This window comes from Streptomyces sp. HmicA12 (genome assembly GCF_000373565.1).
In the GTDB taxonomy this organism is placed as follows: Bacteria; Actinomycetota; Actinomycetes; order Streptomycetales; family Streptomycetaceae; genus Streptomyces.
The window spans coordinates 459095-516141 of record NZ_KB891842.1 but is presented as its reverse complement, the minus strand read 5'-3'; the positions used below and the strand labels follow the sequence as shown (position 1 = coordinate 516141).

General features: G+C 72.4%; 51 protein-coding genes and 3 riboswitches (2 of these 54 running past the window's edge). Of the genes, 29 read left to right on the top strand and 22 right to left on the bottom strand.

Features of this window, described 5'->3' with window-relative positions; all coding sequences use genetic code 11:
• On the top strand, positions 1-952 hold the 3' portion of the coding sequence (locus tag B072_RS44820) for an amidohydrolase family protein (protein WP_018534674.1). Its footprint begins 374 nt before the window's first position; only the last 952 of its 1326 coding nucleotides appear in the window; its start codon lies beyond the left edge, outside the window; the stop codon is at positions 950-952.
• A 21-nt stretch (positions 953-973) separates the two neighbouring features.
• Here B072_RS44820 and B072_RS0135145 read toward each other — a convergent pair whose 3' ends face one another.
• Together B072_RS0135145 and B072_RS0135140 are read right to left on the bottom strand one after the other, a co-directional pair.
• The gene (locus tag B072_RS0135145; RefSeq protein ID WP_018534673.1) at positions 974-2413 is read right to left on the bottom strand and encodes a family 43 glycosylhydrolase; all 1440 of its coding nucleotides are present in this window, start codon (positions 2411-2413) and stop codon (positions 974-976) included.
• Positions 2395-3348 carry an arabinan endo-1,5-alpha-L-arabinosidase gene (locus B072_RS0135140; protein ID WP_018534672.1) on the bottom strand — a complete coding sequence of 318 codons (954 nt, stop codon included), beginning with the start codon at positions 3346-3348 and terminating at the stop codon, positions 2395-2397. Before B072_RS0135140 ends, B072_RS0135145 begins: the two co-directional genes overlap by 19 nt.
• A gap of 270 nt (positions 3349-3618) precedes the next feature.
• On the opposite strand from B072_RS0135140, the gene B072_RS0135135 reads away from it, so the two are divergent.
• Entirely contained in the window at positions 3619-4449 is an 831-nt protein-coding gene (locus tag B072_RS0135135; RefSeq protein ID WP_018534671.1) for a transporter substrate-binding domain-containing protein, read from the top strand.
• Between the two features lie 16 nt (positions 4450-4465).
• Here the strand turns inward: B072_RS0135135 and B072_RS0135130 are convergent, their stop codons facing one another.
• A complete protein-coding gene (locus B072_RS0135130) occupies positions 4466-6034 on the bottom strand; it encodes a M81 family metallopeptidase (RefSeq protein ID WP_018534670.1) in 1569 nt (522 codons plus the stop codon).
• Positions 6031-7236 (bottom strand): ROK family transcriptional regulator, encoded by a 1206-nt coding sequence (locus B072_RS0135125; RefSeq protein WP_018534669.1) that lies wholly within the window; start codon positions 7234-7236, stop codon positions 6031-6033. The genes B072_RS0135130 and B072_RS0135125 overlap by 4 nt, the downstream gene beginning before the upstream one ends.
• 245 nt (positions 7237-7481) lie before the next feature.
• Between B072_RS0135125 and B072_RS0135120 the strand changes: the two genes are divergently transcribed.
• The 9 genes from B072_RS0135120 to B072_RS0135080 all read left to right on the top strand — a co-directional run bounded on the left by B072_RS0135120 (position 7482) and on the right by B072_RS0135080 (position 18251).
• On the top strand, positions 7482-9332 hold the full coding sequence (locus B072_RS0135120) for a peptide ABC transporter substrate-binding protein (RefSeq protein ID WP_018534668.1): 1851 nt from the start codon (positions 7482-7484) through the stop codon (positions 9330-9332).
• Complete coding sequence (locus tag B072_RS0135115) at positions 9329-10279, top strand: ABC transporter permease (RefSeq protein WP_018534667.1); 951 nt, start codon at positions 9329-9331, stop codon at positions 10277-10279. The genes B072_RS0135120 and B072_RS0135115 overlap by 4 nt, the downstream gene beginning before the upstream one ends.
• Complete coding sequence (locus tag B072_RS0135110) at positions 10276-11187, top strand: ABC transporter permease (RefSeq protein ID WP_018534666.1); 912 nt, start codon at positions 10276-10278, stop codon at positions 11185-11187. Before B072_RS0135115 ends, B072_RS0135110 begins: the two co-directional genes overlap by 4 nt.
• A gap of 12 nt (positions 11188-11199) precedes the next feature.
• On the top strand, positions 11200-13233 hold the full coding sequence (locus tag B072_RS0135105; protein WP_018534665.1) for an ABC transporter ATP-binding protein: 2034 nt from the start codon (positions 11200-11202) through the stop codon (positions 13231-13233).
• A gap of 141 nt (positions 13234-13374) precedes the next feature.
• Positions 13375-14475: a WD40/YVTN/BNR-like repeat-containing protein gene (locus tag B072_RS0135100; protein WP_026246622.1), complete on the top strand. Its 1101-nt coding sequence runs from the start codon at positions 13375-13377 to the stop codon at positions 14473-14475.
• 84 nt (positions 14476-14559) lie between these two features.
• The gene (locus B072_RS0135095; protein ID WP_026246621.1) at positions 14560-15237 is read left to right on the top strand and encodes a uracil-DNA glycosylase; all 678 of its coding nucleotides are present in this window, start codon (positions 14560-14562) and stop codon (positions 15235-15237) included.
• On the top strand, positions 15234-16208 hold the full coding sequence (locus B072_RS0135090) for an N-acetylglucosamine kinase (RefSeq protein WP_018534662.1): 975 nt from the start codon (positions 15234-15236) through the stop codon (positions 16206-16208). Before B072_RS0135095 ends, B072_RS0135090 begins: the two co-directional genes overlap by 4 nt.
• 160 nt (positions 16209-16368) lie before the next feature.
• Positions 16369-17307 (top strand): sirohydrochlorin chelatase, encoded by a 939-nt coding sequence (locus B072_RS0135085; protein WP_078506681.1) that lies wholly within the window; start codon positions 16369-16371, stop codon positions 17305-17307.
• Between the two features lie 281 nt (positions 17308-17588).
• On the top strand, positions 17589-18251 hold the full coding sequence (locus tag B072_RS0135080) for a class I SAM-dependent methyltransferase (protein ID WP_043245369.1): 663 nt from the start codon (positions 17589-17591) through the stop codon (positions 18249-18251).
• Here B072_RS0135080 and B072_RS0135075 read toward each other — a convergent pair.
• The 3 genes from B072_RS0135075 to B072_RS0135065 form a co-directional block, all read right to left on the bottom strand.
• The gene (locus B072_RS0135075; protein WP_018534659.1) at positions 18248-19288 is read right to left on the bottom strand and encodes a lactonase family protein; all 1041 of its coding nucleotides are present in this window, start codon (positions 19286-19288) and stop codon (positions 18248-18250) included. The genes B072_RS0135080 and B072_RS0135075 overlap by 4 nt on opposite strands.
• Positions 19289-19344: 56 nt before the next feature.
• Positions 19345-20640 (bottom strand): nitric oxide synthase oxygenase, encoded by a 1296-nt coding sequence (locus tag B072_RS0135070; protein ID WP_078506680.1) that lies wholly within the window; start codon positions 20638-20640, stop codon positions 19345-19347.
• 280 nt (positions 20641-20920) lie between these two features.
• Positions 20921-22402, bottom strand: a complete 1482-nt coding sequence (locus B072_RS0135065) for an FUSC family protein (RefSeq protein ID WP_018534657.1) — start codon at positions 22400-22402, stop codon at positions 20921-20923.
• A gap of 482 nt (positions 22403-22884) precedes the next feature.
• On the opposite strand from B072_RS0135065, the gene B072_RS0135060 reads away from it, so the two are divergent.
• From B072_RS0135060 to B072_RS0135045, 4 genes are all read left to right on the top strand, one after another.
• Positions 22885-23436: a hypothetical protein gene (locus tag B072_RS0135060; protein ID WP_018534656.1), complete on the top strand. Its 552-nt coding sequence runs from the start codon at positions 22885-22887 to the stop codon at positions 23434-23436.
• Between the two features lie 47 nt (positions 23437-23483).
• Entirely contained in the window at positions 23484-23960 is a 477-nt protein-coding gene (locus B072_RS0135055) for a hypothetical protein (protein ID WP_018534655.1), read from the top strand.
• Between the two features lie 47 nt (positions 23961-24007).
• Positions 24008-26137, top strand: coding sequence for an alpha-galactosidase (locus B072_RS0135050; protein ID WP_018534654.1), 2130 nt, complete (start codon positions 24008-24010; stop codon positions 26135-26137).
• Between the two features lie 86 nt (positions 26138-26223).
• A complete protein-coding gene (locus B072_RS0135045) occupies positions 26224-26916 on the top strand; it encodes a ThuA domain-containing protein (RefSeq protein WP_018534653.1) in 693 nt (230 codons plus the stop codon).
• A 49-nt stretch (positions 26917-26965) separates the two neighbouring features.
• Here the strand turns inward: B072_RS0135045 and B072_RS0135040 are convergent, their stop codons facing one another.
• Positions 26966-28096, bottom strand: coding sequence for a Gfo/Idh/MocA family protein (locus B072_RS0135040; RefSeq protein ID WP_018534652.1), 1131 nt, complete (start codon positions 28094-28096; stop codon positions 26966-26968).
• On the bottom strand, positions 28096-28899 hold the full coding sequence (locus tag B072_RS0135035) for a sugar phosphate isomerase/epimerase family protein (RefSeq protein ID WP_018534651.1): 804 nt from the start codon (positions 28897-28899) through the stop codon (positions 28096-28098). Before B072_RS0135035 ends, B072_RS0135040 begins: the two co-directional genes overlap by 1 nt.
• 230 nt (positions 28900-29129) lie before the next feature.
• On the opposite strand from B072_RS0135035, the gene B072_RS44815 reads away from it, so the two are divergent.
• Complete coding sequence (locus B072_RS44815) at positions 29130-30419, top strand: ROK family protein (RefSeq protein WP_018534650.1); 1290 nt, start codon at positions 29130-29132, stop codon at positions 30417-30419.
• Positions 30420-30639: 220 nt separating this feature from the next.
• Here B072_RS44815 and B072_RS0135025 read toward each other — a convergent pair whose 3' ends face one another.
• Positions 30640-31500, bottom strand: coding sequence for an SDR family oxidoreductase (locus B072_RS0135025; protein WP_018534649.1), 861 nt, complete (start codon positions 31498-31500; stop codon positions 30640-30642).
• Between the two features lie 88 nt (positions 31501-31588).
• Here B072_RS0135025 and B072_RS0135020 point away from each other — a divergent pair, with 88 nt between their 5' ends.
• A complete protein-coding gene (locus B072_RS0135020; RefSeq protein WP_018534648.1) occupies positions 31589-32320 on the top strand; it encodes a TetR/AcrR family transcriptional regulator in 732 nt (243 codons plus the stop codon).
• 7 nt (positions 32321-32327) lie between these two features.
• Here the strand turns inward: B072_RS0135020 and B072_RS0135015 are convergent, their stop codons facing one another.
• Positions 32328-32750: an NUDIX domain-containing protein gene (locus B072_RS0135015; RefSeq protein WP_018534647.1), complete on the bottom strand. Its 423-nt coding sequence runs from the start codon at positions 32748-32750 to the stop codon at positions 32328-32330.
• Positions 32751-32774: 24 nt separating this feature from the next.
• Positions 32775-33000: riboswitch (cobalamin riboswitch) on the top strand.
• Positions 33001-33160: 160 nt separating this feature from the next.
• Here B072_RS0135015 and metE point away from each other — a divergent pair.
• From metE to B072_RS0134995, 4 genes are all read left to right on the top strand, one after another.
• Entirely contained in the window at positions 33161-35485 is a 2325-nt protein-coding gene (metE, locus tag B072_RS0135010) for a 5-methyltetrahydropteroyltriglutamate--homocysteine S-methyltransferase (protein WP_018534646.1), read from the top strand.
• A gap of 57 nt (positions 35486-35542) precedes the next feature.
• Positions 35543-35675, top strand: a riboswitch (cobalamin riboswitch).
• Positions 35676-35780: 105 nt separating this feature from the next.
• Positions 35781-36884 (top strand): FecCD family ABC transporter permease, encoded by a 1104-nt coding sequence (locus B072_RS0135005; protein WP_420707605.1) that lies wholly within the window; start codon positions 35781-35783, stop codon positions 36882-36884.
• A gap of 73 nt (positions 36885-36957) precedes the next feature.
• Positions 36958-37719 (top strand): ABC transporter ATP-binding protein, encoded by a 762-nt coding sequence (locus B072_RS0135000; RefSeq protein ID WP_018534644.1) that lies wholly within the window; start codon positions 36958-36960, stop codon positions 37717-37719.
• A 32-nt stretch (positions 37720-37751) separates the two neighbouring features.
• Entirely contained in the window at positions 37752-38756 is a 1005-nt protein-coding gene (locus B072_RS0134995) for an ABC transporter substrate-binding protein (RefSeq protein WP_018534643.1), read from the top strand.
• Between the two features lie 7 nt (positions 38757-38763).
• Here the strand turns inward: B072_RS0134995 and B072_RS0134990 are convergent, their stop codons facing one another.
• From B072_RS0134990 to B072_RS0134975, 4 genes are all read right to left on the bottom strand, one after another.
• Positions 38764-39450, bottom strand: a complete 687-nt coding sequence (locus B072_RS0134990; protein WP_026246617.1) for a (2Fe-2S)-binding protein — start codon at positions 39448-39450, stop codon at positions 38764-38766.
• On the bottom strand, positions 39447-39833 hold the full coding sequence (locus B072_RS0134985) for a hypothetical protein (RefSeq protein WP_026246616.1): 387 nt from the start codon (positions 39831-39833) through the stop codon (positions 39447-39449). The genes B072_RS0134990 and B072_RS0134985 overlap by 4 nt, the downstream gene beginning before the upstream one ends.
• Positions 39834-39894: 61 nt before the next feature.
• A riboswitch (cobalamin riboswitch) is annotated at positions 39895-40018 on the bottom strand.
• Positions 40019-40157: 139 nt separating this feature from the next.
• Positions 40158-41525 carry a PQQ-binding-like beta-propeller repeat protein gene (locus B072_RS0134980; RefSeq protein WP_018534640.1) on the bottom strand — a complete coding sequence of 456 codons (1368 nt, stop codon included), beginning with the start codon at positions 41523-41525 and terminating at the stop codon, positions 40158-40160.
• Positions 41522-42073, bottom strand: coding sequence for a SigE family RNA polymerase sigma factor (locus tag B072_RS0134975; protein WP_018534639.1), 552 nt, complete (start codon positions 42071-42073; stop codon positions 41522-41524). The genes B072_RS0134980 and B072_RS0134975 overlap by 4 nt, the downstream gene beginning before the upstream one ends.
• 228 nt (positions 42074-42301) lie before the next feature.
• Here B072_RS0134975 and B072_RS0134970 point away from each other — a divergent pair, with 228 nt between their 5' ends.
• Together B072_RS0134970 and B072_RS0134965 are read left to right on the top strand one after the other, a co-directional pair.
• On the top strand, positions 42302-43447 hold the full coding sequence (locus B072_RS0134970) for an ROK family transcriptional regulator (RefSeq protein ID WP_018534638.1): 1146 nt from the start codon (positions 42302-42304) through the stop codon (positions 43445-43447).
• A gap of 112 nt (positions 43448-43559) precedes the next feature.
• On the top strand, positions 43560-45164 hold the full coding sequence (locus B072_RS0134965) for an ABC transporter permease (RefSeq protein WP_018534637.1): 1605 nt from the start codon (positions 43560-43562) through the stop codon (positions 45162-45164).
• A 14-nt stretch (positions 45165-45178) separates the two neighbouring features.
• Here the strand turns inward: B072_RS0134965 and B072_RS0134960 are convergent, their stop codons facing one another.
• A complete protein-coding gene (locus tag B072_RS0134960; RefSeq protein WP_018534636.1) occupies positions 45179-46582 on the bottom strand; it encodes an aminotransferase class V-fold PLP-dependent enzyme in 1404 nt (467 codons plus the stop codon).
• A 228-nt stretch (positions 46583-46810) separates the two neighbouring features.
• Between B072_RS0134960 and B072_RS0134955 the strand changes: the two genes are divergently transcribed.
• A complete protein-coding gene (locus B072_RS0134955) occupies positions 46811-47506 on the top strand; it encodes a DUF899 family protein (RefSeq protein ID WP_018534635.1) in 696 nt (231 codons plus the stop codon).
• Here the strand turns inward: B072_RS0134955 and B072_RS0134950 are convergent.
• Positions 47485-48750 carry an MFS transporter gene (locus B072_RS0134950; RefSeq protein WP_234018986.1) on the bottom strand — a complete coding sequence of 422 codons (1266 nt, stop codon included), beginning with the start codon at positions 48748-48750 and terminating at the stop codon, positions 47485-47487. The genes B072_RS0134955 and B072_RS0134950 overlap by 22 nt on opposite strands.
• Before the next feature lie 71 nt (positions 48751-48821).
• On the opposite strand from B072_RS0134950, the gene B072_RS0134945 reads away from it, so the two are divergent.
• Positions 48822-49892, top strand: coding sequence for a GlxA family transcriptional regulator (locus B072_RS0134945; RefSeq protein WP_018534633.1), 1071 nt, complete (start codon positions 48822-48824; stop codon positions 49890-49892).
• Between the two features lie 55 nt (positions 49893-49947).
• Here B072_RS0134945 and B072_RS44810 read toward each other — a convergent pair whose 3' ends face one another.
• Both B072_RS44810 and B072_RS0134935 read right to left on the bottom strand, forming a co-directional pair.
• Positions 49948-50598, bottom strand: a complete 651-nt coding sequence (locus B072_RS44810; RefSeq protein WP_018534632.1) for a DUF6226 family protein — start codon at positions 50596-50598, stop codon at positions 49948-49950.
• A gap of 40 nt (positions 50599-50638) precedes the next feature.
• Positions 50639-51148 carry a DinB family protein gene (locus B072_RS0134935; protein ID WP_018534631.1) on the bottom strand — a complete coding sequence of 170 codons (510 nt, stop codon included), beginning with the start codon at positions 51146-51148 and terminating at the stop codon, positions 50639-50641.
• A gap of 380 nt (positions 51149-51528) precedes the next feature.
• On the opposite strand from B072_RS0134935, the gene B072_RS0134925 reads away from it, so the two are divergent.
• The 3 genes from B072_RS0134925 to B072_RS0134915 all read left to right on the top strand — a co-directional run bounded on the left by B072_RS0134925 (position 51529) and on the right by B072_RS0134915 (position 53484).
• Positions 51529-51996: an ester cyclase gene (locus B072_RS0134925; protein WP_018534629.1), complete on the top strand. Its 468-nt coding sequence runs from the start codon at positions 51529-51531 to the stop codon at positions 51994-51996.
• A 119-nt stretch (positions 51997-52115) separates the two neighbouring features.
• Positions 52116-52943 (top strand): SAM-dependent methyltransferase, encoded by an 828-nt coding sequence (locus tag B072_RS0134920; RefSeq protein WP_018534628.1) that lies wholly within the window; start codon positions 52116-52118, stop codon positions 52941-52943.
• 73 nt (positions 52944-53016) lie between these two features.
• On the top strand, positions 53017-53484 hold the full coding sequence (locus B072_RS0134915) for an SAM-dependent methyltransferase (RefSeq protein ID WP_018534627.1): 468 nt from the start codon (positions 53017-53019) through the stop codon (positions 53482-53484).
• 9 nt (positions 53485-53493) lie between these two features.
• Here the strand turns inward: B072_RS0134915 and B072_RS0134910 are convergent, their stop codons facing one another.
• The gene (locus B072_RS0134910; protein ID WP_018534626.1) at positions 53494-55014 is read right to left on the bottom strand and encodes an alpha/beta hydrolase; all 1521 of its coding nucleotides are present in this window, start codon (positions 55012-55014) and stop codon (positions 53494-53496) included.
• 94 nt (positions 55015-55108) lie between these two features.
• Between B072_RS0134910 and B072_RS0134905 the strand changes: the two genes are divergently transcribed.
• Entirely contained in the window at positions 55109-56083 is a 975-nt protein-coding gene (locus tag B072_RS0134905) for a MerR family transcriptional regulator (RefSeq protein WP_018534625.1), read from the top strand.
• Between the two features lie 13 nt (positions 56084-56096).
• Here the strand turns inward: B072_RS0134905 and B072_RS0134900 are convergent, their stop codons facing one another.
• Both B072_RS0134900 and B072_RS0134895 read right to left on the bottom strand, forming a co-directional pair.
• Positions 56097-56636, bottom strand: coding sequence for a hypothetical protein (locus tag B072_RS0134900; protein WP_234018985.1), 540 nt, complete (start codon positions 56634-56636; stop codon positions 56097-56099).
• 20 nt (positions 56637-56656) lie between these two features.
• On the bottom strand, positions 56657-57047 hold the end of the coding sequence (locus B072_RS0134895; RefSeq protein WP_018534623.1) for a thiamine pyrophosphate-binding protein. 1259 nt of this gene lie beyond the right edge of the window; the window shows 391 of its 1650 coding nt (coding positions 1260-1650); its start codon lies beyond the right edge, outside the window; its stop codon occupies positions 56657-56659.

Sequence of the window (57047 nt, the reverse complement as noted above, 5' to 3'; positions counted from 1 at the left end):
CATGGAGGGTTCGGCCCACGCCGCCGAGCAGGTCGGCCTGCGCGCGACCCTCGTGCCGTACGTCGCCGACCTCCCCGGCTACGACTACTTCGAGACCCTGGAGACGAACCGCCGTCTCCTGACCGAGTACCGCACCTACGCGCACGACCGCGTCCGGTCCTGGGTGGGCCTGGAGCACCTCTTCTACTGCAGCGAGGAAGCGTTCAAGGAGGCGGCGGCCCTCGCGGACGAGTTCGACACGGGTCTGCACACCCACTCCTCCGAGACGACCTGGGAGGTCGAGGAGTCCGTGCGGCAGTTCGGCCGCCGCCCGATCGAGGAGTTCCACCATCGCGGCATCCTCGGTCCGCGCACGGTGGTCGCCCACTGTGTGTGGCTCGACGACCACGAGCTGGACCTGCTGGCCGCGACGGGGACGAGTGTCGCCCACTGCCCGTGCTCCAACATGAAGCTGTCGTCGGGCCCGGCCCGGGTCGCCGAGATGCGTCGCAGGGGCATAGCCGTGGGCCTGGGCAGTGACGGCGAGAAGGAGAACAACAACCTCGATCTGCTGGAGGAGATGAAGTTCGCCTCGCTGCTGCAGAAGGTGACCTCGCTCGATCCCACCACCGGCGACCCCTGGGACATCCTCACGATGGCCACCGTCGACGGCGCCCGCGCCCTGGGTCTGGACGGAGAGACCGGATCACTCGAAGTGGGCAAGAAGGCCGACGTCGTCACCGTCGACCTGCGGCGCCTGCACACGACGCCGCTGCTGCACGGCCCGGACTTCAACGCGGTCCCGCATCTGGTCTTCTCGTCCCAGTCCGCCGACGTCGACCACGTCTGGGTCGACGGCGAACTCCTCGTGTCCGGTGGCGAGGTACTGAGCGTGGACACGGACCGCGTCCGCGAGAGCGCGCAGAGCGCGGCGGAGGAACTGTTCCGGCGCCGGGCGGCCCTCACGGACTGAGCCACCCGGCGCCGAAGGCATTCACGCCGGGCTGAGCTTCCACTGCTGGCAGTTGTTGTTCAGCCAGGTCCACTGCCGTACGTCGGCGCCGTCGGCCGTCGAGCAGTCGGCGACGTCGGCGACCTTCCCGGTGGCCTGGTTGACGATCCGCACCCAGCCGCCGCTCTCGGTGGTCAGGAAGCGGAACCGCTGGCAGGTGTTGTTCAGCCAGGACCACTGCCGCAGGTCGGCGCCGTCGGCACTGGAGCAGTCGGCCGTGTCGAGGACCTTTCCGCTCGCGACGTTCACGAGTCGGCTGGTGTCGTCGCCCTGGTCCTGGATCCGCCACCGCTGGTTGCCGCCGCCGTCGCACGCGTACTGCTGGACGTTCGCTCCGTCGGCGCTCGAACTCCCGGCGACTTCAAGGCACTTTCCGCTCGCCCGGTTGGTGAGCGTGTACGTCGTGGGCGTGCTGGACGGTTCTCCGGACGGTCCGGCGGTGCTGCTGCCGAGCGCGTTCGGGGTGCCGAGGTTCGGGCTGCCGTCGGCGTTCCAGCCGAAGCCCTGGGCGCGGGTGGTGCGGCCGTTGTCGCAGCCGTCGCTCGCCGCGTCGTTGGCGTGGTAGACAATCCAACTCTGCTGCCCGTCGGGCGAGTTGAAGAACCCGTTGTGTCCGGGCCCGTACACGCCCTTGGCCGCGCTGCTACTGAAGACGGCCGTCGACTTCTTGGTCCAGGACGACGCGGCGGTCGGATCGGAGCCGGCGAGGGTGAGTTGCCCGAGCGCGTAGTCCGGGGTCCAGCAGCCGCTCGCCGAGTAGATCAGATAGGTCTTGCCGCCGTGCTGGAGGATCTCCGGGCCTTCGTTCACGGCGGCGCCGGACTTCTCCCAGGAGTACGTCGGCGTGGAGATGGTGGTGTAACTCCCGCTGACCGTATAGGGGTTGGACATCGGCGCGATCACGAGGTTCTGGGTCCCGCCGCCGCTCGCGCTGCCGAGCACGTACAGCTTCCCGTTGATGGTGGCCACAGTCGGATCCAGCATCCAGGAGCCGCTGAGCTGACTCTTGTACGTGTACGGGCCGAGCGGGTCGCTGCCCGTGGACTCCAGGACGTGGACGCGCTGGGTCGGGTTGTAGTCGGTGATGTTCTGCCCGGCGACGTAGTACAGGTACCAGTGGCCGTCTCCGTAGTGCAGTTCGGGCGCCCAGATGTTGCAGCAGCGGGATGCCGCGTCGCCCTTCCACACCTGGATGCTGGGCGCGGTGTCGAGCCCACCGAGCGTCGGGGACCTGCGCATCGTGATGACGTCGGTCCAACTCGTGGTCACCAGGTAGTAGTTGCCGTCGTGGTACGAGATCCAGGGGTCGGCTCCCTTGACGGACTTCACGGGGTTGGTGAACGAGGCCGCGCTCGCCGACGACTGGCCGAGGCCGAGCGCGAGGAGCAGCGCGGCGAGCAGGGTCAGTAGGCGACGGGCCATCCGGTGCTCCAGTTCAGGAGGTTGATGCCGAGCTTCGGGGTGCCGTTGTCGTTGCCGTCGTAGTAGTGGTAGACGATCAGGTCGCCGTCGGAGTCGTTCATGATGGACTGCCCGCCGGGGCCGATGACGCTGCCGTGCGACTCCAGGACGGCGGTGCCGCCGTTGTTCGTCATGGCGACGCCGTTCTTGTCGTAGTACGGCCCGGTGACGCTGGTGGCCCGCCCGACCTTGACCTTGTACGTGGAGCTGGTGCCCGCGCAGCAGGTGTCGTAGGAGGCGAAGAGGTAGTAGTAGCCGTTGCGCTTGACGATGTACGGGGCCTCGACGGCCTTGGTGCCGGTCGGGCGGGCCGCGAGCGAGGAGCGGGTGGTGTTGGAGGAGAGCTGTTTCCCGGTCGACGGGTCGATCTGGATCATCTTGATGCCGGTCCACCAACTCCCGAAGGACAGCCACCACTTGCCGTTGTCGTCGACGAAGAGGTTCGGGTCGATGGCGTTGTAGTCGCTGGAGGTGGTGGAGGTGTAGACGACGCCGTAGTCGGTCCAGGAACCCGGCAGGCCCGTCGTCGAACCGGCCAGGCCGATCGCCGACTTGTTGGAGCCGAAGGTGGAGACGGCGTAGTACATCAGGTACTTGCCACCGTGGTACGAGATGTCCGGGGCCCAGGCCTCCGTCGCGTACGACGACCACCACGACGGTTTCGTGGTGAACGCGTCGCTGCCGGCGCTGAACGCGATCCGGTCGGTGGAGGTGCGGTAGCCGAGGCCGCCGCCGGTCGCGTACAGCAGATAGCGGCCGCCGGAGGTGCGGATCATGGTGGGGTCGTGGACGACGGTGGATCCGGTGACCGTGCCGGGGTTCGGGTAGGCGGAGGCCGTCGACGGCAGCAGGGCGAGGACGGCTGCGGCCGGGACGGCGAGGAGCGCGGTTCTCATGCGGCGGGGTGCGCGGCTCACGCGGCTCTCCTTCAGGGCGGGGGACAAAGAGGGGTGCGGCGGCTTCGAGACACGGTCGCCGTCCGGGCGCGGAAGGTTGCCCCTCCGCCCCAACGTCCGCGATATCGAACGCCGGTCGTGACTTCGGACGGGACCGTAGAATCGAACCCCTTGCGCGTCAATGACTTCTGCACACCTCTTCTGCCAGGGTGATGCCCGGGTGATCGATCCACCCCGCAACCGTCCCCCCACCCCTGCCGAGGAGTCGCGATGAGCCGCCGCGCGTCCAAGCAACGTGCCGCCACCCTGTCCGCCCTGGTCTGTCTGCTGGCCCTGACCGCCGCCGCGCCCGCGGCACCGACGGTCGTCCACCGCCCCGTGAGGAAGCCGCAGGGCAGCCTGCTCGACTCGGTGCCGAAGGCGGGGGTGCTGCGGGTGTGCACGACGGGCGACTACCGGCCGTTCACGTACAAGGACCCGAAGGACGGCGCGTACAGCGGTGTCGACATCGACATGGCGCGGGACCTCGCCAAGTCCCTTGACGCGAAAGCCCGGTTCGTCGATTCGACGTGGGCGGATCTGACGAAGGACCTGTCGGTCGGGAAGTGCGACATCGCGGTCGGCGGTGTCTCGATCACGCTGCCGCGCGCCCGGCAGGTGTACTTCAGCGAGCCGACGCGCGAGGACGGCAAGACGCCGATCGTGCGCTGCGCGGACAAGGACAGGTTCCGGACACTCGCCGAGATCGACAGGGCGGGGACGACCGTCGTCGTCAACCCGGGCGGTACCAACGAGCAGTTCGCGCGCGCCAACATCAAGAAGGCCACCATCAAGGTCCACCCGGACAACACCACGATCTTCGACGAGATCGTGGCGGGCCGGGCGGACGTGATGATGACCGACGCGAGCGAGACGCTCTACCAGGCGAAGATCCACCCGGAGCTGTGCTCGGTCCACCCCGACAAGCCGTTCACGTTCTCCGAGAAGGCGTACGCGACCCCGCGCGGCGACCGGGACTTCCAGGAGTACGTGAACCAGTTCGTGCACCTCGCGACGCACGACGGCACGTACGCCACGTACGAGGCGGAGTGGATGAGTTGAGCCCCGCGGGAACCCGCTAGAGCAGAGTGGGCGTGAGGTCGGGGGCGTCCCCGGCCTCGTACGCGTCCTCGTCGAACGGGTACAGCGGGCGCTCCACCCGGTGGTGCCCCAGACGCAGCAGATCCTGGTCGACACCGCCGGGGGTGAGCGCGAGCAGCCAGTCGGCGGCCATGTCGTGGAGCTCGGGCTCCAGGTAGCCGATCTTGACGACGACGAGGTCGTAACGGCGCGGGTCGACGCCGAGTCCGCCGTCGGCGGGGCCCATGAAGTCGGCGAGGGTGTGGAACGGCTTGCGGCGCTCGACGAGGATCACGGTGAGGCCGCCGACGCGGACGGCGGCCATGTCGACGCCGCGGTCGTACGCGCCGCCCTCGGCGCGGTCCTTCTGGTCGGCGGCGCGCTGCAACGCCTCGACGGTGCCGGTGAGTTCGTACGGTCCGCCGTGGTTCGCGTCGACCTTGCCGCCGACGGAGAGCGTGACCTCGGCGCCGATCCCGGCCTCGAAGCAGGCGGCGACGGCGACCGGGTCGGTGATGCCCGGGTGGACGGCCGTGACCTTCCCCGTACGGATGGCGTCGTGCGCGAGGAGCTTTCCGAGCATGTACGCGAGGTCGCCCGCGCCGCCGGCCGTCGGGTTGTCGCCGGAGTCGCTGATGAGGAACGGCCGCTTGTCGGAGGCCACCGCCTTCTCGATGCACTCCTCGGCGCTGCCGGTCGGGCCGACGAAGACGAAGTCCTTGCGGGCGTCCCAGTAACGGCGGGCCAGCGACTCGGCTTCCCGCGCGGCGAGTTCGGCGTCCTCGCCGGTGACGACGATGGCGGCCTTGCAGCGCGGCTCGTCGGCCCAGGCGTAGCCGACCCACAGGGCGGCGTCGAGGATGCCGTCCTTCCCCTCGATGTCGGCCAGCGAGGCGTACAGGGACTTGGCGGGCTCCAGGCGCGTGCTGGTCTTCTCGCCGGGGAGCAGGACGGGGACCTGGACCCAGGCGCGGTGCGGGCGGACGCCCTCGCGCAGGCAGTGCACCAGGTTGCGGGCGGCGCGCTCGCGGGTGTCCCAGGCGTCCTCGTGCGGGGCGAGGCGGTGCGCGGTGAGCAGGTCGATCGGCTCGGCGAAGCGGCGCGAGACGTTGCCGTGCAGGTCCATGGCCGTGGAGATCATGGGGCGGGTGCCGTCGGGGGTGCCGTGGTGGTCGAGGGCGGCGCGGACCGCCTCCGTCAGGTCGCCCTCGGCGTCGGTGAGGCCGATGACGCTCATCGCGCCGTGGATGTCGTAGACGAGGCCGTCGAGCGGACCCGCCTCCCGGATGCGCGTGACCAGCTCGTTCTTGAGGATCAGGTACGACTCGGCCTCCACCGGGCCACCGGGCAGCGACGTCGCGTGCAGCAGCGGCACCCACTCGACCAGGTCGGCGAGGTCGGAGTCGGCCCGCGTCCACGTGTAGCGGTCGAGGAGGTCCTGGCCGCGGGTCTGCCGGAAGTCGTCCGTGGTGGAGCGGTGCGGGCAGAACGTGGACGACTCGATGCCGATGCCGCCGATGCCGATGCGCAGTCGGCGTCCGGTTACCGGCGCGGTGGTGCTGGTCATGCGTGAGCGCTCTCTTCCTGAGGTGCGGAGGTGGCGGTGGGGGCGGAGGCGGCGGCCGACAGGTGGTGGTGCAGCGCGGTCAGGCCCGCGCCGAGCAGACCCGCGTCGGCGCCCGCCGATGTCGTGGTGATCTCCAGGTCGGCGGTGGCGAGCGGCAGGCAGCGCTCGTAGAGGACGCCGCGGACGGCGGCGACGAGCGGTTCGGCGGTGGCGAGGACGCCGCCGAGGGCGACGGCCTGCGGGTTGAAGAAGTTGACGACGACCGACAGGACGGTGCCGATGTGGCGTCCGGCGGTGCGCACGAGGGTGGTGGCGACGGGATCGCCGTCGGCGACGAGTCGGAGCAGTTCGTTCGTGCTCGCCACGCGCACGCCGCGGACCGCGAGCTCGGCCATCAGCGCGGCGCCGCTGGCGACGGTCTCCAGACAGCCGATGTTGCCGCAGGAGCACGGCCGTTCCCCCGCCGCTTCTACGCGTACGTGGCTGATGTCGCCGGCGCTGCCGTTCGCGCCGTCGTACGGGCGGCCCGCGACGACGACGCCGCTGCCGATGCCGCGGCCCGCCTTGACGACGACCATGTGGTCGAGGTGCGGGCGCGTCGTGCGGTGTTCGCCGACGGCCATCATCGTGGCGTCGTTGGCCACGACGACCGGCATGCCGAGCCGCTCGGCGAGGACCTCGCGCAGCGGGAAGCGGTGCCAGCCCGGCATCCGGGAGGGGCTCAGGACGCGGCCGTCGGCGGGGCCGACGGGCCCGGGGAAGGCGACGCCGAGGGCCCGGACGGAACGCCCCGACTCCTGCTGCTTCGCGGCCAGTCGAGCCACCTGGGCGCACAGCCAGTCGACGGCCGATTCGGGCCCCGCCGTGATGTCGTGCGGCAGGTCGACCGCGTCGTGCACGGCCCCGGCCAGGTCGACCGCGCCGAGCCGGGCGTGATGGCTGCCCAGGTCGGCGGCGAGCGCCACACCGCCCTGCGCGCGCACCTGGAGCAGTCGGGGCCTGCGCCCGCCGCGCGAGGCGCCCTCGCCCGACTCGGTCAGCACACCGGCCGCGACCAGTTCCTGCACGCGCAGCGACACCGTGGACGGGGCGAGCCCCAGCTCCCGGACGAGATCCGCCCGGGAGGCCGCGGCGCCGGACGACACCAGCTGAAGGATGTGCTGCGCGGACCCCGGCTCGCTCTCGTGCGACGTGTCGGCCATGCGTCCCCCAGCTCAGTTGCCCCACCGGTGCGGCGAGTTCGTTCGGCTTCATTCGGCAAGTTAGTTCGACTGCGGACCGAACACTAACCCTGACCGAACGAAGTTGACCAGGGTCGGCCATATTTTGAACTACTTTCCGAATGAAACTATTGACTTGATTCGAACGGCCGACTTAGCGTTCGGGCGCCGCCTCGTCGATCTCTGGCACGGGTGCGGCTCCCGCTCCCCCTTGGAGGCCCTTCGGCATGCGTTCCCTCAGGTCAACGGCGTCCACCGCGCTCGCACTGGCGGCGATCCTGGTGGCGCTCACCGGCTGCACGCACGAGGGCGGCAGCATCGCGATGGGCCCGACAGGCGGGACCCCCGTCCAGGGCGGCACGGCCACCATGGCGCTGCCGCCCGCCGCGACCCCGAACTGGATCTTCCCGATCGGGGCGCCCGGCTACGGCGCCTCGTACAACTACGCAATCCAGACACTTCTGTACATGCCGGTCTATGACGCGGTGCAGGAGAAGGGCGAGTTGACGACCCAGGGCCCGAGCACGCTCGGCCTGAAGCCGACGTACAGCGACGGCAACCGCACGGTCACCGTCCCGCTGCGCACCGGCGTGAAGTGGTCCGACGGCAAGCCGGTGACGGCGCGCGACCTCGAGTTCTGGTTCAACCTCGTCAAGGCGAACAAAGCCGACTGGGGCAGCTACTCGGTCGGCACGATGCCCGACAACGTGAAGAAGTTCGAGGTCGTCGACGACCACACGGTCCGGCTGCACCTCGACCGCGCGTACAACCCGGACTGGTTCACGGCGAACCAGCTCACCCTCATGCGCGCCATGCCCCAGCACGCCTGGGACGCCACGTCCGACGGCGGGAAGGTCGGCGACTGGGACCGGACGACGAAGGGCGCCAGGACGGTCTTCGCCCGGCTCACGCAGCACGCGAAGAGCCTGGGCTCGTACGGCAGCGATCCGCTGTGGAAGACCGTCGACGGGCCCTGGAAGCTCGCGGGCTGGCGGGACAGCGGCCAGGTGACGATCGTCCCGAACGAGAAGTACACCGGCCCGAAGTCCGAGCGCCCGCACCTCGACAAGGTGGTCTTCAAGCCGTTCACGACCGCCGACTCCGAATACAACGTGCTGCGCTCCGGTGGCGTCGACTACGGCTACATCCCGCCGTCGGTGATGGCGCAGAAGGAGAAGTTCCAGGACAAGGGGTACCGCGTCGACCCGTGGGAGGGCTGGGCGGCGACCTACATCGTCTACAACTTCAACTCCACCCACGCGGGCCCGGAGATGAGCCAGCTCTACATCCGGCAGGCCATGCAGCACCTGGTCGACCAGAACGCGATGAGCAAGGTCATCTGGCAGGGCAGCGCCACGGCGACACTCGGCCCGGTACCGGTCACCCCGAAGAGCCAGTACCTGTCGGACAAGATGGCGAAGAACCAGTACCCGTTCTCGGTGAGCAAGGCCACGTCCCTGCTGTCGAGCCACGGTTGGAAGACCGTCGACGGCACGGCGCGCTGCGTGCGGCCGGGTACGGGTGACGACCAGTGCGGCAAGGGCATCGAGAAGAACGACCCCCTGGAGCTCACCCTTCTGTCCCAGTCCGGCTCGACCGAGACGACGAACATGATGCAGGAGCTCAAGTCGTCGCTCAGCAAGGCCGGGATCGACCTGACCGTGCGTCAGCAGCCGCTCAACTCCGTGCTCGGCAACTCCGTTCCGTGCAAGGCGAAGGACCCCGGCTGCAGCTGGGACATGTCCTTCTTCGGCACGGCCGGCAGCTGGTACTACCCGCTCAACCCGAGCGGCGAGCAGCTCTTCTCCACCGGCGCGTCCGCCAACTTCGGCAACTACAGCGACAAGAAGGCCGACCGCATCATCCGGGCCGTGCAGTACTCGCCCGACATGAAGGCCGTCCACGAGTACGGCGAGTACCTCGCCGAGCGGCTGCCGGTGATGTGGATGCCGAACCCGGCCTATCAAGTCTCCGTGATCCGCAACGACTTGAGGGGCATCGAGCAGAACCCGACCGTGACCTTCGCCCCGCAGCACTGGTACTACGTCACATCCGCCAAGAAGGGAGCCGCGAAGTGACCGGCTTTCTGGTCAAGCGTTTCCTTCAGGCGCTCGTCGTCCTGTTCCTCGTCTCGATCATCGTCTTCACGCTGCTGCATCTGCTGCCGGGCGGTCCGGCCCGCGCGATCCTCGGCCCGAAGGGCACATCGCAGCAGATCGAGCACTTCAACCACCAGCAGGGGTACGACCGTTCGCTGCCGCAGCAGTACCTGCTGTACCTGAAGCGCCTGCTCACCGGTGACCTCGGCGAGTCGTACAAACTCAACTCCCCCGTCTTCGACCTGCTGAAGCAGCGCCTGCCGAAGACGCTGCTCCTGACTCTCCTGTCGACGGTCCTCGCCGTCGTCATCGCGGTACCGCTCGGCCTGCTTCAGGCGGTGCGCCGCGGCAAGGCGTCGGACTACGCGCTGACGGGCCTCGCCTTCCTGATGTACGCGACGCCGGTGTTCTTCCTCGGCCTCATCATGATCATCCTGTTCGCGCAGGTCTTCCCGATCTTCCCGGCGGAGGCCCCGCAGGGCGAGACGATCGGCCAACTCCTCGGCGACTTCAGCGGGTTGGTCCTGCCGGTGGTGACGATGGCGTTCGGCATCGTGGCCATGTTCAGCCGCTACATGCGCTCGGCGGTCCTCGACAACCTCACCGAGGAGTACGTCCGCACGGCCATGGCGAAGGGCCAGTCGAGCCGCCGGATCATGGTCAGGCACGTGCTGCGCAATGCCCTGATCCCGCTCGCCACCCTCCTCGGCCTCTACCTGCCGACCCTGTTCAGCGGCGCGCTCGTCGTCGAGTCGATGTTCAACTACCCGGGCATGGGGCTGCTGTTCTGGAACGCCGCGCAGGGCTCGGACTTCCCCGTCCTGCTCGGTGTGACCCTCGTCGTCGGCATCGCGACCGTCCTCGGCTCGCTGCTCACCGACATCCTGTACGCCGTCCTCGACCCCCGGATCCGGAGCGTGGCATGACGACCGCTGTGTCCCCCTCAATACCCGGAACCGACGACGAGGCAGCGGCCGCGCGGGCCACGCCCTCGCTGGCCCGCCGCACGCTGCGCGTGTTCACCGGCAACAAGCTGGCGCTGACCGGTGTCGTGCTGCTCGTCCTGCTGCTGGCCTTCTGCTACCTCGGCCCGCTGCTGCACCCGACCGAGCAGATCCACACGGACCTTTCCCGGGCGAACCTGCCACCCGGCACCGACGGCCACCTCCTGGGCACCACCGACCTCGGCTACGACATGCTCGGCCGGCTGATGACCGCCGGGCAGACCTCGCTCGAAATCGGTCTGGCAGCGGGGCTGTTGGCGACGCTGTTCGGCACCGTGTACGGCGCTGTCGCCGGGTACTTCGGCGGCTGGGTCGACGCGACGATGATGCGCATCACCGACGCCGCGCTCGCCATCCCGGCGATGTTCCTGCTGGTCGTCGTCGCCGCGATCATCACGCCCAGCAAGGGCATCCTGATCCTCATCATCGCGGGCGTCGCCTGGCTCTCCCCGGCCCGCCTGGTGCGCGGCGAGGCACTGTCGCTGCGCAACCGTGAATACGTACAGGCCATGCGGATGATGGGCGGCGGCGGAGCCCGCGCGGTGTTCAAGCACATCGTGCCGAACGCGATCGGCACGGTCATCGTCAACTGCACGTTCCAGATCGCCGACGCGATCCTCTACGTCAGCTATCTCGCCTTCCTCGGCCTGTCCATCCCGCCGCCGTCCGCCGACTGGGGATCGATGCTGTCCGCCGGCATCACCTACACGCAGAACGGCTACTGGTGGCTGATCTTCCCGCCGGGCATCGCGATCGTGCTGGTCGTCGCCGCGTTCAACTTCATCGGCGACGGGCTGCGGGACGCGTTCGAAGTACGGCTGCGGAAGTAACGGAGACCCATGATGACCGAGCCTCTGCTCAGGATCGACGACCTGCGGGTCGACATCGCCACCCGCGACCGCACCGTGCACGCCCTCGACGGCGTCTCCCTCGACCTCGCGCCGGGTGAGGCGCTCGGCGTGGTCGGCGAGTCCGGGTGCGGCAAGACGATGACGGCGCTCAGCGTCCTCGGGCTGCTGCCGCCCGGCGGCCACGTCACCGGCGGGCGCGTCCTCTTCGACGGCCAGGACCTGGCGGCGGCGCCCGCCCCGGTCCTCCAGGACGTACGCGGCAACACCATCGGCATGGTCTTCCAGGACCCGCTGACCTCGCTCAACCCGACGATGACGATCGGCGCGCAGGTCGCCGAACCGCTGCTGCTGCACCGCGGGATGTCGAAGAAGGAGGCATGGGCGCGCGCCGAGGAAACGCTGCGGCTCGTCGGCATGCCCCAACCGGGCGAGCGCATGAAGGCGTATCCGCACATGCTGTCCGGCGGCATGCGCCAGCGCGTCGCCATCGCCATGGCCCTGGTGTGCGAGCCGAAGCTGCTCATCGCGGACGAGCCGACCACCGCCCTCGACGTGACGACGCAACACCAGATCCTGGAGCTCATCGACGACCTGCGGGCCCGGCTCGGCATGGCGATGATCCTGGTCACGCACGACCTCGGCGTCATCGCCAACCGGGTCGACCGGGTGGCCGTGATGTACGCGGGCAAGGTCGCCGAACAGTCCGACGTACGCGGCCTGTTCGCACGCCCGCGCCACCGGTACACGGAGGCGCTGTTCGCGGCGCTGCCCGAGCGCGCCGCCGACCACGACACCGAACTGCACACGATCCCCGGCCTGCCGCCGAGCCTGACGGTGCGGCCCACGGGCTGCCGGTTCGCCCCGCGCTGTACGTTCGCGACCGACGAATGCCGGTCGAGCGAACCGGAGCTGGTGGACGACGAGGCGCGGGGCGCGGAGCACCGGTTCGCGTGCTTCCACCCGGTGCCGGACGCCTCGGTCGATTCCGCCGAGGCCGAGGTCGTCGCGCCGCCGGCCGTCCCGGCGCCGCCCGCGCCCGGCGGCGTACTCCTCGAACTCGACACGCTCGTCAAGGAGTTCCCGCTCAAGGGCGGGGCGTTCTCGCGCGGCAAGGGCACGGTGAGCGCGGTCGGCGGGGTGTCGCTGACGGTCCGCAAGGGAGAGACGTTCGGCATGGTCGGCGAGTCCGGCTGCGGCAAGACGACGCTCGGCCGGATCGTGGCGGGCCTGGAGGAGCCGACGTCCGGCACCGTCCGCTTCGAGGGCCGCGACCGCGCGGACCTTTCGCGGGCCGAACGGCGGGCGCACCGCCGTCGCGTGCAACTGATGTTCCAGGACTCGACGGCCGCCATGGACCCGCGTATGCGCGTCGGTGAGATCCTGCGCGAGCCGCTCGTCATCCAGGGCGTCGGCAACCGAGCCGAGCAGGAGAGGCTCGTCGGCGAACTCCTCGACGCGGTCGGTCTGCCGCGCGGGGCGGTGCACCGCTACCCGCACGAGTTCTCCGGCGGTCAGCGCCAACGCCTCGGTCTGGCAAGGGCGTTGACGCTCTCGCCCGACCTGGTGGTGGCCGACGAACCGGTGTCGGCCCTCGACGTGTCGGTCCAGGCCCAGATCCTCAACCTGATGCGGGAACTGCAGCGCGAGCGCGGCCTGACGTACTTCTTCATCTCGCACGACCTGGCCGTGGTGCGCTACCTCGCCGACACGGTGGGCGTGATGTACCTCGGCAAGCTGGTCGAGGTGGGCCCCGCCGAGCGGGTGTACGCGAACCCGCTGCACCCGTACACGCGCGGCCTGCTCGACACGGTCAACGTGCCGGATCCCGCCGCCGAGGCCTCCGGCACGCCGCTGTCCGGCGAGACCCCGTCGGCGGCGAAGCCTCCGTCGGGCTGCCGGTTCCGCACCCGCTGCCCCGTCGCCCAGGACGTCTGCGCGACGACGGAACCTCCCGTGTCGACGCCGGACACGGAGGGTCACCAGGTGGCGTGCCACTTCCCGCTGGGGGTGACGGTGCCTGCGTAGCGCGGTCGCGGGGCCCGGACCTCTTCGGTGGTCCGGGCTCCGCCGTCCGACCTGCGCAAAGTCGGGTGAACCGGCCATTGTCAGTGCCGGGGTGCAGACTGGCCGATACCTGGGGACAACGACGTTTCGGAGGTGTTCGGCATGACTGAAGTGCTGCTCGCTGTGGGCACACGCAAGGGGCTTTTCCTGGGGCGCAGGCGCGCGGACGGCGGATCGGGCGCGCCCTGGGTCTTCGACGAGGATCCGTACTTCAACGCGCAGGCGGTGTACTCCGTCGCCATCGACACCCGGGGCCCGGCGCCGCGGCTGCTCGTGGGCGGCGACAGCGCGCACTGGGGGCCGTCCGTCTTCCACTCCGACGACCTCGGCCGGACGTGGACCGAACCGGCCGCCCCCGCCGTCAAGTTCCCTCAGGACACCGGGACTTCACTGGAGCGGGTGTGGCAGCTGCACCCCGCGGCCGCCGAACCCGACGTGGTGTACGCGGGCACGGAGCCGGCCGCGCTGTACCGGTCGGAGGACCGCGGCGAGACCTTCGAGCTGTGCCGCCCGCTCTGGGAGCATCCGACCCGCTCCCGGTGGGTGCCGGGCGGCGGTGGCGAGGGCCTGCACACGGTGCTGACCGACGCCCGCGATCCGCAGGCCCTCACGGTGGCGGTGTCCACGGCGGGGGTCTTCCGCTCCACGGACGGCGGGGCGAGCTGGGACCCGGCGAACTCGGGGGTGTCGGCGGTGTTCCTGCCCGACCCGAACCCGGAGTTCGGTCAGTGCGTGCACAAGGTGGCCAGGGACGCCGTCGACCCGGACCGGCTGTATCTGCAGAACCACTGGGGCGTGTACCGCAGTGACGACGCGGGCGGCCACTGGACCGACATCGGGGCCGGGCTGCCGTCGACGTTCGGTTTCGGCATCGCCGCGCACCCGCACCGCGCGGACACCGCGTACACGTTCCCGATCACCGCGGACGCGGACCGGGTCCCCGCCGACCGCCGATGTCGCGTCTTCCGCACGCAGGACGCGGGCAAGAGCTGGGAGCCGCTGAGCCGGGGCCTGCCGGAGGGCCCGCACTACGGCACGGTGCTGCGGGACGCCCTGTGCACGGACGACGCCGACCCCGCGGGGGTGTACTTCGGGAACCGGAACGGGGAGGTGTTCGCCTCGGCCGACGACGGCGACAGCTGGCAGCAGTTGGCGTCGCATCTGCCGGATGTGCTGTGCGTACGCGCGGCCGTGGTGGGCTGAGGCCCGGCCGCCCGGTGGTCGGCCGTCGGGCCGCGGCCGACCACCGGTTGAAGCGGTCCGCCTGTACGGCAGTAGGGTGACGCCGTGGCACCACGACCTCTGCATGAAATCGTCGAAGCGGGCTGGGCGAAGGCCCTGGAACCCGTGGCCGGGCAGATCGCCGCGATGGGGGACTTCCTGCGCGCGGAGATCGCCGCCGGCCGTACTTACGTCCCCGCGGGCGCGAACGTCCTGCGGGCGTTCCAGCAACCCTTCGACGAGGTACGGGTACTGATCGTCGGTCAGGACCCGTACCCGACGCCGGGTCACGCGGTGGGCCTGTCGTTCTCGGTGGCCCCGGACGTACGTCCGCTGCCGGGCAGCCTGATCAACATCTACCGGGAGCTGAACACCGACCTGGGTCTGGCGCAGCCGTCGAACGGCGACCTGACGCCCTGGACCCGGCAGGGTGTGCTGCTGCTGAACAGGGCGCTGACCACGGCCCCGCGAAAGCCCGGCGCGCACCGCGACAAGGGGTGGGAGCAGGTCACCGAGCAGGCGATCCGCGCCCTCGCCGCGCGAGGCCGCCCGCTGGTGTCGATCCTGTGGGGCCGCGACGCCCGTAATACGCGCCCGTGGCTGAGCGAGTACCCGGCGATCGAGTCCCCGCACCCCTCCCCCATGTCCGCCGACCGCGGCTTCTTCGGCTCGCGCCCCTTCAGCCGGGCCAACGACCTGCTCGTACGGCAGGGCGCGGAGCCGATCGACTGGCGGCTTCCGTGAGCACCGTCCGGGTGCTCGGGGTGGATTCGGGGGGTTCCGGACTGCGCGTCGCGCTCGCCCGCGCCGACGACCTGGCCGGGGCCACGACCGCCGTGTCCCGCACCCCGGTGCGCACGTTGGCGGCCGGTATCGACGCCGCGGACATGATGGAGCAACTGCTGTCCATGGCACGGACGTTGCTCGCCGACGACAGCCCGTCAGCCGACACGGACGCCGTGGACGCGGTCGTCGTCGGCGCGGCCGGGATGGCGACCCTCGGGGACGGCCTGCGGGCCGACCTGCCCGACGCGATGAAGCGCGAACTGGGCGTGGAGCGGCTCGCGTTGGCCGGGGACGCCGTCACCGCGTACGCGGGCGCGCTCGGCCAGCGGCCCGGCGCCGTCGTGGCCGCGGGCACCGGCATGATCGCCCTCGGCAGCGACCTCGGCGGCTGGCGGCGGGCCGACGGCTGGGGGCATCTGCTCGGCGACTGCGGCGGCGGCGCCTGGATCGGGCGGGCCGGACTCGACGCCGCGATGCGGGCGCACGACGGGCGGCGCGGCGGCAGCACGGCGCTGCTCGCGCTCGCCGAGGAGCGGTTCGGCCCCGCGGGCGAGCTGCCGAGCCGGATCTACCCGCGCACCGACCGTCCGGCGGCGCTCGCCTCGTTCGCGCCGGACGTGGCCAGGTGCGCGACGGACGGCGACCCGGTCGCCGCGGGCGTGCTGCGCGAGGCCGCCCGGCACATCGCGGACGCGGCGGCAGCGGTCTGCCCGGCGGGCGGCGGCGACGTCGCGCTCACCGGCGGACTGTTCAAGATGGGCGAGCCGCTGCTGGGCCCGCTGCGCGCGGAGCTCGCGGAGCAACTCCCGCACGCCACCGTGGTCACCGCCGCGGGAGACCCGCTGCACGGCTCCCTGGTGATCGCCGCGGCACTCGCCACCGACGCGCTGAGACTGCCGTGCGACGGACGGCTCCTGTCGGTGGCGTAGCCACGCGTACTCCCCCGGTTGACTCGCACCCCTTCGGACCAGGGCACTTGAACCATCCGCAACCACTCATCCGGAACTGAACGGACAATCGAGGACGGATACCGCTCAGCTGCCCCCTGACCGAACATCGGGGCCTGTCGAGCCAGTAGCATGCGGCCGCATGAGCTCCTCCCAAGGGCCTGCTTCCGGCCTGCCTGTACGAATGCCGCGACCCCGCCAGCCCGGACGGCACCGCCGCCCGGAACCCGTGGCCGCCCCTGAGGGCGCACCGTCCCTCGTACTCGCGGTGCCGGGCACGCCCAGCGCCGCGACGCGCATGCTCGCCGACGAGGTCGTGAGCATCGCCCGCTCCGAGCTGCCCGGTCTGGACGCGCGGGTCGCCTTCGTGGAGGGGGAGGTCACCGACTTCCCGATCTCCGCCGAGTTCCCCTCCCTCGCCTCCGTGCTCGCGCACGCGGCGAAGGAGCGCACGGCCCGCTACGAGCAGGCGCTCGCCGCCGGCATCGAGGGCGTCAGGGAGCCCGAGGGTCCGGTCTCGGTCGTCGTGCCGCTGCTCGCGGGTCCCGACAACGCGCAGGTCCGGCAGATCCGGCAGGGCATCTCCGACAGCCGTGTCGCCGCGGAGCTGACCGACGTCCTCGGCCCGCACCCGCTGCTCGCCGAGGGGCTGCACGTGCGCCTGTCGGAGGCCGGTCTGGCCCGCGCCGACCGCGCCCGCCTGTTCACCGTGGCCACGGCCGCGGACGGCATCGTGCTGGCCACGGTCGGCGGCGAGGAGGCCGTGCAGGCCGCCGGGATCACCGGGATGCTGCTCGCCGCGCGGCTCGCCGTGCCGGTGATGGCCGCCGCGCTCGACGCCGAGGGCTCCGTCACCGCGATCGCCGAGCAGCTGCGCGGCTCAGGCTCGCAGCAGCTGGCGCTGGCTCCGTACCTGATCGGTCCCGAGCTGGACCCGTCGGTGCTCGAGGCCGCCGCCAAGGACGCGGGGTGCGCTGCCGCGGAGCCGCTCGGGGCGTACCCGGCGATGGGCAAGCTGGCCCTCGCCAAGTACACGACGGCGCTGGGGATCACGCCCCAGCCGGTCGCCTCCGGCGGCTGACCGGACTTGTTTCGCGGGGCCCGGGGATGTCCCCGGGCCCCGTTCTTCACTTTCCCTGGCCGAGAATGAACTTCCTTCTCGGTCGTCGGCGGGCTTGGGGCGAGGCGCGTTCTCAGGAGTCGGCAGGCGGGCCTGGAATGCGCTTGCGGCCCACTCGTCCGGGCAGCGCCTGGAGTGAGATTCCGCCTCCGTCGCCAGACCAGTTTTACGTGGGATCAGAACCGGCTTGAATCGTCTTCGCGTGTGGCCAAGGCCGGGCCCGGCTCCCTATCGTCATGGGCATGAGCAGCTACGACGCAGCACTCATGGCAGAGCAGATGGCTTACTACCGGGCCCGGGCGCCCGAGTACGACAGCGTCTACGCCGAACGTGCGGACCTGCAAGAACTGTTGGCGACCACCGCCGAACTGCCGATCGTCGGCCACGTCCTCGAGCTGGCCTGCGGGACCGGTCAGTGGACCCCTCTGCTCGCGGAGCGGGCCCGGTCGGTGACGGCCGTCGACGCCTCTGCCGAGACCCTCGCCATCGCCCGGGAGCGGGCCACCGCGCGCAACGTCCGCTTCGTGCGGGCCGACCTCTTCGACTGGCAGCCACCGCGCCGCTACGACACGGTGTTCTTCGGCTTCTGGCTGTCGCACGTCCCGCCGGCCCGGTTCCCCGAGTTCTGGCGTTCGGTCGCGGCCTCGCTCGCCCCCGGCGGCCGGGCCGTCTTCGTCGACGACGGGCCCACCGAGGCCGTGCACGAGGAACTCCTGACGGACGAGTCAGGGCACGCGGCCCTGCGCCGGCTCGAGGACGGCAGCGCGTACCGCATCGTGAAGGTCTTCCACGAGGCACAGGACCTCATGGACCAGCTCGCCGCGCTCGGCTGGTCCGCCCAGGTGTGGCAGACGGCCAGGAACTTCCTCGCCGGCGTGGCACTGCCGCCGGGCCGGAAGGTCTAGCCGAACACCACGCAGGACGGCGCGGGGACGCGCACCGAACCGCCGCGCACCGGCAGCCCCGACTCCTGGTCCACGGCGAACCAGGTCACGTCGCCGGAGCGTTCGTTGGCCGCGTAGAGGAAGCGGTTCGAGGGATCGATGGCCAGGTCTCGGGGCCAGCGGCCGCCGCAGGAGACGGTGCCGACGAGGGTGATCGCCTCGCCCGTCGCGTCGAGGGCGAACGTCGTGACGACGTCCTCGCCGCGGGTGGCCGTCCACAGGAAACGTCCGTCGGGGGCCACGACGACCTCGGAGGGGAACGCGTCGCCGCGGGCGCTCCCGTCGGGCAGGACCGGCAGTTCCGTGAGCGGCCTGAGGGCGCCCTCCACCGCGTCCCAGCGGCAGACGGTGAGGGTGGGGGCGAGTTCGTTGAGGACGTACGCGTACCGGCCCGACGGGTGGAAGGCGAGGTGGCGGGGGCCCGAACCGGGGCGCAGGGCCGTCTCGTGGTGGAGCACGAGGCCGCCCTCGTCCGACAGCGCGCAGACGCGGACCGAGTCCGTGCCGAGGTCCACGCTCACCGCCCAGCGGCCGCTGGGGTCCGGCAGGATCTGGTGGGCGTGCGGGGCCTGCTGGCGCTGCGGATGCGGGCCCGAACCGGTGTGGCGGAGCACGTCGCGGCCCGCCGGGTACGGGGTGCCGTCGGCCCGCAACGGCAGTGAACTCACGCTGCCGGAGCCGTAGTTGGCGGTGAGGACGCGGTCGCCCCAGATCGCGAGGTGGGTGGGGCCCGCACCGTCCACGGGGACCGGCGGCGCGGCGAGGACGGCCGGGGTGGTGTCCGTGCGGAAGGCGGCGACGGCTCCGTCGCGGGTCTCGCTCACCGCGTAGAGGAGCGGGCCCGCGACCGTGAGGTAGGAGGGGTCGGGCAGGGCGTCGGTGGCGTCGAGGAGCGTGAGGGAACCGTCCTCGGGGTCGAGCCGCGCGGTCACGATGCCGCGGCCGCCCGCCGCCGTGAACGATCCGATGTACGCCCGCCCTGACTGGCTGCCGCTCACTGCTTCCCCTTTCGGCCACGGGCCGGGTGCCCGTGCGGCCGACGGTAGCAGTGGGTCTAGACCAGATCGCGCCAGGGAGCGCGCTGCCGCGCCGGGACGGCGTCCTCGCCGCGGGCCCGGGCGTGGGCCTCGTGATGGTGCACGTACGACGGGGTGTGCCGCACGTCGTCGTAGGTGCGGTGGAAGACGGGCGTGGCCGAGCCGGAGATCGGCGGCACGATCCACGACCAGTCGGCGCCGACGGCGCGGCCGCGGGACTCCTCGCGTTCCAGGTGGGTGAGGAAGCGGAGGGACTCGGTGTGGTGGTCGGTGATGGTGACGCCCGCGCGGTCGAAGGAGTGCAGGACCGAGCGGTTGAGTTCGACGAGCGTGCGGTCCTTCCAGAGCGAGCGGTCGCTGCTGGTGTCCAGGCCGAGGCGGTGGGCGAGGTGGGGCAGCAGGTTGTAGCGGTCGGTGTCGGCGAGGTTGCGGGCGCCGATCTCCGTGCCCATGTACCAGCCGTTGAAGGGGGCGGCGCCATAGCAGACGCCGCCGATCTCCAGGCACATGTTGGCGAGTGCGGGGACCGCGTACCAGCGCAGTCCGAGCGCGGCCCACCAGGCGAACTCCGGGTGTTCCAGGGCGACTTCGAGGACCGCGTCCGGGGGCAGGTCGAAGCAGCGGGGCCTGACGTGCGGCACCTCCTGGACGATCAGGGGCAGCACGTCGAAGGAGGTGCAGGAGGTGCCCGTGCCGCCGCGCCAGCCGAGACGCTGTGCGTACGCGGTGAGGCCGGCGGAGCTCGGGTCGCCGACGACGTGTCCGGAGGGCTGGAGGTGTCCGGCGTAGCGGATCAGCTGCTCGTTCCAGATGCGCGGTCCTGGCCGGCCCGGCCGGTCCGGGGCGAAGACGGTGATGAGCGGGCGGATCCGGCCGTCGGGCGCGGCCTCGCGCAGATGGTCGGCGCAGGCGGCCGCGATGTCCTCGGCGGCGGTGAGGTGGCGCAGGTCGCGCACGCGCAGGGAGCGCCAGTACAGGCGGCCTATGCAGCGGTTGGCGTTGCGCCAGGCGACGCGGGCGCCGTGCTCGAGTTCCCGCGGGGTGTGGGTGTACGTGCCGGTGGCGGCGATCTCCGCCTCGACCTCGGCGATGCGGCGGGCCGGGTCTCCGAGCCCTTCCTCGACGTTGTGCTGCCGGACGAAGTCGGCCGCGGCGCGGGCGGGGTCGACGGCGGGGGCGGCCGGGTGCCTGCGGGCGCCGGTGGCGGGCACCGGGCACAGGGCGTGCCGGGGCCGCTCGTCCGTGCCCCGGGCGGCGGCCAGCCAGCCCTCCACGTCCCGCGGTGTTCCGTTCCTGCGCAGGTTGCTCGGCATGGCGCATCCCCAGCGGCTCGATGGCGACGTCACCCGGCTCGCTCCCGCACGGCCGGGCGGCGGGGCCCGTCCGGTTCGGCGGTCCGGGCCCCAGGCGTCCAATGGCGCGGGATGTACCCCCGGGGCGGACTGATCCACCCTGTACGTGCCCGGGGAAGGTGCCTCATTCGGGGCCGGGCTGTCCACGCCGATGCGAGACAACCACACGTGGGCCCCGATGGGCGGGCGGTCACGCACGTACGGGGAGCGCGGAGGACTGCGTGAGGGCGCGCGTGTCGCCTTACGCGCCCAGGGTCGCGCGCCGTGCACCGCGCAGCGGCACGGCGAGTTCGACGAGGGCCCGCTCCAGGGCGTGCAGGTGGACGAGCACGGGCTGCTCGGACTGGTCGGGCTGGTCGGCGGCAGCGGCCTGCGGCGTCTGCTCGACCGTGCGGGAGTACGGGGCAGGGGCGGTCAGCGCCTCGACCGCGCTCTCCACGCGCCAGCAGGCGGCGGCGAGCCGGGCGTCGTGCGAGGCCTCCGGGTCGGCGGCGACGGAGGCGAGACCGCGCACCTCGCGCGCGCAGTCGTCGAGCAGTGCGAGCACGTGCCGCGCGCGCCCCTTGCGGTGGCGCATCGGACTGAACGGATGCACCAGCGGCGCCAGCGAGAGCCGTACCCGGCCGAGGATCGCCTCCAGCTCGGCGACGCGCGGGGCCGGGTCGGCGTCCGGGCTGCCCGCGAGGCGTGCGGCGGCCTCGGCGGTGCACGCGTGCACACAGCGCAGCGCCCGCTCGACCCATGCCTCGGTCACGGAGTGCGTGGTCACGGGCAGCACCAGGAGGACGGCGAGGACCGCGCCCAGGGCGCCGACGGCCGTCTCGCTCACGCGCAGCGCGAGCAGCGCCGGGTCGAGCACGCCGAGCAGGCCGTACAGCATGCTCGCCATCACGGTCACGGCGAGCATCATCCACGTGTACGAGACGTGGGCGGTGTAGAAGATCCCGAAGACGCTGAGGGCGACGACCACGGCGGCGGCCACCGGGTCGTGGTGCAGCGGGACTGCGACGGCGAAGCCGAGGACGATCCCGAGGACCGTCCCGAGGAACCGCCGAAAGCCCCGGACCACGGTCTCGCCGCGCGACGTCGTCGCCACGAACACCCACCACGTGGCGCCCACGGCCCAGTACCACCGCTGGTCGGACAGCACCTGCCCGACGGCGAGCGCGAAGCCGGCGCCCAGGGCCGCCTGCACGGCCTGCCGCGTCGTGATCCGCGCGAGCCCACGGCCGCCGGTCGGCACCGCGACCGGGACCGGTCCCGGAAGCCTGCGCTCGTAGCACCACACGCCGAACCGTACGAGGGCCGCCGCGCTCAGCGACAGGAGCACGGCCGCGTACAGCTCCGGCAGTTGGCCGGGCACGGTGTGCAGGAACTGGCTGGCGAAGAACATCATGAACGCGAACACGCCGAGCGAGTGCCCGCGCGGCCCCCATCGCCGCGCGTACACGCCCGCTCCCACGACCGCGAGGAACGCCAGGTCACGGGCGACGGGCACGGCGTGCAGTACGGCAGCGAGGGCCAGCACGGGCAGTCCGACGGCCGGGAGCAGCGCCGTGGTCACCGCCTGCCCGCGCACCGTCGCGTCCGTGACGGTGAACAGGGCGAGCAGTGCGGCCAGTCCCCCGGTGATGGCCGCCACCAGCGAGTGGCCGACCGCTCCGCACAGCGCGACGGCGAGCCCGATCCCGAGCACGGCCCGGCTCGCGAACCGCAGCCGCATCCGCCCCGGATCCGGCGCCATGAACGCCCTCTTCAGCAAGTTGCCCCACCCTTCCGTCCATCCGACTTACGCGCACACGAGAAAGGCGCCGCGGAGACCCTCCAGGGTCCGCAGCGCCATCGACGCACTCATCTCACCATCTGACCGACCGACGGTTCAACAGAGGTCGAAAGTCCTGGGCCAATGGCTCAGGGAGAGTGGCCATGGGTCAGCCACGACAGAGCCAACGGTCCATGCGCCGCGGCTAGACGGAGAAGTTCGCGATAGCGTGCCGGCGCGAAAGCGGCCTGGCACCCGACCACCAGGCCAGACCCACGCCTGAGCGCGGCAGTTTGAGTGACACCGCGCTGCGCGCAAAGGATCGGGCAGCGCGGTGTCGGCCCAGGGGCGAGCGCTGGCCGCGGTCGTCGACGGGGACCAAGCTGTGGCCATCGGCCCGCTGTGTAGCCTGTCGCTCTGCTCGAGCGGGATGAGGGTGAGACGTGGAGACGTTGGTGGAGGAGGGCGTCGCGGAGGCGCTTCGTGACGGGGGCGGCGAGGCGCTTCGCCTGTACGTCTCCGCCTGCACCGAACGCATGGCGCCACTGTTCGTGGGCCTTCGGGCGGGAGCGCCGGAGCGGGAAGCCGACCTGGACGTCTACGTAGAGTCCGTACGCGCCCTTTGGTCTGTCGATCGGCCGCTTTCTGACGCCACCGAGCGCGTACGCCTGGTGGAGCGTTTCCCGGAACTTCAGCCGGACGAGGAGGGGATCACCGATGTCGCCGACACCTACGCCTTCTTCGCTGTCCTCTGTCTCCGGTATGCCCTCCTGACCCACGGCTCGGGAAGTGTCGGTGACGCACTGTCCTGCGGCCATACCGCACTCACCGCGATGGGGATGCTGGACCGGAACGTGTCGGGTGCGGGCCATTTCGCCGAGGAGAATCAGCTCCAGCGCCTCTCGCTGAACGGTGACGCGTCGGGCCTGTGGGACGCGAGCGTCACGGCAGGGCGGGAGAGGTTCCGTACGGTGCTGGGTCGCCTGCCCCGCTAGCTGGACCTCTCATCGCCAGAGGCCTGCCCGGCTGCGCCGTCACCACGGTGACGCTGCCGCACGACGATCACGAGGTGCGGGCCCACCTCGTCCGCTCACCCGGCGGGTACACCGTGCGCGAAGGCGGCTGGGCCGTCGCGGACGACGAACCTCTCACCACCACGGCCTCCGGCGGCCCGTCGGCGACGGTGACGAACCGTCAGGGGCTCACCGCGCGCGTCATCGGGCTCCGCGGGTACGACGCCGCGGACGTGTGCACGTACAAGGACGCGAACGCCGTGGGCCCGTGCTCGGCCACCCCCGCGCTCACCGCGGTGGCCCGCGCCGGGGAGACCGTCCTGGTGGGCCTGCACGCCCTGGCTCGCGCCACCGCGCCCGGCGGGGACCTGCCAACTCGGCTGCCGGAGGCGCCTGTTGTGACGGTCTCGGGCACCCTCGTCACCGTCACCTGGCCCGACTGCGGCGAGCAGTCCGTAAACCTCTCGACATTCTGTCCCTGGGACGGGCAGATTCCCGGGGAATGAGTATTCCGACGCCCCGGCCCGCCGGAGCGGTAGCCACGGAAGGATCCATGCGTAACCAGTCACCCGCATCCCTCGTCCACCTGCGGTCCGCGACGGTCAGCGTGGTCGTCGACCTCGGCGACGGCCGGCTTCCCGAGATCGTCCACTGGGGCGCCGCGCTCGGTGATCTCGACGACGAGGCCCTCGCCGCGCTCGCCCTCGGCGCCGTGCGCGACATCGCCCCCAACGGCCCCGACCGGCCGGTCCGGCTCGCCGTCCTGCCCGAGGCGGGCGAGGCCTGGCTCGGACGGCCCGGGATCAGCGGCAGCCGGGCCGGCGCCGACTGGTCACCCCGGTTCACGGCAGAACCCGCGGAGGTCACCGAGCGTTCCCTGCGCGTCCGCGGGACGGACGAGGCGGCCGGTCTCACGGTCCTGGTCGAACTCGAACTGGACGCGGAGGGGCTGCTCCGGGTGCGGGCCACGCTCACCAACACCGGTGACGACGACTACCAGTTGGACGACCTCTCCCTCGCCCTGCCGCTGCCCGCGCGGGCCCGCGAACTTCTCGACCTCGCCGGCCGCTGGGGCATGGAACGCACGCCGCAGCGCACGCCCCTGAACGTCGGCTCCTGGGTCCGCGAGAACCGGCGCGGACGCACCGGCGCGGACGCTCCGCTCGTCCTGAACGCCGGAGTCCCGGGTTTCGGCTTCGCCGCGGGTGAGGTCTGGGGCGTGCACGTCGCCCACAGCGGCAACCAACGGCACTACGCGGAACGGGTCGCCACCGGCGACCAGGTCCTGGGCGGCGGCGAACTCCTCCTGCCCGGCGAGATCGTCCTGCCGCCCGGCGCGCGCCACACCGGCCCGTGGCTGTACGGGGCGTACGGGGACGGACTCGACGCCCAGGCCGCTCTCTTCCACCAGCACCTGCGCGCCCTGCCCGCCCACCCGCGCTCGCCACGACCGGTCACGCTCAACGTATGGGAAGCCGTCTACTTCTCCCACGACCTCGACGTGCTCACCGAGCTCGCCGACATCGCCGCGGCCGTCGGGGTCGAGCGGTACGTCCTGGACGACGGCTGGTTCCACGGGCGCCGCGACGACCACTCCGGGCTCGGCGACTGGACCGTCGACCGGAAGATCTGGCCGCGCGGCCTGCACCCGCTCATCGGCCATGTCCGCTCGCTCGGCATGGAGTTCGGCCTGTGGGTCGAACCCGAGATGATCAGCCCGGACTCCGATCTGGCCCGCGCCCACCCCGAGTGGATCATGAGCGGTGGCGAGGGCCGGCTGCCCGTGCCGTCGCGCCATCAGCAGGTCCTGGACCTCACGCACCCCGACGCGTTCGCCCACGTCCTGGACCGGCTGACCGCGCTGCTGACCGAGTACGACATCGCGGCCCTCAAGTGGGACCACAACCGCGACCTCGTCGAGGCCGGACGCGGACGGCCGCGGCGGCCCGGCGTCCACGCGCAGACCCTGGCCGCATACCGGCTGATGGACGAACTCCACCGCCGTTTCCCGGACTTGGAGATCGAGTCCTGCTCGTCGGGTGGTTCACGGATCGACCTCGGTGTCCTCGAACGGACCCAGCGCGTCTGGCCCTCGGACTGCAGCGACCCGCTCGACCGGCAGCGCATCAACCGCTGGACCAGCCAGCTCGTACCGCTCGAACTGCTGGGCACCCACATCGCGTCGGCCCGTTCCCACACCACCGGCCGCACCCACGATCTGTCCTTCCGGGCGGCGACCGCGCTCTTCGGACACATGGGCGTCGAATGGGACCTGCGCCAGGCCGACGAGGCGGAACGGGCCGGGCTGCGGGACTGGTTCGCCCTCTACCGCACGCACCGCGAGCTCCTCCACACGGGCCGACTCGTGCGCGAGGACCCGTTCGACGACAGCCACCAGCTGACCGGTGTCGTCGCCCCCGACCGCAGCCGTGCCCTGCTCTGTCTCGCCGTGACGGGACGCTCCGACGTCGCACGCCCTGGACGCTTCACCTTCCGCGCACTGGAGCCCCGACGCCGCTACCGAATCAGGCCGGTGGCGGGCGGCGGAGCGCGGCCCGCCTGGTACGGGGCCGACGGCCAGGGCGTGGTCCTCACCGGCGCGGCGCTGGCCCACGTCGGCCTGCAGTGCCCGCCGTCCGACCCCGAACAGGCCCAACTGTTCGAAGTGACGGCAGTGACGTAGGTGACGGAAGTGGCGGAAGTGATAAGAGCTACTGACGTGGCTGTCGTGCCTGAGGTGACCGCGATTTCGGAGGAACGGAACGCACAATGACCGCATCACACACCCCCGCCGATCGCCGCCACGGGCTGCTGCTCGGCGGCGTCGGACGCTACACCGACCCCTGGCACCCGTTCCCCGACACCAACGCGGGCCTGCTCTCCGTCGCCCGGGACGCCGGTGTCGCGCTGGAGCCCGCCGCGGACATCGACGCCGCGCTGGCCTCGCTCGCCGACGGACCGCTGCCCGGCCTCGTCGTCGTCAACATCGGCCTGCCCCGCGACGGCGACCCCGTCCCCGCGGGGCCGCGGGCCGAGGCCGGACTCGCGCGGCTCCTCGACAGCGGCACCCCCGTGCTCGCCGTGCACTCCTCGGCGACCTGCTTCCCCGACGACGAGGTCTGGGAGTCGACGCTGGGCGGCACCTGGGTGCGCGGCACCTCGATGCACCCGCCGTACGGCCGCGCCCATGTCCTGGTCACCGACCCCGGGCACGCCGTCACCGCGGGCCTCGACGCCTTCGAGCTGGACGACGAGCGCTACACGGACCTGCGGTACAGCCCGAAGGTCCGTGTCCTGCTCGCCCACGAACACGAGGGCCGGCAGCACCCGTTGCTGTGGGTGCACACCCGTCCCGGCGGGGGCACCACCGTGTACGACGCCCTGGGCCACGACAGCCGCTCGTACGCGTCCGAGACGCATCGCACGGTGCTCCGGCGTGCTTTGGACACGCTGCTCGGCTGAGACGCCGAGGGGCCCGCACCGGACGTACCGGTGCGGACCCATCGGCGTCTCAGAGCGTGGCGGCGTACGGGTCGCGGTCCGGCGGGACCGCGTGGACGGCTCCGGCCCTGCTCGCGACCTGCTGCGTCTCTCCCGTGGCGACGGCCCGATCGATGGCGACGAGTACGTCGAGGACGTGGTGGCCGAGTTCACCGGTCGCGATGTGCGGCGCGCCGGTCCGGACGGCCCGGGCCATGTCGAGCACACCGAGCCCCCGGCCCCCGCCCGAGGCGACGGACTCGACCGTCTCCCACTGCGCGTCACCGGCTCCGGCGCTTCCCCGCGTGACGCGGACGTCCCCGGCGAACTTGTTCGGATCGGGCACGACCAGGGCGCCCTCGGTGCCGTTGATCTCCACGATCCCCTCGCGGACCAGGGGCGCGTCGAAGCTGAAGACGCTCTGGCTGACGGCCCCGCTCTCGAAGGAGGCGAGCGCGGCCACGTGCGTGGGGACCTCGACGGTGAACTCGGTGCCGGCCCGGGGGCCGGTGCGGATCGTACGGACCTTGCGGCCGGTGGAGCCCACGGCGGACACCCGCGTCACCGACCCGAACAGGGTGATCAGCGTCGTGTAGTAGTAGGGCCCCATGTCGAACAGCGGCCCGGCTCCCTGGGCGAAGAGGAACTCCGGGCTCGGGTGCCAGGCGTCGGGACCGGGTGACTGGCACACCGTGTACGCCGACAGTGCGGACCCGATGTCCCCGCGTTCGATCGCCCGCCGCGCCGTCTGCACGCCGGGACCCAGGGCGGTGTCGGGGGCCACGCCCACCCGCAGCCCGGCAGCGGCGGCCTGGTCGAGGAGGGCGCGGGCGGCGGCCGGGTCGACGGCTATGGGCTTCTCCGACCACACGTGCTTGCCCGCCGCGACGGCCGCGGAGCTGACCTCGGCGTGCACGGCGGGGACGGTCAGGTTGACGACGATCTCGACGCCGTCGTGCGCGAGGACGTCCTGCGCCTTTCCCCACGCTCCGACGCCGTGCCTGCGGGCCTGCGCCTCGGCGCGGTCGGCCATGAGATCGCCGATGATCAGGACTTCGACGTCGGGGAACCCGGCGAGCGTGGTGAGGTACTGCTCGCTGATGTTGCCGGCTCCGACGATGCCGACGCCGACCGGGCCGGAGCGGTTCGTGGGCCGGGTCATCAGGCGATCCCCTTCGCGTTGAGGTGGGCCACCGAACCGGCGATCCCCTCGAAGATGTCCCCGGCGTACGTGTCGAACTCCACGATCGCGTAGGCCGCGTTGGGGGCGGCGGCCAGTGCGGCGTCGACCGGGATCTCGCCCTGGCCCGCCGGGACCTGCCGGGTCAGCGCGTGGTCGAACGGGGCGCCCGAGGTGAACGGGTCGTCGATGACCGCGCCGTCCTTGATGTGCAGGGCCGTGACCCGGGTGCCGAGCCGTTCGAGCAGCGCGACGACGTCGTTGCCGCCGGCCGAGGCCCAGTACACGTCCAGCTCCAGGTCGACCGTGTCGTCCAGGCGTGCGGCGAACCATTCGTAGGCGCTCACGCCGTCGATGGTGGGCGTGAACTCCTGCGAGTGGTTGTGGTAGCCCACGCGCAGTCCGTGGTCGGCGGCGACCGACGCCGCTTCGGCCAGCAGGTCCGCGGTCCGGGCGATCTGCTCCGCGTCGGCCCATCGGGAGGCCGGCACCATCGGCTCGTACACCGTCTCCAGGCCGAGCGTCCGTGCCGCGGCGAACGTCCGCTCGAGCGCGTCCCGTTCCTGCCCGGGAGCGGCGATTCCGGCGTGCCCGGTGCGGGCGCCGAGGCCGTGCCGGGCGAGTGCGTCGGCGAGTTCCTTCGGGCGTTTCACGAAGTCGAACACCTCGACGTTGCGCAGTCCTGTCGCCGCGAGGCGGGCGAGCGTGCCGTCCTCGTCGGCCTTGAGCGCGTCGCGCACCGAGTAGAGCTGGACGGACAACTGGGGGGTGCGGGGTGTGGGCATGGCAGGTCTTTCCGATCGTGGGACGGGGTGAAAGGGGTGATCCGGCTGGGAAGGGGGCCGATGTCGGGTCAGGGTCAGGGGAGTTCGGGCGTCGGAGCGCGGTGCGGCGAGAGGTCCCGCGGGTCCGGGGCCGGAGCACGATGTGATGTGCGCCCGTGTCCCCGTGGGCGCGGGCCGGACCATAAGCTCGTCCGCATGCCCAGACACCTGCCCGGGGAGCACCGAGCCCCATGACCGACCACACTCAGACGCTTTCGCTGCTCCTGCGCATGATCAGGAGCGGGCAGTCCGTGACCCGGCCCGATCTCGGCCGGCGGACCGGTCTCGGCCGCACGGTGATCACCCAGCGGGTGGACCACGCGATCCGGGCCGGCCTGGTGACGGAGGGGGAGCCGGCGCCGTCCACCGGGGGCCGGCCGTCGCGGGTGCTGCGCATGGCGTCCGGGCGCGGTCTCGTTCTGGGCGCGGTGTTCGGCGCCTCGCATCTGCACGCGGCCGTGACGGACATCGACGGGACGGTACTGGCCGACCGGCGTCTCGCCCGGGATGTCGAGAGCGGCCCCGAGGCGTGCGCGGCCACCTTGTTCGAGGTGTCCGAGGAGCTGCTCGACGGCGGGCTGGCGGAGCGGCTGTGGGGGGTGTGCGTGGGCGTGCCCGGGCCGGTCGACTTCGTCCGGGGCACGGCGGTGCGGCCGCCGATCATGCCGGGGTGGCACGGCTTCCCCTTCCGGGAAAGGCTGGAGGCGCACTACGAGGTGCCCGCCTGGGTCGACAACGACGCCAACCTGATGGCGCTGGGTGCCTGGAACCGCACCCGGGCGCGGGCGGGCGACAACATCCTTCTGGTGAAGGCGAGTACGGGCATCGGCCTGGGTGTGATCTCCCGGGGGCGGCTGCATCGCGGGGCGCGGGGCGCGGCCGGGGATCTCGGTCACACGATCGTCGCCGAGGAGTCCCGGCACCGGTGCCGGTGCGGCAAGTTCGGGTGTCTGGAGGCCTTCGCGGGCGGCCCCGCCCTGGTCCGTGACGCGCGGGCCGCGGCGCTGGCGGGGCGCAGCCCTTTCCTCGCCGAGCGGCTGGAACGGCCTTCCGTGCCGCTGGACGTCACGGACGTGGTGGACGGCTGCCTGGCCGACGATCCGGTCAGTGTCGAACTCGTCACCAGGGCGGGCGAGTTGGTCGGCGCCCAGCTGGCCACGCTGGTCAGCGTCCTGAACCCTTCGACCGTGTATCTCGCGGGCCGGCTCGCCCAGGCCGGTGAGGTCTTCCGCCGCCCGGTCGCCGAGGTGGTGGCCCGCCGCTCCCTGCCCCTGGCCGTGGACGAACTGGTCGTCGCCGAGGTCGGTCTGGACCGTTTCGAGGGCGTGATCGGCGCGGCCGCCCTGGCCGTCGACGAACTGCTGCGGCCCGACATGCTCGGCCGGTGGCTGCCGCACGGCGACCCGCGCGGCACCCGGGCACCCCGCGGCGAGTTCGACGACTTCGCGGAGCCCTTCCACCTCGACCCTCCTTCGCCGTAGCCGCAGGAGCGCGTCGGGCGCTGCCGGGGCTCCGGCCTCAACAGAGGCAAACGCACACGGTGTTCGAAATTCTGACGCCGAGGTCCCTTCGGCGTCAGGACTTTCGTTCAGATTAAGCTAAAGCCTGGACGGTGCCAAGGCCGCCCCGACCGACTCCCCGCAGAAGTACGGGCACTTGCCCGGGGCTCGGCACCCCGTCGCGGCGTCATCGCCTCTACGGCTATACGGCCCAGGCCTGCTCCAGCTGGGCGCGGAAGCCGACGGGCTCCCGGCCGATCAGTTCGGCCAGCGTCGGGTCGACGGCGGTGAACTCGCCGTTCCGCGCCGCCGCGAAGATGCTCAGCATCAGGTCGGCGATCGGGGCGGGGGCGCCGTGCGCCAGGGTCTGCTCGCGGAAGGCGTCGTCGGAAACGACGGTGCGGGTGAAGGGGCGCCCGCAGACCTGGGTCGCGATCTCGGCGACGGCGTCGAAGTCGAGCGCCGCCCGGCCGGTGAGCGGCGGCGTGGGCCCCTCGAAGCGGGCCTCGCCGGCGAGGATCGCCGCGGTGGCCTCGGCCAGGTCGTCGTGGCCGGTCCAGGTGACGGGGCCGTCGGCGGGGAGGGCGATGTCGCCGGTGTGGCGGGCGCTCTCCAGGAACTGCAGGGCACTGGCGGCATAGAAGCCGTTGCGCAGTGCGGTCCAGGGCAGGCCGGTGGCGCGCAGCAGATCCTCGGTCCGGGCGTGGTCGCGGCACGCCTGGAAGCGGGAGTCGTGCGCGGCGCCCATCTGGCTCGTGTAGAGGATGCGGCCGACGCCTGCCTTCACGGCGGCGTCGATGGCCGCACGGTGGCCGGTGACGCACTCCTCGCCCACCCGGTCGAGCGAGACGAGGAGCACCTGCTCGGCTCCCTCGAAGGCGTGCGCGAGCGAGGCGGGGTCGTCGAAGCTGCCCTGCCGGACGCGGACGCCGCGGTCGGCGAGGTCCTGGGCCTTGCGGGGGTCGCGGACGCTGACCCCGACGCGGTCGGCGGGGACGCGCTCCAGGAGGCGTTCGACGGTGCGGCGGCCGAGCTTTCCGGTGGCTCCGGTCACGATGATCATGGGGTTGCCCTTCGATGTTTCCAGTGGAATCTCCTCAACGGTAACACCGATACTAACGATGGAAGCAAACGATGGATATCATCGATTCATGCCGATCCGTGACACCACCGAAAGTCCTCGCCGACGCATCGTCGAGGCGGCCGTCGACCTGCTGGAGAGCGGCGGGCCCGACGCGGTGAGCACCCGCGCGGTCGCCGCCGCGGCCGGGATGCAGCCACCGGCGATCTACCGCCTCTTCGGTGACAAGGAGGGGCTCCTGGAGGCGGTGGCCGAGCACGGCTACGCGCAGTTCCTGGAGAGCAAGCGCGCACAGCTCGACCCCGCGCCGGAGGATCCGGTGGAGGAGCTGCGCCGCGGCTGGGACATGGTCGTGGAGTTCGGGGTCGCGCGCCCCGAACTGTTCGCGGTGATGAACCGGGCCACCGGCCGGGGGTCGGACATGGCACACCGCGCGGGTCTGGAGATCCTCCGCGGCCGGGTGCGACGCCTCGCGGCCGGGGGGTGGCTGCGGGTCGGCGAGGAGCTGGCCGCGCAGATCATCCAGGCCACCGGTCAGGGAGCGGTCACCACCTGGCACGCCACCCCGGCGGAGCGCCGCGACCCGGCGCTGCTGACCGTCCTGCGCGAGTGCATGGTCACCGCCGTCACCCGCGCCGAACCGACCGTCTCCGCCACGGCGGAGTCCGGCCCCGCCCCGGCGGCCCGCGCGCTGCGCGCCGCCCTCCCCGACGACGCCGACGTACTGAGCGACGCCGAACAGCGCCTGCTGCGCGAGTGGCTCACCCGTCTCGCGGCGGACGGGGGCGCACAGTCGGCCTGACTCCGCGTCAGTCGACGGCCGGCGCCATCTCGCCCCTGCCGCGCAGCAGGGGCAGCAGGTGGTGTTCGACGGCGGGGGCGAGGCGCAGCTCCGGGTCGAGCCCGTCGGTCCAGCGCAGGGCGGACAGTTCGGCCGCGGGGACCGGATCGCCGCTCAGGGTCGTGGCGAAGACGGTCAGCCGCATCGGTACACCCTCCAGGGCCGCCGTCTCCTCCACCACCGCGAGCCGTTCGAGCGCTCCCGGCGTGACCCCCAACTCCTCGTGCAGCTCGCGCACCAGGGTTTCTTCCGGCTCTTCTCCCGGCTCGGGCTTGCCGCCGGGGATGTAGAAGATGTCCGGCGCCGCCTGCTTGCTGACGACGAGCAGCTTCCCGTCCTCGACGACGGCCGCGGCGACGACCTGCATGACGGTGGGGTCGATGTGATCCATCCACGCATTGTGCACGTGTCCCGTAGGCTGGTCGGCGCAGCTGGTTCGCCCCGTCCGCCAGGCGGGATGCGTCGCAAGAGGGAACCCGGTGGGAATCCGGGACTGCCCCGCAGCGGTGAGTGGGAACGACCGCCGTCATACGCACTGGGCCCGAGGAACGGGACCTGGGAAGCGACGGCCAGTAGGAGTTCCGTACGTGTACGGGACGCGCCCGCGAGTCCGAAGACCTGCCAACTGCCCGTGCCCGCACCACGCGTGCGCGGACATCCCGGTGACCTCGAGGGCGGGTCGGCGTACATACCGAGCGGACCACCGCGCCTCGCCGCGCGACGTCGCGCCGCCGGTCTGTCGCTCCTTCGCGCCTCACGGGTCTTCGGGATCTCAGGGATACGACTCTCGAAGGAGAATCCGTGACCACCAGGACCGCATCCGAGGCAGGCCGGGCCACCGTGTTCGGCTACCCCCGCCAGGGACGGCAGCGCGAGCTGAAGAAGGCGATCGAGGGCTACTGGAAGGGCCGCGTCACCGCTGACGCCCTCCGGGCCACCGCCACCGGACTGCGCCACGCGAACTGGCGCGAGCTGACCGCCGCGGGCATCGACGAAGTACCCACGGGCGACTTCTCGTACTACGACCATGTGCTCGACACCAGCGTCATGGTCGGCGCCGTCCCCGAGCGCCACCGCGCCGCGGTGCGGGCGGACGCGCTGGACGGCTACTTCGCCATGGCGCGCGGCACGCAGGACGTGGCGCCGCTGGAGATGACCAAGTGGTTCGACACCAACTACCACTATCTCGTACCGGAGTTGGGCCCGGACACGGTGTTCGCCGCCGACTCCACCAAGCAGGTCGCGGAGTTCGAGGAAGCTCGCGCGCTGGGGCTCGCCGCCCGGCCGGTCCTCGTCGGTCCGGTCACGTACCTGCTGCTCGCGAAGCCGGCGCCCGGGGTCGCCGCCGACTTCGATCCGCTGACGCTGCTCGACCGGCTGCTGCCCGTGTACGCGGAGGTCCTGGCCGACCTGCGCGCGGCCGGTGCCGAGTGGGTCCAGCTCGACGAGCCCGCCCTCGTGCAGGACCGCACCCCGGCCGAGCTCAACGCCGCCGCCCGCGTCTACCGCGACCTCGGCGCCCTCACCGACCGGCCCCAGCTGCTCGTCGCCTCCTACTTCGACCGGCTCGGCGACGCCCTGCCCGTCCTCGCCAAGGCCCCGGTCGAGGGCCTCGCCCTCGACTTCACCGGTGCGGCCGCGGCCGATCTCGACGCGCTCGCCGCCGTGGGCGGGCTGCCCGGCAAGCGTCTGATCGCCGGTGTCGTCGACGGCCGCAACGTCTGGATCAACGATCTGGCGAAGTCCCTCAGCACGCTCGGCACCCTGCTCGGGCTCGCCGACCGGGTCGATGTCGCCGCCTCCTGCTCGCTGCTCCACGTTCCGCTGGACACGTCCCTGGAGCGCGACATCGAGCCGCAGATCAGGCGCTGGCTCGCCTTCGCCCGGCAGAAGGCCACCGAGATCGCCACGCTCGCCAAGGGCTTGGCCCGGGGCACGGACAGCATCACGGCCGAACTCGCCGCCAACCGGGCCGATCTGGCCTCGCGCGCCGGTTCGCCGATCACCCGTGACCCGGCGGTCCGGGCCCGCGCCGCCGCCGTCACCGAAGCCGACGCCCGCCGCTCCCCGTCGTACGCCGAGCGGGCCGCCGCCCAACGAGCCCACCTGGGCCTGCCGTTGCTGCCGACGACCACCATCGGCTCGTTCCCGCAGACCGGTGAACTGCGCGCCGCCCGCGCCGATTTGCGGGCCGGACGCATCGACACCGCGGGCTACGAGGAACGCATCAGGAACGAGATCCGCGACGTCGTCTCCTTCCAGGAGAAGACCGGGCTCGACGTCCTCGTGCACGGGGAACCCGAACGCAACGACATGGTGCAGTACTTCGCCGAGCGGCTCACCGGCTACCTCGCCACGCAGCACGGCTGGGTCCAGTCCTACGGCACCCGCTACGTCCGCCCGCCGGTCCTGGCCGGCGACATCTCCCGCCCCGGGCCGATGACGGTGCGCTGGACCACGTACGCCCGATCGCTCTCCGACCGTCCCGTCAAGGGCATGCTCACGGGACCCGTCACGATGCTGGCCTGGTCCTTCGTCCGGGACGACCAGCCGCTCGGCAACACGGCCCGCCAGGTCGCCCTCGCCCTGCGCGACGAGGTCGACGACCTCGAGGCGAACGGCACGTCGGTGATCCAGGTCGACGAGCCCGCCCTGCGCGAGACGCTGCCGCTGCGCGCGGCGGACCACGCCGCCTACCTCGCCTGGGCCACCGAGGCGTTCCGCCTCGCCACCAGCGGCGTACGCCCGGACACCCAGATCCACACCCACATGTGCTACGCGGAGTTCGGCGACATCGTCCGCGCCATCGACGACCTCGACGCCGACGTCATCAGCCTGGAGGCCGCGCGCTCCCACATGCGGATCGCCCACGAGCTGGCGGAACACGGCTACCCGCGCGAGGCAGGCCCCGGGGTCTACGACATCCACTCGCCCCGCGTCCCGAGCGCCGAGGAGGCGGTGGCCCTGCTGCGTAAGGCACTTGAGGCGATCCCGGCCGAGCGGCTGTGGGTCAACCCGGACTGCGGTCTGAAGACCCGAGGCTGGGCCGAGACCCGCGCCTCCCTGGAGAACCTGGTCGCGGCGGCCCGCACCGTCCGCGAAGAGCTGGGGACGTCCACGTCCTGATCCGCTCCCGTCCGCGTCGGGCCGGGGCACCGCGGTACCCCGGCCCGGGGCCTCCTTTACCTCCGCTTGGTACGCTGCCGATGCCTCCCGTGGGGGAAGCCGGTGAAAATCCGGCACTGACCCGCAACGGTGTGCGTGGCCTGCTCAGGTCACGCGAGTCCGATCGCCCGCGGCAGGTGTGCGACCCGTCGACCGCTCGCCGTGGACTGCGAGCAGGGACCGCCAGGGGCCCCGGGCCGTACTGGTGCCCTGCGCGATCCGCCGGTGGCGCCAACCCGGAGGATGTGCGCCCGTCTTGTCCCGCACCACCGCTCCACGTGCCCCTGCCGCCGTGCCCGCTGCCGCCCCCGCGCCCGTCGCACGCGGTCGCATACCCACGGCCCCGCTCGTCGTGGGGCTCGCGCTCGTGCTGCTCGCGTCGCTCGCGTGCGGGGTCGCGCTCGGTGCGACGGGGATGGGCCGGGGCCAGGTGCTGCGGCTCGTGTGGGCCGGGCTGAGCGGGGGAAGTCTCGGCGCGGACGACGCGGGCGCGTACACCATCGTGTGGGAGATCCGTTTCCCGCGCGTGGTGCTCGCGGCTGTGGTCGGCGCGGGTCTCGCCGCGGTCGGGGTCGCGGTGCAGGCGCTGGTGCGCAACGCTCTGGCCGATCCCTTCGTCCTCGGCATCTCCTCGGGTGCCGCCGTGGGCGCCAACGCGGTCATCCTGTTCGGCGCGCTCGCCGGGTTCGGCGTCTGGGCGCTGTCCTTCTCCGCCTTCGTCTCCGCGCTCGCCGCGACCGTCCTCGTCTACGCGGTGGCGCGCTCCCCGCTCGGACTCAGCCCGCTGCGTCTCGTCCTGACCGGCACGGCACTCGCCTACGGGTTCCAGGCGGTCACGACCGTCATGGTCTTCGGCGCCGAACGGGGCGAGGCGGCGCGCTCCGCGATGATGTGGCTGCTCGGCAGCCTGGGCGGGGCGACGTGGCCGAAGGTGCCGGTGGCCGCCGCGACGGTGCTCACCGGCTGGCTGTGGCTCAGACTGCGGTCGGGCGCGCTCGACGCGCTCGCGATGGGCGACGAGACGGCGGCCGCGCTGGGGGTGCCGCCCGACCGGCTGCGCCGTGAACTCTTCGTCGTGACCGCGGCCGTGACGGGCACGGTCGTCGCCGTGAGCGGGGCGATCGGCTTCGTCGGGCTGATGGTTCCGCACCTCGTGCGGATGCTCGTGGGCGCCTCGCACACGCGGGTGCTCGCGGTGGCGCCGCTCGCCGGGGCGGTTCTTCTCGTGTGGGCCGACGTGCTGTCGCGGGTGCTGCTCGCGCCGACCGAACTGCCTGTGGGCGTGGTGACCGCCGCTCTCGGCGTGCCGGCGTTCCTGCTGCTCATGCGGCGCGGCGGTCACGCTCTCGCGGGGCGCTGAGTTCCCGGGTCCCCGCCCGATCACCGTTCCACCCGTACCCGTAGAAGCTTGTTCCTGTTCTGGAGGAGGAGACGTGCGGCTCGACGTCGAAGGCGTGTCGGTCGAGGTGGCGGGCGCGCGGCTCGTCGACGAGGTCACCCTCGACGCGCCCGCCGGAACCTTCGTGGGACTGGTCGGGCCCAACGGCAGCGGCAAGTCGACGCTGCTGCGGTGTGTCTACCGGGCACGGCGACCCGACGCGGGAGTCGTCCGGGTCGGCAGCGAGGACGTGCACGGCATGACGCCCCGGGGCGCGGCGCGCCTGCTCGCCGCGCTGCCGCAGGAGTCGGCGACGGACTTCGATTTCACGGTCACCGAGGTCGTCGCGATGGGCCGCCTGCCGCACCGCGACCGCACCGCCGCGCGGGACCGCGAGATCTGCCGACGGGCTCTGGAGCGGGCCGGGGTGGCGCACCTCGCCGCGCGCGGCTTCCTGTCGCTCTCCGGCGGGGAGAAGCAGCGCGTGCTCATCGCCCGCGCGCTCACCCAGGAGCCGCGGGTCCTCGTCCTGGACGAGCCCACGAACCACCTCGACATAGCCCACCAGCTCGACGTGCTGCGCCGGATCCGCGCGAGCGGGCCGACCGTGCTCGCGGCCCTGCACGACCTCAATCTCGCCGCCGCCCACTGCGATCGGCTGCACGTCCTGCACGACGGCCGGATCGTCGCCTCGGGCCCGCCGGACGAGGTCCTCTCCCCCGAACTGCTCGCCGACGTCTTCGGCGTACGGGCACACCGGGTGCGCCATCCCGAGAGCGGTGTCACCCAGTTCCTCTTCGACCCGCTGACTCACTGACCGACCCGCATCCGCATCCCTGGAAGGCTCCTGTGCGCACATTCCTGTCCTCCGCCTCGCTCGGCCTCGCCGCCGCCCTCGCCCTGACCGGCTGCGGCGCGAGAGTCGCACCCGACGACAAGGCCGCGACGTCGCGGGCGGTGACCGTCACCAACTGCGGCAAGAAGGTCACGTACGACCGGCGTCCCGAGCGGGTGGTGACCAACGACGTCGGCATCACCGAGCTCATGTTCGCGCTCGGCCTGGAGGACCGGATGGCCGGATACGTCATGCCGTCCGACAAGGGCTCCGTCGACGGTCTGCCGTACAAGGACGCGTACGCCGAGGTGAAGTGGCTCTCCAAGGACCGCATCACCAAGGAGACGGCGCTGTCCGCGCGCGCCGACCTCGTCTTCGCCGGCTGGAACTACGGCTTCAGCGACAACGAGCTGACGCCGGACGAGCTGCACAAGGAGGGCATAGACACGTACCTGCTCACCGAGTCCTGCCGCAACGCCCGCACCGGCACCTCGCGCGGCATCATGCCGCCGCTCGACGCGCTCTACACGGACCTGACGAACCTCGGCCGGATCTTCGGCGTCGAGGAGCGCGCCGACAAGCTGATCAGGACGTACAAGGCGACGGTCGCCGGCGTGCGCGCGAAGGCACCCCGGGGCGCGGACCGGCCGAAGGTCTTCCTCTACGACAGCGGTCAGGACCAGCCCTTCACCTCGGGCCGCTACGCCGCTCCCGAGCAGATCATCGGCGAGGCCGGCGGTGTCAACCTGCTGCACGACCTCAAGGACTCGTGGACGACGGTCGGTTGGGAGACGGTCGTGAAGCGGAACCCGGACGTCATCGTCATCAACGACTACGGATCGCCGAGCGCCGAGCAGAAGAAGAAGTTCCTGCTCTCGTACCCCCCGCTGCGGAACGTCTCCGCGATCAAGAACAAGCGCATCTACACCCTGGACTACGCCGACCTCGTGGAGAGCCCGCGCAATCCCTCGGCGATCGAGCGGCTCGGGGCGTACCTGCGCCGGACGAGCGGGTCCTGAAGGTCGCTCAGCCCGTCAGGCAGCAGTCCCCGCACGTTCCGCCGCCCGGGGCCCGGTAGAAGAGGCAGCAACTGCGGCGGCGGAACGTCAGGTCCCGGCCGGTGATCCGGCCGGTGCCGCGCAGCCGCCCCGTGTCCAGCAACTCCCGGGTGAGAGCGGTGAGTTCTCCGCGCAGGTCGGGTCGGGCCCGGAGCAGGACCGCCGCCGATCCGACCAGCGCGGAGGCGGCGTTCCCGGCCAGCAGGCCCGGTGCGATCTTGACGGTGAGCTGCCTTTCCAGGGTCTCCAAGGGGCCGTTGACCGCGGCGTAGACGGTTGCCGCCAGGGACGAAGGGCTCGCGGTGGGGTGCTCCTCGGGTTCGGCGAGGCGAAGCGCGGGGCCGCCCTCCGCCCACTCCACGGTGCTCAGGTCCGGCACGATGCCGTGCAGGAGTGCGCAGGCCAGCACCGGTGACCAGAGGCGGGCCGCCAGTCCCAGCTGCGCGATGGAGAAGCCGACGCGGGCCTCGTCCGTGCCCCAGCGATCGTTGACGGTGCGGGCGAGCACCGCGAACTCCGCGGGGGTGAGTCGCCCGCTCCCCCGATGCCCGCGCCCCGCCGCCGTCCCGAGGACGAAGAATCCGCCCAGTCCCGCGACATCGTGCAGCGCCTCGGCCACGTCCGTGACGGGCGCGCCCTGTGACGGCCCGCTCATGGTGACGTGACCCGGCGCGGCGGGGTGAAGGTGTACAGATCGAGGATCTCCGGGCAGGGGGCGACTCCCGGTCCCCCGGCACTGACCCACTCCGCTATGTCCTCGGTCGCGTCACGATCGTTGACCAGGCCCAGCCAGACCGGTCGGGCGCCCGCCGCGCGTCCGGCCGTCGACGGCTGGACGACGATGACGTTGGCCTGGTCACAGACGTCGAGGCACTCCGAGACCCGCACCGGGGCGATCTCCCGCAAGCGTGCGGTCTGGGCCGCGTGATCGCCCGTCACCTTGGCGCTGCCGCAACAGCAGTCGCGGCACACCACCACCCGGCAGGGAACCCCTCGGTCCCGCCCTGTCTTCGCCGTGTCGGCCGGCCTCTTGGGCATGCCGCCTCACCCCTCTCACCGGGGAAGTCCGCCCCGGGGTCCGTCGAGGAGGCGACCGCGTGAGTCTCCTGGCTCTCGGGTCGATGCTCGTCCCGGCCTTCCCGCCCGCCGGGGGCAGTGGCTCTTCGGGATCCGCTCGCCGATCACAGTGGCGGTACCGCACCGGATTCGCACCGGTTTCCTCTGGCCGCCGTCGCCCATGTCGTCGGCCATCATGCCATCCGGGCCGCGGCGCCGATCGACGCCCTACGTCCACAGCCACAGCCACAGCCACAGCCACAGCCACAGCCGTAGGGCGTCGATCGTCACCGCGGTGACCGCGAACTACGAACCCGCCTCCTTCAGTTGCGGCTCGATCCGGAAGATCTGGCCGTCGACCTGTCCGACGAGGCTGTGCCCGGAGACCATCAGCTCGGGGGCGATGCCCGCCCGAACCGGCCTCTTCGGCAGCTCGACCGCGCCGCGCCAGCGCACCGCTCCGCTGTCCAGGTCGACGCCGACCATGTGGCCTGTCGGGTCGAGGTAGTACGCGACGCGGCGGCCGAGGTCCACGGCGGCGTCTGAGGTCAGCTCCTTCGCCATGGGGGCGTCGAGGTCCTCGCGCAGCGTGAGCCCGAGGTCGCGGGACCACATGCGCCGGCCGTCCTGGGCCGAGCGGGCGACGGCGGTGTCGCCGCCGCCCGGCAGGATCCTGCCGTCGACGACCTTCCCCATCGGGATGCCGTCGACGCGGTGCTGCGTGACCTTGCCGGAGCCGGTGTCCACGCGGGTCAGCGTGGCGGGTCCCGGGTCGCTGAAGAACTTCTGCCCGCCCGCGAGGCCCCCGAGGAGCACGGTGTCGCCGTCCGTCCCGATGTGCATGGTCATTCCCTTGACGGTCGCCACTGTCCGCGCCTCCCCGGTCTTCGGGTCGAGGCGGACGACGCTGCTCGGCTTCGGCGACTTGTCACTGTCCGGCGAGCACACCAGGTAGGGAACGCCTCCGATCGAGGCCGGGTCGCAGTCGGCCTGCTTCCACTTGTACGTCCACAGCGTCCGCCCCGTCCTGTCGTCGAGCGCGGCCACGCTCTTGAAGGTGGGGGTGTTGGCGAGGATCCCGCCGTCGAACCGCACGGCGGCGAACTCGTCGCGGCTGTCGTCCGCCATCTTGTGCCGCCACAGCACCTTGTGGCTCTCGACATCGACGGCGACGAGGTCGGTCCCTGCCATGTCTGCGCCGGGCGAGTGATCGGCGTAGGTGTACAGGACTCCGTTCCGCGTCCCGGCCAGGGATCCGGACGGCGTGCTGCCGCCGTGCGGGTCTCCGGACTTCCGCTGCCAGTCGATCTTTCCGTTACGGACGTCGAGGCCGATCGCGTCGTATGCGCTTCCCCGGCAGTAGACCGCGCCGGGACCGAGCGTGCAGGCGTCCCAGGAATCGGTGGGCAGCGTGGTCCGCCAGAGCAGCTTGCTCTCGGTGCTCATGCCGGAGGCCGGCGACGGTGCGGCTTCGTGGCCGGTGCCGTTGGTGGTGAGGACCGTGCCGATGGTGATGCCGGCGATGCCGAGGACCGCGCCGGCCACCCGCATCGTGTTCCGGCGCCGGCGGCGGCGCAGGATGCGGTCGGCGACGCCCGTGGAAGCGGCGGGCTTGTCGGGGGTCCAGTCGTGCAGGACGTCCCGGATCACGTGGTCCAGCTGGTCGGCGTTCATGCGCGGGCTCCCTCGGGGGCGTTGCTGCTCGTGACGGTGAGCGCGTGCTGCGCGGGGGTGCCGAGGTCCGGCGCGAGGCGGCGCAGCCGGGCCAGGGACCGGTGGGTGGTGGAGCGGACGGTGCCGACCGAGCAGCCAAGGGTGTGCGCCACGTCCGTCTCCGACAGGTCCTCGAAGTAGCGGAGGACGAGGATCGTGCGCTGCCGCGGGGTGAGCCGGGCCAGCGCCTGGCCCACGGCGATGCGCAGGTCCGCGGCGTGGGTGCCGTCGGCGACGCCGAGGCTCTCCGGCGGCGCGGCGAACGTCGCCTCACGGTGCGGCCGGCGCAGCCGCCACCGGCTGACCTGCTGGCGGTACATCACCTTGCGCACGTAGCTCTCGGGGTCCTCGACCTGCCGCCAGCGGTCCAGCGCCTTCATGAGCGCGGTCTGGACAAGGTCCTCGGCCTCGTGCTGATCGCCGCCGGTGAGCAAGTTCGCCACGCGGAGCAGGGCGCCCCACCGGGAGTCGACGAACTCCCGGAATCTCTCGTGGTCCTGCGGGTCCATGGGCCCTCCCGTTTCTTGACGCCCCCATAGACGCGTGGAGCACCGGCAATCTATGTCTGCTGTTCCGAACCGGTTCGCCGGGCGCCCGATCGGTACGCCCCGCACCGCGCAGGGTTCTCCCGCTGCCCGGTGTGTGGTGGCTTTCGTGGCGGAAGGCTAGTCTCACGCCACGGTCGGCCGGTTGACGAGATCGGTCGGCCGGTCGATCCGAACGGAGGCGCCCAGACCGTGAACTGGTCCCCCCTGACCGGCTCCGCGCGCGACGTGGCGCTCGCGGTGCTCCTCGACGGACCGTTGCCGCGCGGCGAACTGGCCCGCCGGCTGCGGCTCTCCGCGGGCAGTCTGACCCGGCTGACCAAACCGCTGGTCGCGGCGGGCCTGCTGGTGGAGATGCCGGTGGAGCACGACCCGCTGACCGGCCGTCCGACCCGGCCGCTCGACATCCGCCCGGCGGCGCACCACTTCCTCGGCGTGAAGCTGACCGCCGACACCGCGTACGGGGTGGTCACGTCGATGCGGGCGGAGATCCTCGCGCACGGGCGACGCCCGCTGCCGGACCGCGACCCGGGGACCGTGATCGCCGCGGTCGCCGAACTGGCGCGGACGCTCCGGGAGGGGCGCTGCCCGGGCTTCACCGCGGCGGGCGTCAGTCTCGGCGGGCAGGTCGTCGACCATGCGACGGTGGCCAGCGCACGCTATCTCGGCTGGCGGGACGTCGCGTTGGGCCCGGCGTGCGGGGCGGCGCTCGGCTGCCCGGTGGTCGTCGACAACGACCTGGTCTCGCTCACCCGGGCCGAGCAGTGGTTCGGCGCGGGCAAGGGGTACGACGACTTCGCCCTGTTGACGATCGGCGAGGGCATCGGTTATGGCCTGGTCACGCACGGCCGGGCGCGGACGGGTCCGGACGCCGCCGTCGGCCTGCTCGGCCACCACCCGCTGGACCCGCTGGGGCCGCTCTGCTCGGAGGGCCACCAGGGGTGCGCCGAGGCGATGTTGACGATCCCGGCGATCCGGCACCGGGTCTCGCTGGGCCTCGGCCGCGACGTCGACTACGACACCTGCCTGGACCTCGCCGCGGCGGGTGACCCGGTCGCCGCCCGCACGGTCGGGGACGCGGCGACGGCCCTCGGCCGGCTGACCGCGGCCGTCGGCAACATGACGATGACCGACCGCGTCGTCCTCAGCGGCGACGGCATCCGCCTGGCCGACGTGGGCCGCGCCTCCTTCGACGCGGCGCTGCGCCAGGGCCGCAATCCGTACGCGAGCACGCTCGACGTCGTCGTCCGGCGCACGGACTTCACCGACTGGGCGCGCGGCGCCGCCGCCACCGCCATCCAGACGTACGCCCTGGGCAGCGGGCCGTCCGGGACGTAGCACCGGCGGCGGACCCCGCCGCGGCGCGGGCGTATCCCGCGCGCCTGCGGGGCAGGTCCAGGGGGCCGGGCGGGCCGGTCGAGGGCGGGGCGGACAGGGAGGGCGCGTGGCGATGGCCGAGGAACGTACCGGGGTGGAGCTCTCGGCGAGCGGAATCGGGCTGGCACTCGCCGGTGCTCCGGTGCTGTCCGGGATCGCCGTGCCGGCCGTGGGGCCCGGCCGGGTGCTCGGGATCGCGGGTGGCAGCGGCGCGGGCAAGACCCTGCTCCTCGAGGTGCTCGCGGGGCTGCGGGCGCCCGACGCGGGGCGGGTGTCGGTGCAGGCGCCGCCGGGTGCGCTGCGCCACGGATTCGTGCCGCAGGACGACATCGTGCACCGGGCGCTGCCGCTGCGTACGGCGTTGGAGTACGCGGCCCGGTTGCGCGGCACGGACCTTGCCGAAGTCCCCCTGGTTATGGACGAGTTGGGGCTGAGCGCGGTGGCCGGGCAGCCGGTGCGGACGCTCAGCGGCGGGCAGCGGAAGCGGGCCGGCATCGCGATCGAGCTGCTGTCGCGGCCCCGGCTGCTGTTCCTGGACGAGCCGACGTCGGGGCTCGACCCGTTGGCCGGGGCGCAGTTGACGGAGTATCTGACGCGGCTCGCCGCGACCGGCGTCACCGTCGTGTTCACCACGCACACGCCCGCGGACCTGCTCCGCTGCGACCAGGTGCTGTTCATCGCGCCGAACGGGCGGCCCGGACCGTCGGGCACTCCGGACGAGCTGCTGCGGACCTCGCCGGACAGAACACTGGAGGCGCTGTACTCCGTAGAGGCCGATACGGCACCTCAAGAGGCGGCCACAGAGCACGAGTTGACGCGTACCGCGTTCACGCCGGCCACCGGCAGGCTGCGCCAGTGGGCCGTCCTGACCGGCCGCGATCTGCAGTTGCTGCGGCACGACCGGCTCACCGCCGCCATCACGATCGGCTCACCGCTGATCATCATCGCCATGTTCGCGCTGCTGTTCCGGCCGGGCGTCTTCGACCTGGACGATCCGTCGCCCGCGGCCTCGGCGATGGTGCTGTTCTGGATCGCGTTCGGGGCGTTCTTCTTCGGGCTCGCGTACGGACTGCCGCAGATCTGTGGGGAGTTGGCGGTGCTGCGCCGCGAGCGCAGGACCGTGCTGCGTCTTGGCCCGTACCTGCTGGCCAAGCTCACCGTCCTCGGGCCCGTGCTGCTGTTCGCGGACGCGCTGCTGCTCGTGGTGCTGCGCGCCCTGGACCGGTTGCCGCAGGCCGCGCTGTCCGTGCATCTGTCGCTGTTCGTGACGACGGCGCTGGCGTCGTTCGCGGCGCTCGCCCTCGGCCTGTGCTGCTCGGCGCTCGTCTCCGAAGCCAGCCAGGCCGCGCTGGTCCTGCCGTTGCTCTGCTTTCCTCAGGTGCTGTTCTCGGGCGCGTTCGTGCCCGTGCCGCGGATGGCCGCGGGCGGCCGCTGGATCAGCGTGGCGATGACCAACCGGTGGGCGTTCGAGGCGCTCGGCTCCGGTGCGGACCTCGATGAGCTGTGGCGCGGCGGCGGCGCGGAGGGCCGGGCGCTGCTCGCCTCGTACGGGGACAGCTTCGGGCGCGCGGCCTGGTTCGGCTGGGTGGTCCTGGCCGGTGTCGCCGTGGTCCTCCTCGTCGCCGCGTGGCTGGTGCTGCGCCGCCGCTGCCCGGCGGCGCACCGGCTCGGAAGGTGACCCGGGCCGCCGACTCAGCAGGACAGGCGCGGGGCCAGCGCGCCCGTGGCCGGGGTCGCGGCGGCGAAGGTGTCGCGCAGGAAGTCCAGGAACCGGTCGATGTCGTCGGCGACGTTGGCGATGCCGGGCGAGACGCGCACCGCGCCGCCCGACGGCAGTCCGAGCCGCTCGATGTAGCCGTCGATCGTGTCGGCGCGCCCGCGGCCGCTGCCCGTGCGCCGCAGCAGTCGCGGAGTGATGGCGAAGGCCTCCTCGCCCGCCCCGGGATTGCAGAAGCAGCCGGTGCGCACCGAGATGCCCGCCGCCGAGGACTCGCGGGCCACGATCCGCTCGTCGACGATGCGTCCTCGCGGGTCGAGGACGTTCAACGCGACGGTGCCGCCCCGTCCTTCGGTGCCGCGCGGGCCGTAGACGCGGACGAGCGGGCGGCCGCCCGGGTGCCGCAGCGCGGCAAGGCCGCCGAGTAACCGGTCGGTGAGGCGGGTGACATGACGCGCGACGCGGTCCGCGCCGATCGACTCGTACCAGTCGAGGCCCGTGGCGATCTGCGGCACGGAGTGGAAGTCCGGTGTGCCGTCCTCGAACGCGGCGGGGGCCTGGGCCATCCGGTGCCAGCGCGCCTGCGCGCTCACCACCTGGATGGTGCCGCCCGCGAACCAGGGCCTGCGCAGCACGGCTAGCGCCTCGCGCCGCGCCACCAGGCTGCCGACGCCTGACGGGTAGCCGAAGACCTTGTACCAGCTCGCGACCACGAAGTCGGCGGGCGTCCGGCGCAGCGACAGCGTCCCGGTGGGCAGGTACGCGGCCGCGTCGAGCAGCGTGTGCCAGCCCGCGTCACGGGCCCGCTCCACCCACTCCGGCGGATGCCGTACGCCGCTGAAGTTGCTCTGCGCCGGATAGCAGAACAGGCCTCGGCGCCGTGCCGCGAGCGCGTCGCGCACGGCCGTGCCGTCCACCCTCAGCTCGTCCCCGGAGAACGGCACGAGGCGTACGCGGGCGCCTGCCGAGCGGGCGAACTCCCTTACCCCATTGACGGAGTTGTGGTTGTCCTGCGTGAGGAGCAGCGCCGGGCCCGTGCGGCCGCGGAACGGATAGGACTCCCCCACGAGCTTCACCGCCTGCGACGCGTTGGCCGTGAACACCACCGTGTACTCGGCCGGGTCGGCGTCCAGGAACCGCAGCACCCGCCGCCTGGCCGCCTCCACCAGTTCGGTCGAGGCCGCCGAGGCCGGACTCTCCGTGTGCGGATTGCCGAACGCGGCGCCACGCAGCCGTGCCGCGTGCGCGTCGACCAGCGCGCGCGGCACCGGTGTCGCGCCGGTGTGGTCGAGATACACCTGCCGTGTCGCGTCCAGATACCCGAAGTCGTCGGCGCGCAGCCCCGCGAAGAACTCGTCGTCCTGCCCGTCGTGCCCCATGCCACCCCGTTCCGGCGGCGGGCGGTTCCACCCCGGTCTCGCGCGCCGCCCCTCGCCTGTCGCCCCTCGCCGCTCATCTCTCGGCCTGGCCGCAATATCAGTCAGCCGCAGCCGGTTGTCCAGACCGCCTCGGGGCGGACCCCCTCGGTCCGTGGCGGGGCACCGATGAGTTCCGGGGCGCCCGGGAGTCCGTACTCGTGAACAGGAACCTGACCACCCGGAGGCATCATGTCCAGCGCCGAGAACGCCCTGCCGCCCGTCGTCGACCGCGCCACCTGGGAGAAGGAGCTGGCGACGCTGCGGGTGCGGGAGAAGGCCGCCACCCGTGAGCTCGACGCCATCGCCGCGCAGCGCCGTCGGCTGCCGATGGTCGAGATGCCGGACTACGTGCTGGAGGGCGCCGAGGGACCGGTGCGGCTCGTCGAGCTCTTCGGGGAGCATCCGCAGCTCATCGTGTACAGCCACATGTGGCACGAGGGAGCGGAGTGGCAGTGCGGCGGGTGCACCGGCTTCACCTCGCAGTTCACCCGGCTCCTGGGGCTGGAGAAGTTCGACGCCCGGTTCGTGATCGTCACCCAGGGTCCGATCGACGAGGCGCTCGCGTACAGGCACAAGGTGGGCAACACGATGGACTGGTACTCGACGGCGCGCAGCCCCTTCGGCGGCGACGTCGGCGCCCCGCCGGACGCCGGGTTCGCGGTCAACGTGTTCCTGCGCGACGGCGACACGGTGTACCGGACCTGGCACACGGACGGCCGCGGCACCGAGCAGCTCAGCCATCTGTTCGGGCTCGTCGATCTGTTGCCGTACGGGCGGCAGGAGGAGTGGCAGGACTCGCCCGCGGGGTGGCCCAAGTCCCCCACGTACAGCAAGTGGGCGACGCCGCAGGAGATCGCGGCGGCCTACGGTGAGACCGACGGCTGAGCCCGCCGCAGGGTACGGATCGCCGGGGTCGCGAACAGGGCCGCGCAGCCCGCCAGGCAGGCACCCGCGGACACCAGGAGCAGCCGCTCCGGGGAGGCCAGCGCGGTGGCCGGGCCCGCGAGGATCTGGCCGAGCGCGATCCCGGACACGGAGCCGGCCAGTTCGTAGGCGGAGACCCGGTTGAGGACCTCGGGCGGGGTGTGGGTCTGGACGCTGGTCGCCCACATCACCGACCAGAACGCCAGGGCGCCACCGCCGAGCGCATGGCCCGCGAGGAGCGGCGGCAGCCCGGTGGCCAGGGCCGCGCTGAGCGGCAGCAGGGTGTACAGGGTCAGGGCCAGCGTGCCCGCGGCGAGCGGTCTGGCCGGGCTCAGGCGCAGGGCCAGCAGGCCGCCGAGGACGGTACCGACGCCGAGGAAGGACACGGCCAGGCCGTAGGCGTTGGGGCCGAGCCGGTCGCCGATCAGCGCCGAACTCAGCGGTACCAGCGGCCCGAACAGCAGGACGCCGAAGACGACCCAGACCAGGATCACGGACCACATCCAGGTGCGGGCGCGGAACTCCCGCCAGCCCTGGCGCAGATCGCGCCGCAGTGAGCTGCCGGTGCGGGCCGCCGGTCCGGTGCTCGTCGGGGCGAGGCGGAGGCAGGCCAGGCACAGGGCGCTCAGCAGGAAGGTGCCCGCGTCGATCGTGTACACGGTCCCGGCACTGCTCACCGCGATGAGCAGGCCCGCGAGGGCCGGGCCGAGCAGATGGGCGAGCGCGTCGGCCACCTTGAGCGTGGCGTTGGCCCGCTGCGGTTCGCGGGCGACCAGCGGGACCATGCCGTTCACACCCGGCAGGAACATCGCGACGGCCGCGCCGGCCACCGCGGCCATGGTCACCAGGAGCCAGAACGGCGGCGCGCCGGTGAAGAACGCGACGGCCAGCACCCCTTGCGTGAGCACCCGGACGAGGTCCGCGCCGACCATCATCCGGCGCGCCCCGAACCGGTCGGCGAACACCCCGCCGAACAGGACCAGGAGCACGAACGTCCCGGTCCACACGCCGAGGACGAGCCCGGCCCCGGTGATCCCGTACAGCGCGCCGACCGCGAGCGCGGCGGCCACCGGCATCATCGCGTCGCCGAACAGCGAGACCGCGCGGGCGGCGAAGTAGAGCGTGAAGCGCCGGTCCCACAACGGGGGCCGGGCGACGGGCGGTTCGGTCCTGGCGGTGGGCGTCTCTGTCTGCTCGCTGGTCACGGGACCGATATTGGACTGGACCATTCGGCAATCCCAGTGTCCCGGACGACATGAACAGGTACTTTCGCGCCATGACGCCGTCCCCGTACGCCGAATCCCCCGCGCCGCACCGCGTGGTGGCCCTCGCGCGGCCGCCGCAGGCGACCTTCGTGCTGGCCTGCGCGAGCGAGGTCTTCGGCGACCACGGTCCCGCGGTCCCCGCCCGGTACGCGTTCGAGGTCTGCACGGAGCGTCCCGGCCCGGTCCGCACCGAGGCCGGGTACGACCTGCTCGTCACGGCCGGTCTTGACGCGCTGGAGCGTGCGGACACCGTGCTGGTCCCCGGCTGGCAGCGGTCGCCCGGCGCCGAGGTCCCGGAGGCGGTGGTCGCCGCGGTCCGCCGGGCCCACGAGCGCGGGGCGCGGATCGTCGGCCTCTGCTCGGGCGCCTTCGTGCTCGCCGCCGCCGGGCTCCTCGACGGGCGGCGGGCCGCCACGCACTGGGCCAGGGCCGCCGAACTGGCGGCCCGGTTCCCGCGGGTCCGGGTCGACCCCGCCGTGCTCTACGTCGACCACGGCGACGTCGCCACCAGCGCCGGCGGGGCGGCGGCGGTGGACCTCTGTCTGCATCTGGTCAGCCACGACCAGGGCGCCGCGTACGCGCTGCGGATCGCCCGGCAGCTGGTGATGCCGCCGCACCGCGAGGGCTGCCAGCTGCAGTACGCCGAACTGCCCGCCTCCGGGCCGGTCGCCGACTCGCTCGCCCCGCTCCTGGAGTGGCTGTCCGGGCGCCTCGACCAGCCGGTCACCGTCGCCGAGATGGCGGTCCGCGCGCAGGTCTCCGCCCGTACGCTGACCCGGCGGTTCACCGAGCAGCTGGGGATCAGCCCCGGCCGCTGGCTCCTGGACCGTCGGATCGCCGCCACCCGGGCCCTGTTGGAGGAGACGGACCTCCCCGTGGAGACCATCGCGCGCCGGGTCGGACTCTCCTCGGCCGTCAACCTGCGCCGCCGCTTCCACGAGGCCCTGCGCACCACGCCCGCCGCGTACCGCCGCGCTTTCCGGACGCGGAGGGCCGGCCAGGAGGACACGGCCGCACGGACATCGGCGACCACCACGGTCCCGGGAGCCCCGGCACGGCGGTCGATGAGTGCCACCTCATGAAGGAGAGGCGGACGGGCCGTGTTCCGGCAGCGGGGTAGCGGGGTAGCAAGGTGGATCAGTACCAGGCCGCTCCCCGCGCGACCTCGTACGGCGACCGCCCGGCGCGCGCCGCGGCCAGGACGCCCTCGACCGGTGGGGCGGGCGGGCTCCAGTTCGTCGCCGACCAGCCGTCGCCCGTGTCGACGATCTTCCGGTCCTGTCCGGCGTCGACGTGCACGAACGCGCCGGTGACCACGGCGAGCGCGACGTCGTCCATCACCTCCAGGAGACCGGCGGAGCCGTCGTCGCAGGCGTCGCAGCCGCAGTCCGGGACCTGTTCGAGCCGCACCGCGGGGTCGCCCGCACCCATCATCACGACGGTCCGGGGCACGTCGTCGACGGCCGCGAACCCGAAGACCAGCACCGCCGCGTCCGGCCGCACGGGGCGCACCAGGACGGCGCTGTCGAGCGGGGTCTCGGGCCTGTGCCGCCAGATCTCCGTCGGGTGCTCCACCGTCTCCGCCGCCGCGAGCCCGAGCCCGGTGAGCGCCCGCGCCCAGGCGTCGGCCCGGGCGGCGAGGATGCGGTACTTCCCCGGGTCCAGGCAGCGCGAGTACTCCTCGTCGCGCACCTCGACGCCGTCGTGCGGATCGGCCCAGGGCGGGGTGTCCGCGCCCGTCACGGCGAACGCCTCGTCGACGGCCCTGAGCAGTGTTGCGTGATCCATACCGAAGACCCTACGGCCGCGACGGCCCGATCCCTCGGAGTCAGTCCCCGTAAGGGCTTCCGCCGAGCCAGGTCGTGCCGTCGATCAGTTCGCGCACGGCATCCAAGTGCCCGCTGTGGCAGGCGACTTCGGTGAGTACGTGGATCAGGACGTGCCGCACGTCGGGCAGCCGCCAGTCCGGCCACAGCTCCGTGGGCCACGCGGCGAGTTCCTGGTCCGGGGCAGCGCCGGCGAGTACCGCGTCCGATCGCGAGACGGCAGCGCGGTAGTCGGCGAAGACCTCCTCGACCTTCATCCCCTCGGGGACGTACCAGTGCGCCTCCGCGCCCGCCACGAACCGTGCGGTCACCTCCGGGTCGCCCGCGACCACCCCGGCGAACCAGAAGCGTTCGACATCCAGGGTGAGGTGGCGCAGCAGGGCCAGGCAGCTCCAGCCGCTGGGCAGCACGGGGCGTCGCAGGTCCTCCTCCGAGAGTCCTTCGAGGATTCCGAGGACGTGCCCGCGCTGGCCGTCCAGGGCGCCCTTGAGGGCGTCGAGTTCGGCGCTCACCGGGCGGCCCGCAGCTCAAAGGGGCGTGCCGGCGTGCTCGACATCCGCGTCTGCCACCTGTCACGTCCGCTCACCGCTTCCGCGCTCCGGCCGATATGCCGGAACCACACCACCACGACAGCGCCTGTCGTACTCGTCATCCGCACGCCTCCGTCCACCGAGCAGAACGTGAGCCTGACTCCGGCCCTGACGCTACACCGGGGGTACGACAACGCCCGGCCGCGCACGTGCGGGCTCCCCATCGGCGGAGTCACCATCCCGGCCACGGTCTCGTCGTACTGCCGAGACCTCGCGCCGAAGCGAGAGCGAGCGATGCCTACCGGCGCATGACCGAGCGACCTTTGCCGATGCGAGACCCGACGACCGTTCCGGAGACACTCATGCCGACTTCACAGACACCCGCGCCGACCTCCGCGACCACCACGGCGGCGACGGACCACACCGCAATCCTCACCCGCTTCCACGACGCCGCGAACACCGGTGACCCGGCCGCCGTCGCCGAGGCCATGGACGCGTACTTCGCGCCGGACCTCGACTTCCACACCCCGATACCGATGGACGTGACGGGAATCGAGGCGTTGAAGCGTGTCTGGGAGATCCTCCTGCGCGCCTTTCCCGATCTTCGCGTCACCGTCGAGGAGACGATCGCGCAGGCGGACAAGGTCGTCGTCAGGAACACCGTCACCGGGACCCACCTGGGCGAGTACCGCGGCAGGCCGGCCACCGGGAAGAGCGTCTCCTACCGGGAGATCTTCATCTTCCGGTTCGCGGGCGGGCGGGTCGTCGAGATCCAGGGCGTCGTCGATGTGCTCTCCCAGCTGCGCCAGCTCGGCATGGTGCCGTCCTGACGGGGCCGGCACGGCGACCGAAGCTGGACAAGTATCGCCGGAGTGGGATGCCGGGCGATCAACACAGGTCTAGATTAAGCGCGTTGCCGATCACGTGAAGACCTTGAGGAGACCCAGGCATGTCAGACGCGTCGCTGTCCCACGACGAAACCCACGTCCGCACAGCCCGGCTCCGCACCGATGTGTCGCACTCGGCCCGCATCTGGAACTACTGGCTCGGCGGCAAGGACAACTACCCCGTCGACGAGGAGGTCGGTGAGCAGATCCTCGGGTTCGTGCCGGCGCTCCCCCGCTCCGCCGTGGCGGACCGTCAGTTCCTGGCGCGGGCCGTCAAGTTCCTCGTCGGGCAGGCCGGGATCCGGCAGTTCCTGGACGTCGGCACCGGGCTGCCCACGGTCGACAACACCCACGAGGTCGCCCAGCGCTCCGACCCGAGCTGCCGCATCGTGTACGTGGACAACGACCCGATCGTGCTCCGGCACGCGCACGCGCTGCTCACCAGCACCGCCGAGGGCGCCACGGACTACATCGAGGCCGACGTGCACGACCCCGGCGCCATCCTGCAACGGGCCGCCGCGACCCTGGACTTCACGCGCCCGATCGCCCTGACGATGCTCGGCGTCGTCAACTTCATCATGGACACCGAGCAGGCCCGGAGCATCGTCCGCACGCTCCTGGACGCCCTGCCCTCCGGCAGCCACCTGGTGATCTCCCACCCCACCACCGAGGTGGACGGCGAGGCGATGGCGGAGGCGGTGCGCTACTGGAACAGCCAGGGCTCGGCCCCCATGACCCTGCGCACCCGGGCGGAACTCCTCACGCTCTTCGACGGCACCGACCTGCTCGAACCGGGCCTCGTCTCCTGCTCCCGCTGGCGCCCGGACACCGCCGACGAGGCCGGGATCGTGGACGTGACCCATTTCTGCGGAGTGGCCAAGAAGGCGTGACGACAAAGCCGTTCGTCCGGTACGTGGACGGGGGACCGTCTCCGGGCGGGGCCGATGAGGGAGAACCGTGGCCATGTCCAGCTTCGAGATCACACCGATCGGTACGGTCCGCAACGACCGGACGGACGTCCAGGACACCGACAACTGGGGTGCCGTGCGCAGCACGATCACCGTCGACGAGCGGTTCGGTGACGCCTGCCTCCAGGGCCTCGATGGCTTCTCCCACGTGGAGGTCCTCTTCGTCTTCGACCGGTTCCCGGAGAGCGACGACCACCGCGAGCCCCGCCCCTACCGCGGTCGCTCCGGCCTCCCGCCCGTCGGGGTGTTCGCCGGCCGCGGCCCCCGCAGACCGAACCGCATCGGGGTGACGTGCTGCGCGATCGAGTCGGTCCGCGGCCGCGAACTCACCGTGGTGGGCCTCGACGCGGTATCCGGCACCCCGGTCATCGACCTGAAGCCGACGATGAAGGAGTTCCGCGTCGTCGACGTCAGCCAGCCGGAATGGGTCAGCGACCTGATGGCGGAGTACTTCAAGCCGTAGGCGCTGCCACTACCGGACGTCCAGCCGCTCCAGCACCCGCCGCATCGCCTCCCGCACGGCCACGCGCGCGGTGTCGCTGTGGTCGAGCCCCTCGAAGGCGTGGTGACCGTCGGGTACGTCGATCACCTCGACCGGTACGCCGCCGGTCTCGGCCGCGGCGACGAACTCGGCCACGGTCGCGGCGACCGCGGACGTCTCCAGGCCCGCCCGGACGAGGACGAACGGCAGCGTGCCGCCGCGCGCCACCACCTCCGCGGGCCGGAACCGGGGGTCGTTCACGCCCCAGCCCGGCAGCGGCGCCATGATCGGGTAGCAGGCGGCCAGGCAGCGCAGCCACGGCGGCGGCTCGCTCAGCCACGGAGCCGTCATCGGCCCGCTGCCGGAGAAGAACCACAGGGCGATCCGGTCCGCGTCGACCCGTGGGTCGGCGCGCACCTCGGCCACCGCGGCGGCCAGGTCCTCCGCGGCCGTCGGATAGGCGCTCACGTCGTGCAGCCGGTGGTCGAGCGTCACCCCGACCACTCCGTGGTCCGCGGCGAGACGGGCGTAGCCGACGAAGGTCGACCAGTCGCGCGGTGTCGGCTCCACGCCGGCCGGCACGGGCCCGCCGTGCACGAACACGATCGCGGGACGCGGCGTCGACTCCGCGCCTTCGGGAACGTACAGATCGACGGTGCCGTGCCGTTCGCGGGGGATCTCCGGTACGTCGATGAGGAAGGGCCGCAGATATCCGGGCGTCGCCGGCTCCTCCTGCGCGGGGGCGGCGAGGCTGACCCCGTCGCCCGCGGCGGCCGCGAGCAGGGCGCCGGCGAGCTCGTCGGGGCAGGACAGCATCGGCCAGTGCCCGGTGGGCAGTTCGAAGAACGTGACGTCGGGCCTGGCCAGGGCCTGGAGCGCCGGGTCGCCGAAGCTCAGCAGCATGCGGACGGCGGCGATGGTCGCGCCGCTCTCCGCGCAGAGCACTCCGGTGGTCGGGATCGGCTCGGCCGCCCCGGTCAGGCGCAGCGGTAGCAGCAGGGTGCCGAGCGGCTGGGGCACGGCGGCCTCGGTCAGCCGGTCGAGGGCCTCGTCGGTGAGGCCCGCGGTGCTCCCCCAGCGCCGCCACTCGTCGCGGGCGGGCGGCGCCAGCTCTCCCGCCGTCTCCCCGGCCGCGGCGAGGCGTTCGCGCAGCTCCTGGTCGGGGACGGCGGCCAGGGGCGGCATGCCGTCCCCGACCAGCGGCGCGTCGACGTAGACGATCCGCGCGATCCGCCCCGCGCGCCGGTCGGCCGCGCCCACCGCCGCGAACACTCCGTAGTCGTGCCCGACGAGCACGACATCGGGCTCGTCCTCGGCCGCGCCGATGGCGTCGATCGTCTCGACGACCCGTGCGATGAGGGCCTCCAGATCGACGCCGGGCCCCTCCCCGCCGTCCGCCGCGGGCAGGCCCACCACATGTGTCTTCGCCCCCTCGGCCGCCAGCTTTCCGGCCGTCTCCCGCCACACCTGCGGGCCGGTGAACAACCCCGGAACCAGAACGAACTCCGTCATGACCCACACTCCTCGGGACTCCGTCGTCCGCGGCAGGACCGTCCGCCCGCCGCGTCGGCCGGTAGGTTAGGAACTCCCCCTGAGGGAGGTTCAAGTGCCGCTGCCGTCCGAGCCCGTTTCCGCGTCCGTCTCCGGGGCCGATGGCCTGTGGAGCATCGGCGAGCTCGCCGAGCACGCGGGCACCACCGTCAAGACCGTCCGCTTCTACTCCGACAGCGGTCTGCTGCCGGAGCGCTCGCGCAGCGCGGGCGGACACCGCCGCTACGCCCCCGACGCGCTGGAGCGGCTGGCGTTCATCCGTTCCCTGCGCGGCCTCGGCCTGCCCGTCCCGGAGGTGCGCCGCATCGTCGACGAACAGGCGGGCGCGCAAGGGGTTTTGGAGGACGCCGTCGCGGGACAGTTGCGCACGCTCGGCTCGCGGCTCAGCGCGCTGCGCTGGCAGGAGGCGGCGCTGCGGCTGGTCCACGAGTCCTCCCCGCGGGAGCGCGCGGACCGGCTGCGGCTCGTGGGCGCGCTGGGTACGCCGCCGAGCACGGACCCGCTGGCCCGGTTCTGGCGGGCCTGGCTGCCGCCGCGGATGCCGGCGAAGGCGCGGGCCGCCTTCCTGGCGGCCACCGTCCCGGAGCCGCCCGACGCCCCGTCGCCGGCCCAGGTGCTCGCCTTCGCGCGGCTGTGCGCCCTGGTGTCACGGCCCTGCCCGAGCCCGCCCGGCGCCCCCACCCAGCCGGCCGCGCACCGGGCGGCGGGCGCGCGGGAATCCGCGCTGCTGTACGCGGGCCTCGCGGAGGCCTACGACCTGGCGGCCCGCACGATGCGCGCGGGCGCGGGCCCCGCGCCGGGCGACGCCCTCGACTGCTTCGTGGCGACGTACGCGAGCGTGCTCCGGTGCCGGGACACCCCGGGGTTCCGCCACGAGCTGGCCCGGCAGCTCGCGGTCGACCCACGGCTCGACGGCTACTGGGCCCTGGTGTCGGAGCTGGTCACCCCTGAGGGCGCCCGTCCGGAGCCGACGCCGGGCACCGCGCACGACTGGTTGCTGGCCGCGCTGGACACGCAACTCGCGGCCTGAGCGCGCGGGACGGCTACCGCGCCGCCTCCGTCATGAACTCCGCGACCAGCTCGGCCGGGTTGGCCCGCGCGGTCAGCTCGAACATGGCGTCGGGCTCGAACATGTCGTAGAGGATCACCGGCACCGGTCGCCCCAGGACGGCGGTGATCCGGCCGCTCTCGTGCAGCCGCCGGGCCGCCGCGACGCACACGTCGTGGAACCACTCGGCCAGCCGCTCATCGAGGTCGTCCACCTCGCCCTCCCCGTCCGCGTCCTCGTACCACAGGCCCAGCGACTCGATCTCCGCGCGGCACAGTGCGTCGCCGCCCCGGTCGCGCCCGACGGAGGCCACGCCTTCGAGTCCGGTGCGGGGGAAGAACGCGTAACTCCAGCGTGCCTCCCAGGCGTCCGGCGTCCGCCGGACCGACTCCGCGGCGTCCGCCTCGGTCGTGTAGCCGACCGCCACGTACGGACGGCGCGGGTCCTGCTCGACGCTGTCGGCCCGGAACGTCACCGCGTAGATCGCGGCGTCCGCCGGAAACCCCGCGACGACCTCGTCCACAACCCGCGTCACATGCTCCTGAAAACTCGACATCAGTGCCCCCGGAACGCCTCTTCGAGCCACCACGACCCGTGCTCCCTGACCACCTTGGCGTCGACGAGCAGTGGTGTGCTCCGCGGTCCTTCGACCCAGTCCCGTACGGCCTTCAGGTCGGCCGGGGTGCGCACGGTCACCGCCTCGAAGCCGTAGCCGCGGGCCACGGCGGCGATGTCGGTGGGCGGGAACTCGACCGTGCCGAGCGGGAATCCGTCCGGGCCGAAGTGGTGCACCTCCGCGCCGTACGCGTCGTCGTTGTAGACGACGACCACCATGGGCAGGCCGAGGCGGCGCACCGTGTCGAGTTCGACGGCGCTCATCAGCGCGCCGCCGTCGCCGAGTGCGGCCACCGGGAGCCGGTCCGGGCGGGCCAGGGCCGCGCCGATG

Coding starts and splice junctions, on each gene's coding strand:
- B072_RS0135020 (WP_018534648.1), top strand. CDS start 31,589: ATGCCGATCCGTGACACCACCGAAAGTCCTCGCCGACGCATCGTCGAG.
- B072_RS0134915 (WP_018534627.1), top strand. CDS start 53,017: ATGTCCAGCTTCGAGATCACACCGATCGGTACGGTCCGCAACGACCGG.
- B072_RS0135140 (WP_018534672.1), bottom strand. CDS start 3,348: ATGAGAACCGCGCTCCTCGCCGTCCCGGCCGCAGCCGTCCTCGCCCTG.
- B072_RS0135135 (WP_018534671.1), top strand. CDS start 3,619: ATGAGCCGCCGCGCGTCCAAGCAACGTGCCGCCACCCTGTCCGCCCTG.
- B072_RS0134975 (WP_018534639.1), bottom strand. CDS start 42,073: ATGGACCCGCAGGACCACGAGAGATTCCGGGAGTTCGTCGACTCCCGG.
- B072_RS0135015 (WP_018534647.1), bottom strand. CDS start 32,750: ATGGATCACATCGACCCCACCGTCATGCAGGTCGTCGCCGCGGCCGTC.
- B072_RS0134985 (WP_026246616.1), bottom strand. CDS start 39,833: ATGCCCAAGAGGCCGGCCGACACGGCGAAGACAGGGCGGGACCGAGGG.
- B072_RS0134925 (WP_018534629.1), top strand. CDS start 51,529: ATGCCGACTTCACAGACACCCGCGCCGACCTCCGCGACCACCACGGCG.
- B072_RS0134920 (WP_018534628.1), top strand. CDS start 52,116: ATGTCAGACGCGTCGCTGTCCCACGACGAAACCCACGTCCGCACAGCC.
- B072_RS0135100 (WP_026246622.1), top strand. CDS start 13,375: ATGACTGAAGTGCTGCTCGCTGTGGGCACACGCAAGGGGCTTTTCCTG.
- B072_RS0135025 (WP_018534649.1), bottom strand. CDS start 31,500: ATGATCATCGTGACCGGAGCCACCGGAAAGCTCGGCCGCCGCACCGTC.
- B072_RS0135035 (WP_018534651.1), bottom strand. CDS start 28,899: ATGCCCACACCCCGCACCCCCCAGTTGTCCGTCCAGCTCTACTCGGTG.
- B072_RS0135050 (WP_018534654.1), top strand. CDS start 24,008: ATGCGTAACCAGTCACCCGCATCCCTCGTCCACCTGCGGTCCGCGACG.
- B072_RS0135130 (WP_018534670.1), bottom strand. CDS start 6,034: ATGACCAGCACCACCGCGCCGGTAACCGGACGCCGACTGCGCATCGGC.
- B072_RS0135080 (WP_043245369.1), top strand. CDS start 17,589: ATGAGCAGCTACGACGCAGCACTCATGGCAGAGCAGATGGCTTACTAC.
- B072_RS0135070 (WP_078506680.1), bottom strand. CDS start 20,640: ATGCCGAGCAACCTGCGCAGGAACGGAACACCGCGGGACGTGGAGGGC.
- B072_RS0134910 (WP_018534626.1), bottom strand. CDS start 55,014: ATGACGGAGTTCGTTCTGGTTCCGGGGTTGTTCACCGGCCCGCAGGTG.
- B072_RS0135110 (WP_018534666.1), top strand. CDS start 10,276: ATGACGACCGCTGTGTCCCCCTCAATACCCGGAACCGACGACGAGGCA.
- B072_RS0134955 (WP_018534635.1), top strand. CDS start 46,811: ATGTCCAGCGCCGAGAACGCCCTGCCGCCCGTCGTCGACCGCGCCACC.
- B072_RS0135125 (WP_018534669.1), bottom strand. CDS start 7,236: ATGGCCGACACGTCGCACGAGAGCGAGCCGGGGTCCGCGCAGCACATC.
- B072_RS44810 (WP_018534632.1), bottom strand. CDS start 50,598: ATGGATCACGCAACACTGCTCAGGGCCGTCGACGAGGCGTTCGCCGTG.
- B072_RS0134980 (WP_018534640.1), bottom strand. CDS start 41,525: ATGAACGCCGACCAGCTGGACCACGTGATCCGGGACGTCCTGCACGAC.
- B072_RS0135120 (WP_018534668.1), top strand. CDS start 7,482: ATGCGTTCCCTCAGGTCAACGGCGTCCACCGCGCTCGCACTGGCGGCG.
- B072_RS0135065 (WP_018534657.1), bottom strand. CDS start 22,402: ATGCGGCTGCGGTTCGCGAGCCGGGCCGTGCTCGGGATCGGGCTCGCC.
- B072_RS44815 (WP_018534650.1), top strand. CDS start 29,130: ATGACCGACCACACTCAGACGCTTTCGCTGCTCCTGCGCATGATCAGG.
- B072_RS0134945 (WP_018534633.1), top strand. CDS start 48,822: ATGACGCCGTCCCCGTACGCCGAATCCCCCGCGCCGCACCGCGTGGTG.
- B072_RS0135145 (WP_018534673.1), bottom strand. CDS start 2,413: ATGGCCCGTCGCCTACTGACCCTGCTCGCCGCGCTGCTCCTCGCGCTC.
- B072_RS0135040 (WP_018534652.1), bottom strand. CDS start 28,096: ATGACCCGGCCCACGAACCGCTCCGGCCCGGTCGGCGTCGGCATCGTC.
- B072_RS0135085 (WP_078506681.1), top strand. CDS start 16,369: ATGAGCTCCTCCCAAGGGCCTGCTTCCGGCCTGCCTGTACGAATGCCG.
- B072_RS0134990 (WP_026246617.1), bottom strand. CDS start 39,450: ATGAGCGGGCCGTCACAGGGCGCGCCCGTCACGGACGTGGCCGAGGCG.
- B072_RS0134965 (WP_018534637.1), top strand. CDS start 43,560: ATGGCCGAGGAACGTACCGGGGTGGAGCTCTCGGCGAGCGGAATCGGG.
- B072_RS0135105 (WP_018534665.1), top strand. CDS start 11,200: ATGACCGAGCCTCTGCTCAGGATCGACGACCTGCGGGTCGACATCGCC.
- B072_RS0134960 (WP_018534636.1), bottom strand. CDS start 46,582: ATGGGGCACGACGGGCAGGACGACGAGTTCTTCGCGGGGCTGCGCGCC.
- B072_RS0135045 (WP_018534653.1), top strand. CDS start 26,224: ATGACCGCATCACACACCCCCGCCGATCGCCGCCACGGGCTGCTGCTC.